Origin of the sequence: Gemmobacter caeni (assembly GCF_003054195.1) — a bacterium.
Taxonomy (GTDB): Bacteria; Pseudomonadota; Alphaproteobacteria; order Rhodobacterales; family Rhodobacteraceae; genus Gemmobacter; species Gemmobacter caeni.
On record NZ_QBKP01000001.1, the window covers coordinates 113785 to 170366 of the forward strand.

Below are 56582 nucleotides of genomic sequence, written 5' to 3' on the forward strand. Positions count from 1 at the left end.
AGCCCGCCCCAGTCCGCCGGGCGCGACACGCCCGGAAAGGCGGTGCTTTCTTCGGCCACCGTCACGATGCCGGGGCATTCGCCGTAAGCCACCGTGTTCATCCGGCGCAGCATGGCGATGGCCTCGTAATTCTCGCGCCCGCCATCCTTGTTGGGCACCCATTGCCCTTCACCCCGTGAATAATCGCGGTACAGCATGGAAGCCACGGCATCCACGCGCAGCCCGTCGATGTGGTATTCCTCCAGCCAATACAAGGCGTTGGACACGAGGAAGTTCTGCACCTCGGTCCGGCCGTAATTGTAGATCAGCGTGTTCCAGTCCTGATGGAAGCCCTCGCGCGGGTCGGCATGTTCGTAAAGTGGCGTGCCATCGAACCGGCCAAGCCCATGCGGATCGGTCGGGAAATGCCCCGGCACCCAGTCAAGGATAATGCCCAGCCCCTTGCGGTGCGCCGCATCTACCAGCGCGCGGAACTCGGCGGGCGTGCCGTGACGAATGGTCGGTGCAAACAGCCCGACCGGCTGATAGCCCCATGAGCCGTCGAAAGGATATTCCGACACCGGCAGAAGCTCCAGATGGGTGAACCCCATGTCGGCGGCATAATCGACCAGTTGTTCGGCAAGCTCGGTATAGCTGAGCATCCGGTTGCCCGGCGCGCGGCGCCAGCTTCCCAGATGCACCTCGTAGACCGAAATCGGCGCGTCAATGGAATGGCGGCCCTTGCGGTGGTTCATCCAGCCCGCATCGCCCCAGTCCGCCCCGTCAATCCGCCGCACGACCGAAGCATTCTGCGGCGCGTGTTCGCTGCCAAACCCCACCGGATCGGCTTTCAGCGGCAGAACCTGCCCGTCCGGACCGCGGATTTCATATTTGTAGACGGTGCCTTCGCCCAGACCGGGGATGAAAGTCTCCCACACGCCGGTCGCGCCGCGGCGGCGCATCGGGTGGCGGCGGCCATCCCAAAGGTTGAAGTTCCCCACCACCGAAACTCGCTCGGCATTGGGCGCCCAGACCGCGAAATTCGTACCCTCCGCGCCCTCATGGTGGATCACATGCGCGCCCAGCACCTGCCAGAGCCGCATGTGGGTGCCCTCGCCCAGCAGATATTCGTCCATCTCGCCCAGCACAGGGCCAAAGCGGAACGGGTCGTCCCAGTCCCAGCTCGCGCCGCCACCTTCCGCGCGCAGCCGGTAGTCGGCGGAAGGCACTTCCCCCGCGAACAGCCCCTGCCCCAGCGCCTGCAATTCCAGCGGATCAGGCGTCAGCGCCCAGACCCGCTCCGCCCCCGGCTGGAATACACGCAGCACAAGGCGCTTGCCTTCGTGGTGCGGGCCCAGCACGGCGAAGGGATCGCCATGCCGCCCCTCGACCAGTGCGGTCGCCTCGGTCGCCGCGATCCAGCCGTCTCCTCCCCGAGCCTTGGCCATCGCTTCCTCCCGTTTCCGCCCTCAAAGGGCCGGTTCGACGGACCAGACATCCGCCATATAGCCCCGGATCGTGCGGTCCGAGGAAAAGAACCCCGACCGCGCGGTGTTCAGCGCGGCCATGCGCAGCCAGCGCATCCGGTCGGCATAGGCGGCATCCACCTCGGCCTGCGCGGCGCGGTAGGCGTCGAAATCCGCCGCCACGAGGAAATAATCGTGGTGCCAGACCCGGTGCACCAGTTGATGATAACGCGAAGGATCGCCTTCCGAGAACCGCCCTTCCGCGATCATCTGCAACACATCCTGCAAGGACTGGCTGGCGAGGATGGCATCGCGGGCATGATCGGGGTTGGCGCGGCGTTTCACCACCTCCTCCGCCGTCAGGCCGAACAGGAAGAAATTATCGGCCCCCACCTCTTGAAGGATTTCCACATTGGCGCCGTCAAGCGTGCCGATGGTCGGCGCGCCATTCATCATGAACTTCATGTTGCCAGTGCCCGAAGCCTCTTTCCCGGCGGTCGAGATCTGTTCCGACAGATCGGCAGCGGGGATCAGGCGTTCGGCAAGGCTGACGTTGTAATTCGGCGGATAGACCACCTTCAGCCGGTCCCCGACCAGCGGATCGGCGTTCACCACCGCCGCCACATCATTGATCAGGTGGATGATTTCCTTCGCCACCACATAGCCCGGCGCGGCCTTGCCGCCGAAGATCTTGACGCGCGGCACCCAGTCCTTTTCCGGGTTCTGCCGGATGTCGTGCCAGCGCGCGATGGTTTCGAGGATGTTCAGAAGCTGGCGCTTGTATTCATGGATGCGCTTCACCTGCACGTCGAACAGCGCATCGGCCGAGACGCTGACGCCGCAATGCGCCTGCATCCAGCCCGCCAAAGCCTGCTTGTTCTGCCGCTTCGCCGCGCCGAAGGCCGTGAGGAACCCCGCATCGGCAACATGCGGCTCCAACTCCTTCAGCCGGTCCAGATCGGCCTCCCAGCCTGCGCCGATCGTGTCGGTGATCAGGCCCGCCAGCGGGCGGTTGCACATCTTCAGCCAGCGGCGCGGAGTTACGCCATTGGTTTCGTTGATTATACGCGGGTGCAGCTTTTCCAGTTCGGGGAACAGGTTCTGCTTCACAAGATCGGAATGCAGCGCGGAAACACCGTTCACCTTATGCGCCATGATGAAGGCCAGTTCGCCCATCCGCACCTCATGGTGCTTGACGATGCCCACATAATGCGGCGGGTGGAAGGTGCGGCGGTGCCAGCTGTCAATGCGCTCGACGATCTGCATATGGCGCGGCAGGACATTCCCGAAAGTATAGGTCGCCCAGCGTTCCAGCGCCTCGGGCAGCAGCGTGTGATTGGTATAGCCGAGACAGGCGCGCGCCACCTCCATCGCCGGGTCGAACTCCATCCCGTGCTCATCCATCAGGAGCCGCATAAGCTCCGGCCCCGCGATGGCAGGATGGGTGTCGTTCATCTGGATCGCCACATGGCGCGGCAGGTCAGCCACGGCATAGCCCCCTGCCAGATGCCGGCGCAGGATGTCTTGCAGCGCGGCGGAGGTCAGGAAGAACTCCTGCTTCAGCCGCAATTCCTTGCCCTGATAAGTGGTATCGTCAGGATAAAGCACCCGGCTCAGCGTGCGGGCCAGCGCCTCGGGTTCGGCGGCGGCGGCGTAATCGCCGCGGTTGAATCGCTCCAGATCGAACTGCGTCGTGGGCTTCGCCCCCCACAGCCGCAGCGTATTGGCCCATTTGCCTTCCCAGCCGATGACCGGCGTGTCATAGGCTTCGGCCAGTACGGTTTCGCCGGGCTGCCAGACCTCGCGGCCGTCGCGGGTGATGATCTCGCCCTTGAAACCGATGGTATAGGCGGATTCCGGGCGTTCGAATTCCCAGGGATGGCGTTGGCTCAGCCAGTCCTCGGGCGTTTCAACCTGACGCCCGCTTTCGAACCTTTGCCGGAACAGCCCGTGTTCATAGCGGATGCCATAGCCATAGGCCGGGCAGCCCACCGTCGCCATGCTTTCCATGAAACAGGCCGCCAGCCGCCCCAGACCGCCATTCCCCAGCGCGGCATCGGGTTCATCCTCGACAATCGCGCGGAAATCCTGCCCCAGTTCGGCCATGGCGCTTTCCGCAATGTCGCGCAGGCCGAGGTTGATCGTCGCATCCTCCAGCAGACGCCCGATCAGAAATTCCATCGACAGGTAATAGACACGCTTGTGCCCCGTCTCCCATGTCTTGCGGGTCGAGGCGAACCACGGCTCCACGATCCGGTCGCGAATGGCAAAGCTCAGCGCCATGCGCCAGTCGTAAAGGCTGGCATGATCCGCGTCCTTGCCCAGCGTGAAGGTCAGGTGGCGCAGGATGTCGGCCCTGAGATGCGTTGGCGTCAGCTCTGTCACGTCATGTTCCAATCTGTCGAATGCCCGCCCCATCAGAGCGGGAACCACCGGCGGCGGCAAGACGGCGGAGAATTGCCCGCCCGGTGGTTCCACACCGGAACGCTGCTCCGGCGCGGTCTGCTGAAATCCTGACCTCTGTTAGCGCAATCATTTTCAGAAATCACTCAAAATTTTGAGCGTTTTTCCAAACGGATAGAAGAATCAAACCGATTTGGAGCGATTGCAACGATTCGTGCGCGGTTTCGCGCCGGGGAATTGCGTTATCTGATCCAGATCATTTTCTGCCGCGCCGCGCCGGGCATAATGCGCCGGTCACCCAAGAAGCCGAAAGCGCCACATGAGACTCACCATCCGCACCAATCTGGCCATGCGCACCCTGATGTTCTGCGCGGTCAATCCGGGGCGCATCGTCCGCAAGGCCGAAATCGCCGCCGCCTGCAATGCATCCGAGAACCATCTGGCGCAGGTGATACACCTGATGGCCCAGAAGGGATTTCTGCGCACGGTCCGGGGCCGCTCCGGCGGGCTGACGCTGGCGCGGCCCCCTGAGCAGATCGGGCTGGGCGAGGTGTTCCGCGCCTTCGAGGGCGAATTGCCGCTGACCGAATGTTTCGCGCGTGGCAACAATACATGTCCGCTTGCCGGATGTTGCCGCCTGAAATGTGCGCTGGCCGAGGCAGCGGACGCCTTCTATGGCTCGCTGGACCGGCTGCGCCTGTCGGACATGACCGAAGGCAATGACGCGCTGGAACGGCTGCTGAAAGTGGCCTGACCCGCTCAGCCGCCCCAGGTTTCGCGCAGGACGCGCATCCAGTTGCCCCAGCGCAGCTTTTCGATCAGCGCGGCATCATAACCATGCGCCGCCATCGCCTCCAGGAGGCGCGGCAGGCCTGCGGCATCGCCAATCCCGTCGGGAACGGCGGCACCGTCGAAATCCGACCCGAAGCCCACGCAATCCTCGCCCAGCCTGTCGATCAGATGGTCGAGGTGCTGCATCACCGGCGCCCAGCCCATGTCGGTGCCGCGTTTGCCGTCTGGGCGCAGGAACACCGTGGCAAAGTTCAGCCCCACCATGCCCCGGCTTTCGCGGATCATCGCCAGTTGCCGGTCGGTCAGGTTCCGGGTCGAGGGGGTCACGGCATGGGCATTGGAATGGGTGGCGACCAGCGGCGCATCGGACAGCGCGGCCACATCATTGAACCCCGCCTCGTTCAGGTGGCTGAGGTCGATCAGGATGCGCAAGGCATTGCATTCGCTCACCAGCCGTTTGCCCGCAGCCGTCAGCCCCGGCCCGGTATCGGGGGAGCCGGGAAACCTGAATGGCACGCCATGGCCAAAGATGGTCGGCCGCGACCAGACCGGCCCGAGCGAGCGCAGCCCCATGGCGTGAAAGGCGTGCAGCGCGTCCAGCCGTTCGTCAATCGCCTCGGCCCCTTCCATATGCATGACACCCGCGATGGCGCCGTCGGCCCGCGCAGCCTCGATCTCAGCCACGCTGCGGCACAGACGAAACGCCCCGCCCGAAGACCGCGCCATCCACAAAAGATGGCCGGCCATCGACAGCGCGACCGGCTGCGCCACGCCCAGCGGGATCATCGCGGGCAACTCGATCTCATAGGGCGGGTTGTCCATCATCGCATCGTAATCCGGCGCGCCGGGAGCTGAGGGGCTGGGGATATAGATGGCGAACAGACCGCCCGCGAAGCCGCCCGCCTGCATGCGCGGCAGGTCCAGATGGCCCTGCCCCTCGCCCGTAAGCCAGATGGCCTCGCGTTTGCCCGGCGCCATTTGCAGGCGCAGCAGGATGTCGTTGTGGCCATCGAATACCGGCGCGGCGGTCATTGTGCCTCTCCCCTTCCCTTGTTTCGGGGGAGCCTGCCACGGGTGGCAGGGGAAGGCCAGAGCCTAACCGCCCGAGGGTGCGGCAAGCCCGCCGAGGATGGGGCAATCGGGCCGCTCGTCGCCCGCACAGGCGGCAACAAGATCGGAAAGCGTGCGCTGCATGGCCCGCAGTTCGGCAATTTTGGTGCCGATCTCCACCAGATGCGTGCGGGCAAGCCGTTTCACATCGGCGCTGGCGCGATCCTTGTCGTCGTAAAGCGCCAGCAGGCGGCGACAATCATCGATGGTGAAACCAAGGCTTCGGGCACGACCGATGAAAGCGAGCTTGTGCAGATCGGTTTCGGCAAAGACACGATAGCCGTTGGCCTGGCGGCGCGGCGCGATCAGGCCGATTTCCTCGTAATAGCGGATGGTCTTGACCGGCAATCCGGCGCGGGTGGCGACTTCCTTGATGTTCATGGCCTGACCTCCACCGCCTTCAGCCGCCGCAGGCGCAAAGCATTGGTCAGCACGAAGACGGATGACAGCGCCATCGCCCCGGCGGCGAGCATCGGCGAAAGCTGCGGCCCGCCAAAGGGCACCAGCGCCCCCGCCGCCACAGGGATCAGCGCGGCGTTGTACCCGAAGGCCCAGCCAAGGTTCTGGCGGATATTGCGCATGACGGCCCGGCTGACGGTGATCGCGGTCGCGACCCCGGCGGGCTGGCCCGAGATCAGCACCACCTCTGCCGCCTCGATGGCGACATCGGTGCCGGTGCCGATGGCGATGCCGACATCGGCCGCCGCCAGCGCGGGGGCATCATTGATGCCATCCCCCACGAAGGCCACGCCGGGGCGCATATCTTCCACCGCCGCGACCTTGCCACCCGGCAGAACCTCTGCCGCGATGCGGCTGATCCCCAGTTCGGAGCCGATGGCCGCCGCCACGCGCTGCGCATCGCCCGTCACCATGGCGCTGTCCACGCCCAGATCGGCCAGTGCCACGACGGCGCCCCTTGCGCCGGGTTTCACCTTGTCGGCCACTGCGAGCACACCCAGGACCTTGCCCTCGACCGCCAGATAGATCGGGGTCTTGCCCTGAACGGCAAAGCCCTCGCCCTCGACCCGCCAATGGTTCGGCAGATCGGGGAACATCCGCGCCGCGCCAAGCGCCACGCGCTGCCCTTCCACTGTCGCCTCGGCGCCATGGCCGGGGGTGGCGCTGAAATCGCGCGCAGCCGGAACCTCCAGCCCCTGCGCGGCAGCGGCCTGCACCACCGCAAGCGCCAGCGGATGTTCCGATTGCGCCTCGACCGCCGCCGCCAGACGCAGCAGATGCGGCGAGGCCGGTTTCAGATCGGTCAGCACCGGCTTGCCCTCGGTCAGCGTGCCGGTCTTGTCAAAAGCCACGGTCTGCACCCCGGCAAGCGTCTGCAACGCCTCGCCCCGCCGGAACAGCACGCCCAGTTCGGCGGCGCGGCCCGTGCCAACCATGATCGAGACCGGCGTAGCCAGACCCATGGCGCAGGGGCAAGCAATGATGAGCACAGAGACCCCCGCCACCAGCGCCTCAGCCAGACCGGGGCCGAAGATCAGCCACAGGATCACGGTCAGCACCGCCAGCCCCATCACCACCGGCACGAACCACAGCGTGATACGATCCACCACCGCCTGCACCGGCAGTTTCGCGCCCTGCGCCTGTTCCACCATGGCGATGATGCGCGCCAGCGCCGTATCGGCGCCGACATGGGTTGCCCGCATCACCAGCGTGCCGGTGCCGTTGACCGTACCGCCGGTCACCCGGTCGCCAGGGGCTTTTTCCACCGGCATCGCCTCGCCCGTCAGCATGGCCTCGTCCACCGCTGATCGACCCTCCTCGACCTCGCCGTCCAGCGGGATGCGTTCGCCGGGGCGGATCATCAGCCGGTCACCGGGCCGCACCTGCGCCACCGGCACATCGGCAAAACCCTGCGGCCCCTCGACCCGCGCATGGCTGGGCTGCAGGCCGATCAGCCCGGCAATCGCGGCCCCCGCCTGCCCGCGCGCCCGCGCCTCAAGGATACGACCGATCAGGATCAGCACGACGATCACCGCCGCCGCCTCGAAATAGACCGCCCGCGCCGCAGCGGGCAGCAGATGCGGCGCAAAGGTCGCCACAGTGGAATAGCCCCAGGCGGCGGCGGTGCCGACCGCGACGAGGCTGTTCATGTCCGGCCCGCCGCGCAGCAGCGCCGGAATGCCCTTGGCAAAGAAGCGCCGCCCCGGAAACACAAGAACCAGCGTCGCCAGCACGAATTGCGCGATCCACAGCATCTGTTGTGGCATCAGCCCCATCAGCCAGTGATGGAAGGCGGGCACGGCATGGCCCCCCATCTCGGTCAGGAAAACCGGCAGGGTCAGCAGCCCGGCGATCCAGCCATCGCGCTTCAGCGCGGCATATTCGCGGGCACGGGCATCGGGCGCGGCCTCCTCCGGCGGGGTGGCGGCAAAGCCTGCCCGGCTAACCACCTCGGCCAGCTTTTCGGCCGTCGTCGCGCCCTCCCATACGGTGATCTGCGCCCGACGGGCCGCCAGATTGGCAGTGGCGTCGATCACGCCGGGTTGCGCTTTCAGCACCCGTTCGACCCGCCCGGTGCAGGAGGCGCAGGTCATTCCCTCGACCGACAGGGTCAGTGTCGCCTGCCGCACGGGATAGCCCGCCTTGGCCAGCGCCCCGGCCAGCGCGGCCGGTTCTGCCGGTGCGGCAAAGCGGATGTCGGCACTTTCATCGGCAAGATTCACCCGCGCCGCACTGACGCCCGGCTGGGCTTTCAGCACCCGCTCGACACGGGCAACGCAGGAGGCGCAGGTCATCCCCTCGGGGCGCAGGCGCAGGGTGGATTCGGCTGGATCGGTCATGGCGGTTTCCTTTCGCCATCGGATATGGGGCCTCCAGTAACTGGAAGGTCAAGACCCCCGTTTCAACCGCCCCCGGAACGTGGCAATTCGCCGCCGTCCCCCCGCCGCCCCTTGACGCCGCCGCCCGCAGGCGATCCAGTTACGCCATTCCGCAACGCGTATCATGCCCGGCGGCATGGAGGAGCAGACGATGGCTGTCACCCTTTCGATTCCCGACATGAGCTGCGGTCACTGCCGCGCCTCCATCGAAGCCGCACTGAAGCCGCTGAACGGTGTGACCGGGCTGAGCTTCGACGCCGAGGCCCGCACGGCAACCATTGAAGGCGATGCGCCGGTAGCGGTTCTGGTGCAGGCGCTGGACGGAATCGGCTTTCCGGCCAGCCAGAAGGCCTGAAACCGACGGGAAATCGCGACTTCCCGCCGATGTGTGACAGTTTTGCATGGGATACAGGCTTTTCACAGGCTTGTGTCCCCGCCGCTTCGTGGCCTGCCTTGTTTGCCCGGCGTTTCGGACGTATTTCCGTCAAACAACGCCACTTCCCGGCCTCACGCGCGACAGAAAGCGCTGTCAGTCTCCGAGAACTGGTACAAGTATAGTCGTGCCAAGGATACGGAGCATCATCATGGCAAAGACCCCGTCGCAATCCCAGCCGCAGCAAGGCGGCGCGTCGGTTCCCGCGCAACAGCAGGGCCAGAGCAGCGGCTCCGCCCCGCAGCAGCAGGGCGGCACCCCGATTATCCGGGACTGGGCGTCGATCTGAACCCGCCGATCTTCGACATCCGCGTGTCGGTGAGAACGAGTTGAAACAGCCGGGGCCAGCCGTAAGGTTGGCCCCAACTTTTTCCTTGTGCGCGGTGCCGCAATGTCTGACCCCGTCTCCTCGATCCCCAACCTTGGCCCGGCCTCCGAGGCGGCCTTTGCCCGTGCGGGCATCCGCTCAGCCGGAGAGATCCGGGCCATGGGGGCGGACGCAGCCTATCTGGCGCTGATGCGGTCCGGCACGCCGCCACATTTCATCGGGTATTATGTGCTGGTCATGGGCTTGCAGGGCCGCCCGTGGAACGATTGCAAGGGCGAGGAAAAGAAGGCCCTGCGCAGCCGCTTCGACGCGCTGAAGGCCAAGGCGCTGGCCGCGCCCGCGCTGTCGGGCCTGCCCCGCGCGCTGGACGAGGCGCTGGATCTGATCGGTGTAAGACCCGCGCGCAAATGAAAAGGCCGCCCCGAAGGGCGGCCTTCATAGGCGAACCGGGCGGCAATCAGCCAACCAGTTCAAGACCCGAGAAGAAGAAGCCGACTTCGCGCTTGGCCGAGTCGGGGCTGTCCGAACCATGGACCGAGTTTTCACCGACCGACAGGGCGAATTCCTTGCGGATGGTGCCTTCTGCGGCATTGGCCGGGTTGGTCGCGCCCATCACTTCGCGGTTCTTCGCAATGGCGCCTTCGCCTTCCAGAACCTGCACGACGACCGGCTCGGACGACATGAATTCGCACAGTTCGCCGTAGAACGGACGCTCCGAATGCTCGGCGTAGAACTGGCCGGCTTGCGCGGCGGACAGGTGGATGCGCTTCTGCGCGACGATGCGCAGGCCCGCTTCCTCGAATTTCGCGTTGATCTTGCCGGTCAGGTTGCGCTTGGTGGCGTCGGGCTTGATGATCGACAGGGTGCGTTCGATGGCCATGAGGCTCTCCATGTGAATAGGCGCGGGATGTGGCCCCCCGCGCCGGTTTTGTGGGCGCCTCCTACCATGCGACGGCGATGTTGAAAAGCCCGTGACGCATGCGCGTCGCTTCCTGCCCGGTCTGCGGCGGAAGCTGCGACAAAGCGGTGCATTGCGATATCACACTCTTTTAGTAAGGATATCTGCAAGCAAACGGAGCTTCCGCCATGCGCTTCTGCGCCACCGCCCTTTTCGCCCTTCTGGCCACCCCGCTGGCCGCCGATCCCTTCGTGATGACCTATGAAGCCTTCGAGCAGGCGGTGCCGCATATCGACCTGCCCGCCTGCCCCGTGGATCTGGACGGGCCGGGCCGGTTCTGCCGCCTGACCACCCATAATGACGCGCTGAATGTCTTCGTCTTTTCCGAAGATGGCGACCAGCCGCTTGTCGCGCTGAAAAGCTGGCCTGCCGATCTGCTGGCCGGTTTGATGGATTAGCGGCGCATTGCCGTTCCCGGCCCAAGCTGTTAGGGGCTTGGCACCATGCTTCGGATATCAGACATCACCTATTCTGTCGAAGGCCGCCCTCTGTTCGAGGGCGCTTCGGCCACCATTCCGACCGGCCACAAGGTTGGCCTCGTAGGGCGGAACGGCGCGGGCAAGACCACGCTGTTCCGGCTGATCCGGGGCGAACTGGCGCAGGAAACCGGCGAAATTGCCCTGCCCGCCCGCGCCCGTATCGGGGGCGTCGCGCAAGAGGTGCCTTCGTCCTCCACCTCGCTGCTGGAGACGGTGCTTCAGGCCGATACCGAGCGCAGCGCCCTGCTGGCCGAGGCCGATACCGCCACCGACCCGCATCGCATCGCGGAAATCCAGACCCGTCTGGCCGATATTGATGCCTGGAGCGCGGAGGGCCGTGCCTCGGCCATCCTGCGCGGGCTTGGCTTTGACGCCGAGGCGCAATTGCGCCCCTGCTCCGATTTCTCGGGCGGCTGGCGAATGCGGGTGGCGCTGGCGGGCGTGCTGTTCGCGCAGCCTGATTACCTGCTGCTGGACGAACCGACCAACTATCTGGATCTGGAGGGCGCGCTGTGGCTGGAGAATTATCTTCAGAAATACCCCCACACCGTCATCATCATCAGCCACGACCGCGGGCTTCTGAACCGGGCGGTGCAGGGTATCCTGCATCTCGATAACCGGAAGCTCACCTATTGGCAGGGCGGCTATGACCAGTTCGCCCGTCAGGCCGCCGAACGCCGTGCGGTTCAGGCGGCCGAGGCCAAGAAGGTCGAGGCGCGGCGGGCACATCTGCAAAGCTTCGTGGATCGGTTCAAGGCCAAGGCCTCGAAAGCCGTGCAGGCGCAAAGCCGGGTGAAGATGCTGGAAAAGCTGACCCCCATCACGCCGCCGGAAGAGGCGCGCAAGATGGTCTTCACCTTCCCCGAGCCGGAAGAACTGTCGCCTCCCATCATCAATATGGAAGGCGCAAGCGTCGGCTACGGCGGCAAGGCCATCCTGCGCCACCTGTCGTTGCGCATCGACCAGGACGACCGCATCGCGCTTCTGGGCCGCAACGGCGAGGGTAAATCCACGCTGTCGAAACTGCTGGCGGGCAAGCTGCCGGTCATGGGCGGTGAACTGCACCGCCATGGCAAGCTGCGCATCGGCTTTTTCGCGCAGCATCAGGTGGAAGAGCTGCATATCGACGAAACGCCCCTGCAACATGTGCAGCGGCTGCGCCCCGAGGAACATCAGGCCCGGTTGCGCGCGCGTCTGGCGGGCTTCGGGCTGATGGCGGAACAGGCGGAAACTGTGGTCGGGCGGCTGTCCGGCGGGCAGAAGGCGCGGCTGTCTCTGTTGCTGGCCACCATTGACGCTCCGCATCTGCTGATCCTTGACGAACCGACCAACCACCTGGACATCGAAAGCCGCGAGGCACTGGTCGAGGCGCTGACCGAATATCGCGGCGCGGTGATCCTCGTCAGCCACGACATGCACCTTCTGAGCCTTGTCGCCGACCGGCTGTGGCTGGTGAAGGCGGGCGCGGTCACGCCCTACGACAAGGATCTGGAAAGCTACCGCGCCGAATTGCTGGCCGGGGACGAGCCCGCGAAACCGGCGGCGAAGCCTGCGGAAAAGCCGAAACGCGCCAGCCGTGATGAAATCCTGCTGCTGCGGGCCGAGGTCCGCAAATGCGAGGAACGTCTGGGCAAGCTGAACGACATGCGCGACAAGCTCGCCGCCAAGCTGGCCGACCCCGAATTGTACGAGGACAGCCGCAAGGGCGATCTGGCGGTCTGGAACAAGAAATACGCCGAGGTGATGGAGGCGCTGGACCGCGCCGAGGCGCTGTGGCTGGACGCGCAGGAGGCGCTGGAAACGACCGGGGCGGGCTGAAGCCCCGCCCCTCGGCGCATGGGTGAACGCGAGCCCTGCATGGGCGCACAGTTTGCCCGGTTGTGCCGCCAAGCCTTTGGGCACACATACTTGCTGCAACCGCATCATAGTTCGGAAGAGGCAAGACGATGACCAACGCAACCCTGCAAACCCTGAAAAAACGCCGCACGCAATATGCGCTGGGCAAGAAGCTGCCGCTCTCGAACGAGGCCGTCGAGGCGCTGATCAAGGAGGCCGTGCGGCTTTCGCCCTCGTCCTTCAACTCGCAAAGCTCGCGCGCCGTGATCCTGTTCGGCGAAGCCTCGGAACGGTTCTGGGAAATCACCACCGAAGCCCTGCGCGCCATCGTCCCGGCCGAGGCTTTCGGCCCGACGGAAGGCAAGATGAAAGCCTTCGCCGCCGGTGCGGGCACCGTGCTGTTCTATGAAGACCAGGCCACCGTGAAGGGCCTGCAAGAGCAGTTCCCGCTTTACGCCGATGCCTTCCCCGGCTTCTCGGAGCATTCGGCGGGCATGGCGCAACTGGCGGTCTGGAACGTTCTGGCAGATGCCGGTATCGGCGCGAGCCTTCAGCACTACAACCCGGTTGTCGATGCGGCCGTCGCGAAAGAGTTCGACATCCCGTCCAGCTGGAAGCTGCGCGCGCAGATGCCGTTCGGCTCGCACGAGGGCGGGTTCGGTGACAAGACCTTCATCGAGGATGACAACCGCTTCCGCACCTTCGACAGCCTGGCCGTCGCCGCCGAATGATCGCAGCGGGGCGCCCGCCACGGGCGCCCCATTGCCTTGCGCCCCGATCCGGTCCACCATGCGCCGCGCGCACAGGGCAGGACATGATCGACACCGCTTTTCTGATTACCGCTTTTGCCACCCTGTTCGTGGTGATCGACCCGCCGGGTCTGGTGCCGCTGTTCATTGCGCTGACCCGCGGCATGGATGTCGAACGCCGCCGGTCCATGGCGCTGCGGGCCTGCATCATCGCCACCATTCTGCTGACGGCCTTCGCGCTGATGGGCGAGGCGCTGCTGGGATTCATCGGCATTTCCATGCCCGCCTTTCGCATCGCGGGCGGTATCCTTCTGTTCCTGACCGCGCTGGACATGCTGTTCGAACGCCGCACCCAGCGACGCGAGGGGCAACAGGCGGACCCTGACCATGATCCTTCGGTCTTTCCGCTGGCCACGCCGCTGATCGCCGGGCCGGGCGCCATCGCCACGATGATTCTGCTGATGGGGCAATCGGGTGGTGGCTGGCTGGGGGCGGCGCAGGTGCTGGGTCTGCTTCTGGCGATGATGGTGGCCACCTTCCTGTTCCTGCTGGCCGCCCCGCCCATCGAACGCGCGCTGGGCCGCACCGGAACCGTGGTCATCACCCGGCTTCTGGGCATGTTGCTGGCGGCGCTGTCCGTCCAGTTCGTCATCGACGGGGTGCGCGGCACCGGGCTGATCTGACGCCGCGCCCTTGCACCCTGCCCGCCTACGCCCCAGATCGGGGGCAAAGGAGACCCCGATGGACGGCGACATGACCGCGCGCATTCTCTACCTCAGCCTGCTGGTGGCCGCTGTCGGCGGCTGGGCCATGGCGGAATATCGCGGCAAGCTGGGCGCTGGTCTGCGCACGCTGATGGCCTGGGGCATGATCATCGTCGGGCTGATGGCGGGATATGGTCTCTGGACCGACATGCGCAGCAACATCCTGCCCATGCAGCAGGTGGAGGGCCAGAGCATCCACATCCCCCGCGCCGCAGACGGGCATTTCTACCTGACGCTGGAGATAGAGGGCCGCAGCATTCCCTTCATGGTCGACACCGGCGCCACCAACATCGTGCTGTCGGCGCGCGATGCGGCACGGCTTGGCGTGACGACCGAGGGTCTTGTCTACATGGGTGAGGCCAATACCGCCAATGGCACCGTGCGCACTGCGCGGGTCTGGCTGAAGGATGTGCAGCTTGGCCCCTTCCATGACGACAGCGTCACCGCCTATGTGACCGATGGCGCAATGGATGGCTCGCTTCTGGGAATGGATTACCTGCGCCGCTACCGGATGGAGATTGACGGCGACCAGATGATCCTCAGCCGGTAGCTTCCGCCAGCCGTTCGGTCTGCATGGCCCAGCGGCCGGATTCCTCGGACCAGTATTGCAGATGTGCCCCCTCGCCCGCGAGCCGCTTCCAGAGGCCCCGCGCCGCATTCACTGCGCCCTGATCCTGCCCGTCGAACAGAACCCAGACCCTTTCGAGCCCGGCCGCCTCGCCCGGTTGCGGCTCGGCCCCGTCAACCAGCATCAGCGCCCTTGCGTCATTGGCGACCGGGCCAAGGCCCAGCAGCAGCGGCTGCGCCGCCTCGCGCCCTGCGCCTTCAAGACCATGCGGCAGGAACCCGTCTTCCGGTTCCAGCCACAGCTTTTCGTCCAGCCATTCCAGCCGTCCACGATCGGTGCCGCGCAGCATCACCCGCCAGCCCTGACCCAGCGCCCGCCCCGCAAGCTGCGTCACCGTTTCCGGCACGCCGCTGCGGGTCAGGTGGTAGAACAGCACACGCGACATGCGCTTACTTCTCGAACCTGTCGCGGATCATCCGGTTCAGTGCCGCCACGCCCCAGCCGGTCGCCCCCTTGGGCGCCAGTGCCGTATCGGCCTGCAACAGCGCCGTCCCGGCGATGTCGAGGTGAATCCACGGCGTTTCCGCCTTCACGAAGCGTTGCAGGAACTGCGCCGCGGTGATCGAGCCGCCATCGCGCCCGCCGATATTCTTCATATCCGCGATGCGCGATTTCAGCTTGGCGTCATAAGCGTCACCCATCGGCATGCGCCACGCGCCCTCGCCCTCGGCTTTTGCCGCCTTCAGGAACTGTTCGCAGAAGGCATCGTTGTTCGAGAATACGCCGGTGTTTTCATGCCCCAGCGCCACGATGATCGCCCCGGTCAGCGTGGCGAGGTCGATCACGCCGCAGGGGTTGAAACGTTCCTGCGCATACCACAGCACATCGGCCAGAACGAGCCGCCCCTCGGCATCGGTGTTGATGACCTCGATGGTGTCGCCCTTCATCGAGCGCACCACATCGCCCGGACGCTGCGCGCGCCCGTCGGGCATGTTTTCCACCAGCCCGACCAGACCCACGACATTGGCCTTGGCCTTGCGCAGTGCCAGCGTCCGCATCACGCCCGCCACCACACCGGCGCCGCCCATGTCCATCGTCATTTCTTCCATACCGCCCGCGGGCTTGATGGAAATGCCGCCGGTATCGAACACCACCCCCTTGCCGACCAGCGCCAGCGGGGCCTCGTCCTTCGCGCCGCCGCGCCAGTGCATGACGACGACCTTGGACGGGCTTTCCGAGCCCTGCCCCACGCCCAGAAGCGCGCGCATGCCCAGTTTTGACAGATCCTCTTCCTCCAGGATCTCGACATCCAGACCCAGTTCCTGCATCGCGGCCAGACGGGCGGCGAAATCATAGGTGGTCAGCACATTGGCCGGTTCGTTCACCAGATCGCGGGTGAAGAACACGCCTTCCGCCAGCGCGGCCAGCGGTGCCGCCTCGGCTGCCGCCGCCTCGGGGTTCGGCACCATCAGCGTCACCGGGCCAGGCGCTTTCGCCGTGCCGGTCTTGTGCGCGGTGAAGTCATAGGCCCGCAGCGCCAGCCCGAACGAGAGTTCCGCCAGATGGCGCCCGCCTTCGGCCAGAACCAGCGTCCCTGCCTCGGACAGCGCGCGGCCGATGGCGCCGCCCGCCTTGCGCGCCTGTGCCACATCGGCCTTGCGGTCCAGCTTCACCACCTGCACCGCCTCGGCCACCAGACCCGCGGGCCAGGCCAGAACCGTGCCCTCGCCCGCTTTCTGATCCACAAAGGCCGGCGCCGCCAGATAACGCGCCAGCGCGCCCTTCATCAGCCGGTCAAGCCGCCGCCCGGCTGCGCCCAGCTTGCCGCCCTCCTCCACCACCACGACAATAAGGCCCGTGGCCTTGGCCAGCGCTTCGGCATCGACGGGCTGGAACTGGATCGGAACGGGATGCGACATATTCATTCTCCGGCTGTCGGTCTTGCCCGCCACCCTGAAACCGGGCAGGCTTTCGCCGCGAGGCTAGCCGCCCGCGCCGTCCTTGACCAGATAGCAGTTTTCCCCGCCGGGGATTTCGGCTAGCGTCGCGCCCGTTCCGGGGTTGAAGCGAGGGTCCGCGTGTCGAGATTCGACAGATATCTGCTGTCGCATTTGCTGGCGTTGTTCGGGTTCTTCTCGCTGGTGCTGGTTGCGATCTACTGGGTCAACCGGGCGGTGGGGCTGTTCGACGAGCTGATCGGCGACGGCCAGTCGGCGCTGGTCTTCCTTGAGTTTTCTCTGCTGACCCTGCCCAATGTCATCCGTCTGGTACTGCCGATTTCCGCATTTGCGGCAACTGTTTACGGCGTGAATCGCCTGATGGCCGACAGTGAGCTGATCGTGATGCAGGCCACCGGATTTTCCTCGTTCCGGCTTGCCCGGCCCGTTCTTTGGTTCGGGCTGATCGTCGCACTGATGATGCTGGTTCTGATGCACGTTCTGGTGCCCGCCAGCCGCACCATGCTGGCCAGCCGGTCGGCGGAGATCGCGGAAAACGTGACCTCGCGCTATCTGTCAGATGGCGAGTTCATGCATCCGTCAAAGAATGTGACGCTGTTCATCCGCGAGATCACCGAGACCGGCGAATTGCGTGACCTGTTCATCGCCGATGATCGTGACCCGGCGGCGCGTGCCGTCTATACCGCCAGCCGCGCCCTGCTGGCGCGCAGCGATACCGGCCCCAAGCTGATCATGTTCGACGGTATGGTGCAGAACCTGTCCGGCACCGAGCGTCTGTCAGTGACCCGGTTTCAGGATTTCACCTATGACCTTGGCCGGCTGATCGAAACCGGCGCCCTGCCGCATCGCGATGTCGAGGATCTCTCGACGCTTGACCTGCTGCGCGCCGATCCCGCGCTGCTGGCCGAAACCGGCGAAAGCCGCGCGGCTTTCCTCAGCGAGGCGCATGCGCGGTTTGCCATGCCCTTCCTGGGCACGGCGGCGGCCCTGCTGGGCTTTTCGGCGCTGCTTCTGGGGGGATTTTCACGCTTTGGCCTGTGGCGGCAGATCGGCATCGCCGTGGGGCTTCTGATCTTCGTGCAGCTGATCCACACCACCGCCATGTCGCAAAGCCTGCGCGACCCGATGGCTTGGCCGCTGGTCTATGCCGCGCCGCTGACCGGGCTTGCGATCTCGCTTTTCCTTCTGTGGTGGTCGCAACGCCCGCGCAGGCGGCCCAAACCGGCGGAGGCCACTACATGACGCTGAGCCTTTATGTCGCGCGGCGCTTCCTGTGGATGTTCGTCCGGGTATTCCTGATCTTCTTCGGCATCCTCATGCTGATCGACATGCTGGAGCAGCTGCGCCGGTTTTCCGACAAGGGCGCCGGTCTGGCGCAGGCGGCGCAACTGGCGCTGATGAATGTGCCGGACAGCCTTTACCGCATCCTGCCGCTCATCATGATCCTGTCCGCCATCGCGCTGTTTCTGGGCCTTTCGCGGTCGTCGGAACTGGTGGTGGTGCGCGCGGCGGGCCGGTCGGGCTTGCGGTTCCTGATGGCGCCGGTCATCGTATCCCTGCTGATCGGTGCCTTTGCGGTTGCGGTGCTCAATCCGCTGGTGGCGGCGACGACCAAGGAATATGACGTGCTTTACGCACGCTATGCACGGGGAGCGGAACGGGTGCTGTCGGTATCGGACGAAGGGCTCTGGCTGCGTCAGGGCGGCGGCGGGTCGCAGACTGTGATCCATGCCGCCCGTGCCAGCGCCGATGGAACCCGGCTGTTCGACGCGACCTTCCTGTCTTTCGACGCGACCGGCGTCCCGCGTGAGCGGGTCGAGGCCGCAGAGGCCCGGCTGGAACCCGGTGCCTGGGCGCTGACCGAGGCCCGGCGCTGGTCGCTGGATGCGGCCAACCCCCAGTCGGCGGTTGAAACCATGGCCAGTGGCACGTTCGCCTCGGATCTGACGGCGGCGGCCATCCGCGACAGTTTCGGCAGCCCCTCGGCCATTCCGGTCTGGGAACTGCCTTCCTATATCCGCGGGCTGGAACGCGCGGGCTTCACAGCGCGCAACCATCAGGTCTGGTTCCAGATGCAACTGGCGCTGCCGCTCCTGATGACCGCCATGGTGCTGATCGCGGCGGGCTTCACCATGCGCCACGCGCGCTTCGGGCGCACCGGCATGCTGGTGATGTTCGCCATTCTTGGCGGTTTCGCCATTTTCTTCCTGCGCAACTTCGCGCAGGTGCTGGGTGAGAACGGCCAGATCCCCGTGGCCATGGCCGCCTGGACGCCGCCGGTGACCGCGACGCTTTGCGCCATCGGGCTTTTGCTGCATCTGGAGGACGGCTGATGGGCTGGCGCGCTTCCCTTTTCGCGCTGGCTCTGGCGCTGCTGCCCCTCGGCGGCAATGGCCAGACGGTCGACCGTGCGACCCTGACCGCCAATCAGGTGTCGGTCAGCGGCGACAGCCTCCTGGTGGCGCAAGGCGATGTCGAGGTGCGGTATCGCGGCCAGCGGCTCCGGGCGCAGCGCATCACCTATGATCGCGCCGCCGACCGGCTGCGGTTCGAGGGACCGATCTACCTGACCGATGACAACGGCAATTTCGTCCGGGCCGAAACCGCGGATCTGAGCGCCGATCTGACCGAAGGGGTGATGAATTCCGCCCGTATGGTGCTGAACCGGCAGATGCAGATTGCCGCACGGCAGATGTTCCGCGCGGGCGGGCGATATACACAGCTCACGGACACCGTCGCCTCCTCCTGTCAGGTCTGCACCATTGACCCGGTCCCGCTGTGGGAGATCCGGGCGAGGCGCGTGGTCCACGACCAGCTGGAGCAGCAGCTTTACTTCGACCGGGCGCAACTGCGCTTTGCCGGGGTGCCGGTGTTCTATCTGCCGCGCCTGCGCATGCCCGATCCGACGCTGGACCGGGCGACCGGGGTGATGATGCCCGACATCCGCACCACCTCGGGTCTCGGCACCGGGATCAAGCTGCCGTATTTCATCACGCTCGGGTCGTCACGCGACCTGACAGTGACCCCCTATCTGAGCACGAAGAACGGGCGCACACTGGAATTGCGCTATCGCGAGGCCTTCCGCACCGGCCAGATCGAGGTCACCGGCGCCACCTCGCGCGATGACATCCTGCCGGGCGAGGCGCGCGGCTATCTGCATGCCAGCGGCGATTTCGCGCTCCCCCGTGACTTTCGCCTCACCTTCCAGGCCGAAGCGGTCAGCGACCCGGCCTATCTGCTGGATTACGGCATTTCCGACAAGGACCGGCTGGACAGCCGGATCGAGGTCAGCCGCACCCGGCGCAACGAATATATCTCGGGCCGGTTCATCAACTTCCGGTCGATCCGTGACATCGACGGCGTGCCGGAAAGCAATGCGACGCTGCCGACGCTGATCGGGGATTTCACCCTGCACCGCCGCTTTTCCGGCGGGCCGCTGGGCGGCGAGGCGGGGCTGATGTTCCAGACCCATTCGCATTACCGCACCTCCACGCTGGATTATGACACCGACGTGGATTCCGATGACATCGCCGATGGCCGTGACATGTCGCGCGCCTCGTTGCGGCTGGACTGGCGCCGCAACTGGGTGACCGGGCCGGGAATTGTCGTCTCGACCATGGCGGAGGTTTCTGCCGATCTTTACAACATCCGGCAGGATGCCACCTATGGCGGCACGCACAGCCGTCTGCATGGGGCAACCGGGCTTGAACTGCGCTGGCCCTGGGTGGGCGGCACCGCGGACGGCGCCACGCATGTGATCGAGCCGGTGATGCAGCTGGTTCTGGCCAGCCGTGATGGCAGCGATATCCCCAACGAGGACAGCGCGCTGGTCGAGTTTGACGAGGGCAATCTGTTCGCGCTGGACCGTTTCGCAGGGTCAGACGCCCATGAAGACGGCGCGCGGCTGAATGTGGGTCTCAGCTGGACCCGCTATGCCCCTTCGGGCTGGAGCCTCGCGCTCGCCGGGGGCCGGGTGTTCCGGCGCGAGGATTTCGGCCAGTTCAGCACCGCCTCGGGCCTTGATGGCGTCACCTCGGACTGGCTCGCCACCGCGCAGGTCACCGTGCCGGGCGGGCTGTCGCTGACCAACCGCGCGCTGTTCGACGGTGCGTTCGGCATTACCAAGGCCGAATTCCGGCTGGACCTCGACCGCGAGAAATACGCGCTCAGCACCTCCTACATCTGGTTGCAGGCTGATGCCGCGGAAAACCGCATCGCCGACACGCAGGAGCTTTATCTGAACGGCCGATATGCGCTGACCGATACATGGACCGGCAAGCTGAGCGGCCGTTACGATTTCGAGGCCGACCGTGCCACCCGCGCAGGCCTCGGGCTCGAGTTCCGCAACGAATGCCTTCTTGTCGATCTTTCCCTCTCGCGCCGCTTCACCTCCTCGACTAGTGTGAAGCCAACTACGGATTTCGGCCTTTCGGTCGATCTGCTCGGTTTCGGCGGCAGCGCCAAGCCCGGTCCGGCCCGCAAGTGCCGGGGCTGAACTGCCATGAACCGCCAGATCGCCGCGAAGGCCATAGCCAAGAGACTGCCCGAATGACCCGAGTTCTGCCCCTCCTGACCGCAAGCTTCCTCGCGCTGGCCGCTGTTTCCGGCCCCGGAGCCGCCCAACAGAACCTGTTCGCACCGCGGATCATCATCAATGACCGGGCGGTCACCGAATACGAATACCAGCAGCGCCTGCTGTTCATGCAGATCCTGCGCGCGCCGGGCGATCTGGAAAAAGAGGCGATGAAGGGGCTGATCGAAGACCGGCTGCGCCTTCAGGAGGCCAAGCGGATCGGCGTCAAGCCGACCGAGGCCGAGGTGCGCAAGGGCATGGAAGAATTTGCCAGCCGCGCTAACCTTTCCGCCGATGAATTTCTGAAGGTCATCGGTCAGGCCGGAATCGCGCCCGAGACCTTCCGCGATTTCGTAACCGCCGGGATGGTATGGCGCGAGGTGGTGCGGGCGAAATACGGCGCCACCACCAAAGTGACTGAGGCCGAGATCGACCGCGCGCTGGAAGCCGAAACCCGCAAGACCGCGCTGACCGTTGCGCTGTCGGAACTGATCATCCCCGCCCCTCCGGGTCAGGAGGATGCGGCGATGGCGCAGGCGCGCAGCATTCAGGGGCAGATCAATACCGAAGGTGGCTTTACCTCGGCCGTGGCGCGCTATTCCGCCGCAGCCTCGCGGGATCGGGGGGGGCGACTGGCGCCGATGCCGCTGAGCAACCTGCCGCCGCAGATCGCCAGCGTCATCCTCGCGCTTGGTCCCGGTCAGGTTTCAGCTCCGATCACCATTCCGGGTGGGGTTGCCCTGTTCCAGCTGCGCGACGTGACCGCCTCGAAAGAGGCGAGCCCGGCGATGGTGCAGGTGGAATATGCCCGGCTGCGCCTGCCGAAGGCCGAGACCACCGCCACCGATTTCGCGCGGATCCGGGCCAATGCCGATACCTGCAAAGATCTCTATACCCCGGCGCGCGGCCTGCCGGAAAACCAGCTTCAGATCGAGACCAAGCCGATGTCGGCGGTTCCCGCCGATCTGGGGCTGGAACTGGCGCGGCTGGACCCGGGCGAAAGCGTGCTGCGTGATCTGGGGGGGGCCACCGAAATGCTGATGCTGTGTTCGCGCCAGCCGGTCAGCGAAACGCCGGTCGACCGCAGCGCGATCCGCAACCAGATCCTCAACCGCAAGGTCGAGGCGCAGAGCGACCTTTATCTGGCTGAACTGCGCGCCAATGCCCTGATCCGCGAGCCCTGAGCCATGGCCGATCTGGCGCCGGTGGCGCTGAGCTGTGGCGAGCCTGCGGGCATCGGCCCGGAAATCGCAGTGAAGGCGCGTGCCGTTCTGGGGCGCGCCTTGCCTTTCTTCTGGATCGGCGATCCCCGGCATCTGCCTCAGGGCACCGATTTTACGGAAATCGCCCGCCCGGCAGAGGCGGTCGCTGTGCCGCCCGACCGGCTTCCGGTTCTGCCACTGCCCTTCGCCGCCCCTGCCACCCCCGGCGTGCTGGAACCTGCCAATGCGGCGGGCGTCATCGCCGCGATACGGCGGGGGGTAGAACTGGTGCAGACGGGCGAGGCTTCCGCGATCTGCACCGCCCCCCTGCACAAGAAGGCGCTGAAGGACGGCGCGGGATTTGCCTTTCCGGGTCATACCGAATTTCTGGCTGATCTCGCAGGCGGCGCCGATGTGGTGATGATGCTGGCTGCGCCGGAATTGCGTGTGGTGCCGGTCACCATCCACATCCCGCTGGCCGAGGTTCCTGCTACGCTGACCGCTAATCTGCTGGAGCGGGCCATTCGCATCACCCATGCCGGGCTGGTCCGCGATTTCGGAATTTCCGCACCGCGTCTTGCGGTGGCCGGGCTGAACCCCCATGCGGGTGAAGGCGGGGCCATGGGGCATGAGGATGCCACCGTGATCGCGCCGGTGGTCGCCCGGCTGGCGGCCGAAGGCATGGCGATCTTTGGCCCGCTGCCCGCCGATACGATGTTCCATCCACGCGCCCGCGCCGCCTATGACGTGGCGATCTGCATGTATCACGATCAGGCGTTGATCCCGATCAAGACGGTGAATTTCGACGGCGGCGTGAATGTGACGCTGGGCCTGCCCTTCGTGCGCACCTCGCCCGACCATGGCACGGCGCTCGACATTGCCGGGCGGGGCATTGCCGAGCCGTCAAGCCTTGTGGCGGCGCTGCGCATGGCGCATGACATGGCGGCGGCGCGGGGCCGGTAAGCCCCGGGGGGTTGCCCCGGACCCGGGATATTTGGACCAGAATAAAAGCAGGAGCCGGTTTCATGGCGACGATCGACGGTTTGCCGCCGCTGCGCGAGGTTATCCGGGCGCATGACCTGGTGGCGAAGAAGCAGCTTGGGCAGAACTTTCTGCTGGATCTGAACCTGACCGCCAAGATCGCGCGACAGGCGGGCGACCTTTCGGGCTGCGATGTACTGGAGGTCGGGCCCGGCCCCGGCGGCTTGACGCGCGGGCTGTTGGCGGAAGGTGCGCGGCGGGTGCTGGCGGTGGAGAAAGACGCTCGCTGTCTGCCCGCGCTGGCCGAGGTTCAGGCGGCGTATCCGGGCAAGCTGGATGTCATCAACGGCGATGCGCTGGAGGTCGATGTGCTGGCGCATCTGACACCGCCGATCCGCGTGGTGGCGAACCTGCCCTATAATGTGGGGACCGAACTGCTGATCCGCTGGCTGACGCCCGCGAACTGGCCACCGTTCTGGGAAAGCCTGACGCTGATGTTCCAGAAGGAAGTGGCCGAGCGGATCGTGGCGAAGCCGAGGGGCGACCACTACGGGCGGCTCGCGCTTCTGGCGCAATGGCGCTGCGAGGCGAAGATCGTCCTGCATCTGCCGCCCGAGGCATTCACCCCTGCGCCCAAGGTGCATTCGGCGGTGGTGCATCTGACCCGGCTGCCGGGGCCGCGCTTTCCGGCGGATGAGAAGATCCTGAGCCGGATCACCGCCATGGCCTTCAACCAGCGACGCAAGATGCTGCGGTCCTCACTGAAGGGGCTGGGGCCGGACATCGAAGCGCGGCTGGAGGCGGCGGGGATTGCACCGACGGCGCGGGCGGAGGAAATCCCGCTGGAAGGGTTCTGCGCCCTGGCGCGCGAGATGGCAAAATGAAAACGGGGCCGCGTGGCCCCGTTTCTTATTCTGCGGCTTCCGGCTTTTCCGCCTCGGTCTTGGGTTTCGGCGTGCGCGGCTTGCGCGGGGCAGCCGGCTTGCGCGGCTTCGGCGCCTCGGCAGCGGGGGCCTCGGTGGCCGGGGCTTCCGGGGCGGCCGTCACCGGCGCCGAAGGTTCGGCAGGTGCTTCGGGCGTGGCCGCGGGTTCGGCGGCGCCTTCAGTGCCTTCGCCACGCGGGGCACGACGGTCGTATTGCGGACGCGGGCCACGGAAATCGCGGCGGCTACGGTCGCCCTCGCGGCGCTGGTTCTGCCCTGCCTGCGGCTGCCCCTCGCGCTTCATTTCCGGCGTTTCGACCAGCGTGCTTTCCTCGTCAGCGGTCAGCGTCATGGCCTCTGCCGGAACCTCGGGCTGGTCGCCTGCCCCCGGGTCGCGGGCATCGTTCCGGTCGCTGCGGTCCTGATGGCGGGGATTGCCGCCGGACTGGCCGTTGTTCTGGCCGCCGCCCTGCTGGTTGTTGTGGTTCTGATATTGCTGCTGACGCGCCTCTTGCTCGGCCGCCAGTTCGCGTTGCGCCTCGCTGAGCATACGGGTGTAATGCTCGGCGTGCTGAAGAAAATTCTCGGCGGCGACGCGGTCATTCGAGAGCTGCGCGTCACGCGCGAGAATGAGGTACTTCTCGATGATCTGCTGCGGCGTGCCGCGCACCTTGCCTTCGGGGCCGGAGCTGTCGAAGACACGGTTGATGATGTTGCCCATCGTGCGCGGGCGGTTCGACTTCGAACGCGAGCGGGATTTAGAGGATCTCATCTTGTCCTATGATCCGGTAGTCCGGGGTGACTGGCCGACCTGCATCGTCTGCCGCGCGAGGGAAATTCCCTCCGGAGGTATGCTGTCATGCTTTCAGCTTGAAAACGGGGAGCGAGCCAATCGCCCCGCCGCTGAAACCGGAGTAACCATGCGACGTGCTGCGTGACAAGCAGATTCTGCGCAGAAAATTGGGGAAAACCTCGATTTTGTGCCAAAATGGCCGGAAGTCGCCGGTCATTGCGGTGCAATGGCGGAAACGACGCGGTGGCGATTGTCCAGATCGGCGAGGATTCGTGCCTGTGCCAGACCGGCGGCGGTGAACAGCGCGGCAACGGCGGCCCCCTGTGTCGGGCCGATTTCCACCAGAAGCCTGCCCTGCGGCAGCAGATGGTCGCGCGCACCGGCTGCGATGGCGCGGTAGGCATCCAGCCCGTCGCCACCGGGGGTCAGGGCCAGATGCGGCTCCCATTCGCGGACCTCGGGGGAAAGCCCGGCCATTTCATCGGCGGCGATATAGGGCGGGTTGGAGACGATCAGATCGAAGCGACCGCTGATCGGGGCGAACCAGTCGCCTTGCAGGAAGGACGCGCGGTCCGTGAGGCCGAGGGCCACAGCATTGCCGCGCGCCACCTCCAGCGCGGCGTCCGACAGGTCGGTCGCAATTCCCGTCGCCCCGGACCGTTCTGCGAGCAGCGTCAGCAGGATCGCGCCCGAGCCGGTACCAAGGTCCAGAACACGGGAGAACGGCGCGGCCAGGGCTTCGGCGACCAGCGTTTCGGTTTCGGGGCGCGGGTCCAGCACATCACGGGTGACGCGGAAACTGCGCCCCCAGAACTGTCGCTGCCCGGTGATCTGACTGACCGGCTGACGCGCCAGACGCGCGGTCACGGCCTCTTCCAGCCGCATCGCCGCCGCCTCGGGCAGCGGATCATGCAGCGCCAGCATCACCCGGTCGGCTGAGATCTCAAGCGCATGCGCCATGAGAAGCCGGGCATCCCGTGCGGCATCGGGCAGACCGGCGGCCGTCAGGCGGGCGACAGCCTCGCGATAGGCCAGGGCAGCGGTCACGCCTCCATCTCCGCCAGTTTGGCGGCCTGATCATGCGAAACCAGCGCCTCGATCACCTCGCCCAGATCGCCCTGCATGATCTGCGGCAGGGCGTAGAGCGTCAGGTTGATGCGATGGTCGGTCATCCGCCCCTGGGGGAAGTTGTAGGTACGGATGCGCTCGGAACGGTCGCCGGACCCCACCTGCGCCTTGCGGTCGGCGGCGCGGGCCGAAGCGGCCTTGTCACGCTCCATCTCGAACAGACGGGCACGCAGCACCTGCATCGCGATGGCGCGGTTCTGGTGCTGCGACTTCTCCGACGAGGTGACGACGATGCCACTGGGGATATGGGTGATGCGCACAGCCGAGTCGGTGGTGTTGACGTGCTGGCCACCTGCCCCGCTGGCGCGCATCGTGTCGATGCGGATGTCGGTGGCGGGGATGTCGATGTCGACCTCCTCGGCCTCGGGCAACACGGCGACGGTAGCGGCAGAGGTATGGATGCGGCCCCCCGCCTCGGTTTCCGGCACGCGCTGCACGCGATGGGTGCCCGCCTCATATTTCAGCCGGGCAAAGACGCCCTCGCCCTGCACATGCGCGGTGAATTCCTTCAGCCCGCCAAGATCGGAAAGCTGCTGTTCCAGCACCTCGAAGCGCCAGCCCATGCGTTCGGCATAGCGTTGGTACATCCGGGCCAGATCACCGGCGAAAAGGCTCGCCTCCTCGCCGCCGGTGCCGGGACGGATCTCAAGGATCGCCGGGCGCGCATCGGCGGCATCTTTCGGCAGAAGCGCCAGACGCAGGGCCTGCTCCATCTCGGGGATGCGGTCTTTCAGGCGGGGAAGCTCTTCCTCGGCCAAGGCGCGCATTTCGGGATCGGTCAGCATGGCCTCGGCCTCGGCCAGATCGGCCAGGGCACTGCGATAGGCCACGATTTCCGCCACCACGGGTTTCAGATCGGCATATTCGCGGCTGAGCGCGGCAATCTCGGCCGGGGCGGCGCCCTGTCCGAGCTTCGCTTCCAGATATTCGAAGCGGCGGGTGATCTGGTCGAGTTTTTCGAAGGGAACCATGCGACCGATGTGGCGCGAAGGCCGCGCGCGGTCAAGAGGCGGATGGGGACAGCGCGGCCAGCCAGCGTTCGGCGCGCGCCCGGTTCACCCCCATATCGGAATAGCCAAACCGCGCGCGGGACCAGAGCCTGAGGCTGGCGCCTTGCGGTGTGGCGAAGGTTTCGACCGTGATGACATCGGGAAAACCCCAAAGGGCAGACCGCTGCACAAAGGTCATGCGCCCTTCCGCCGGGCTGCCCGCGATCAGGGTCGTGCGCGGCTCGGCCAGCGCCACGGCTTGCAGACGTTCGGCCAGTTCCCAGTCTGTCAGGCCAGGGAACACCGGGGCGGCAATCTCGCCGCCCTCGGGTCGCACCCGCACGTCATTCGGCTTGCCGGTGCGCAAAGGCTCGGCAAGGCTGACATGCCAGTCCGCCGGATCAAGCGGCGCGAACCGCACCGCCAGCGCGAGGCACAACACAGCCAGCAGCGGCAGACCAAAAGTGACGGCGAGGATCAGTTTCATCGCCGGGTCTTGGCCCAATGGTGCAGGCAGAGGATTTCGTAGGCGACATGGGCGCCTGCAATGGCCGTGGCCCCGGTGGTGTCATAGGGCGGCGAAACCTCGACCACATCGCCCCCGACGAGGTTCACCCCCGCCAGATCGCGCAGAATCGCGGCGGCCTGCCAGCTTGCCAGCCCACCCCAGACCGGCGTGCCGGTGCCGGGCGCGAAGGCCGGGTCCAGCGCGTCGATGTCGAAGGTCAGATAGACCGGATGGTCGCCGACGATGGCTTTCACCTTCTCGACGATCCGCGCCACACCGATTTCATGGCATTCGCGGGCGTCGATGACATTCATCCCCAGATAATCGTCGCAGAAGGTGCGAATGCCGATCTGGACGGATCGTTTCGGGTCCACAAGTCCGGTCCTGACCGCCTTGTACATCATGGTGCCGTGGTCGATGCGGGTCAGGTCGTCATCGGCCCAGAGGTCGGAATGGGCGTCGAAATGGATCACACTCATCGGGCCAAATTTCTCGGCATAGGCCTTGAGGATCGGCCAGGTGATGAAGTGATCGCCGCCCAGCGTGATGCTGGCGGCGCCTGCGTCGAGGATCGTGCGGATGTGATCGGTCAGCCGGTCGGGGAAATCCGCGACCTTGGCGTAGTCAAAGGCGAGATCGCCGTAGTCGATCACCGCCAGATCCTCCAGCGGATCGGTGCCCCAGCCCTGCGGCGGATCATAAGGTTGCAGGCTCGATGCCTCGCGGATGGCGCGCGGGCCAAAGCGGGTCCCGGTGCGATGCGTCACCGCCTGATCGAAGGGCACGCCGGTCACGGCGACATCCACCCCCGTCAGATCCTTGGTATAGGTCCGGCGCAGAAAGCTGGTGGCGCCGGCAAAGGCGTTTTCAAAGGCATAGCCGCGCGGGCTTTTACGGGTAAAGGCGGTATCGACTTCGTTCTTGGCATCTTCAAGGGCCATGGAACGCTCCTCGGGTCTGAAGGTCGTCATTCTGGTCATCGGAGACGCGCCGGATCCGGGTGCGGCGAGATTGCCGCCCCGGTCGCCAAAGTCAAGCCTTGCGGCGGAATTTGATCATTTTGCAGTAGCGCGCAGCATCCAGGCTGCCTTTTCATGCGCAGCACAACGCCCGGTCAGCAGATCGGCTGTGACCGGGTCATTGCCCTTTTCAGCCGCCGCGATCACTTTGCGCATCCGCTTGGCCACCGCCTCGTGATCCGAGGCCAGATCCTCGATCATCTCATGTGCCGAGGGCAGCTTGGCCGGGTCGCTGATGATCGAGCCTTTGGCCATGGCATCCAGCTGGAACGGCGCCAGACGACCCAGCGCGCGCATCCGTTCGGCCAGATCATCGGCGGCCTGGAACAGGTCGTTATACTGTTCCTCGGTCAGCAGATGGATCGGATGGAACAGCGGCCCTTCCACATTCCAGTGATAGGCATGGGATTTGAACAACAGCCGGTAAGTATCGGCCACGGCCTGCGACAGGCCCTCGGAAATGGCCAGCACATTCACAACCCCGGTGTCGATCCGGTCGGCCTGCGGGACGGTGTCCAGAACATCGGTCATGGCAGTCTCCTTTCCTGATGGCCGGGGCGGGATGCCCCGGCGGTCAGTCAGGCAACGTGCATTGCCGCCTGCGGGTTCCGCTCAACCCAGTTTAACGCCTTCGCGCACCAGATCGTCGGCCACCTGCCGGATGGCACGCTCCAGCGTATCGCCCACCATCCCGACATCCTCGGCCGTCAGGGTCAGCGGCGGCGACATCACGTTCAGATGGCCCAGCGGGCGCACCATCAGGCCCATCGCCTCGCAGGTGTCGGCAATCCGGGTGCCCACGTCCAGATCCTCGGGCAGAAGCGCCCTGGTGGCCTTGTCGGCAACATTCTCGACGCAGATCATCAGCTTGCGGCCGCGCACCTGCCCGACCATGGGCAGCGCCTCCAGCGCCTTCATCCGCGCTTCGAACAGCGCACCCACGCGGGTGGCATTGCCCAGCAGGTCTTCCCGCTCGATGATCTCGATGTTCTTCAGCGCGGCGGCGCAGGCGACGGGATGGCCGGAATAGGTGCAGCCGCTGGTGAACCAGCGCGCGCCATCCGCCGCCATGGCCTGCCAGATCCGGTCGGAAAAGATCAGCGCGCCCAGCGGCAGATAACCCGAGGTCAGCCCCTTGGCGCAGGTGATCATGTCAGGCTGGATGCCGAATTCTGCCTCGCTGGCGAACCAGTGGCCCAGACGTCCGAAAGCGGTGACCACCTCATCGGCCACGAACAGGATGTCATGTTGGCGACAGATCGCGGCCATGCGTTGCAGATAGCCTTCGGGTGGCACGATCACCCCGCCCGAGGCCTGAATCGGCTCGGCGAAGAATCCGCCGACCTTCTCGGGGCCGATCTGGGCCAGTTTCGCCTCGAACTCCGCCACCAGCCAGTCGCAGAAGGCGGCCTCGTCCATGCCTTCCGGCGCGCGATAGGGGTTCGGCGCGGTCAGGTGATGGATGCCGGTTTCCTGATAGCGGAAGAATGGCACGCGGTCGCCGGGGCGCTTGCCCACCGATTGCGAGATATAGGTGGAGCCGTGATAGCTGTAATCCCGCGCGATCATCTGCGTCTTTTCGGGTCTCCCCATCGCGGTCTGATAGTAATGCACCATGCGATAGGCCGTATCGACAGCAGTGGAACCCGAGGTGGTGAAATGCACCCGGTTCAGATCGCCCGGCGCAAGGCTGGCAAGCTTCGCCGCCAGCAGCGCCGCCGGTTCGTTGGTCGTGTCAACGAAGGTGTTGGAAAAGGCGAGCCGCGTCACCTGATCGGCTATCGCCTCGGCCATCTCGCGTCGGCCAAGGCCGATATTGGTGCACCACATGCCGCCGATCGCGTCGAAATAGCGCCGCCCCCCGGCATCCCACAGCCAACAGCCCTCGCCCCGCGACATCACCAGCGCCCCCTTCTCCTCGAAGGGGCCAAAGTTGGTCCAGGGGTGCAGGTGATGGGCCTTGTCCATCGCCTGCACATCCTGTGGGCTGGGGCTATTGCGGGGAAAATCGGCGGTCATCACTCGCTCCGTTGCGGTTGGCGTCAGGAGCGACTGTAGCATTTTGATCAAAATTCGGCCAGCCGGAGCCACCTACCAAAGGCTGCGGTTGCATAGATATGGTGGCCTAAAGGTTGATCCACCACGACATGCCGAAGCCGCCCGCTTTAAAGCGATTCGGCTAGGCCAGCCGATCCGACAGGCGGCGATCCGACATCAGCGCCGAAACCTCCGCATCCGGCATCGCGGCAGCAGCATAGTCAAAGCAGCCCTCGCTCAGGATCTGTCTGGCAGCAGCCTGCACCGCGCCAAAGCCCGTGCGGAACAGTGACCCGCCCAGGCTGATGCGCTTCACCCCGGCCCCGGCCAGTTCCGCCACGGTAAAACGTGCCCCGGTCAAGCCCATCACCACATTGACCGGACGGTCGACCGACGCACAGACACTGCGGATTGCTGCCAGGTCACGCAGGCCCGGCGCGAACAGCACATCGGCGCCCGCCTCGGCAAAGGCTTGCAGCCGCGCGATGGTGTCATCCAGATCAGGGCGCCCCCACAGAAAGTTCTCGGCCCGCGCGGTCAGCAGAAAAGGCTGCCCCTGCACCGCCTCGGCAGCGGCGCGCACCCGTTCCACCGCATGTTCAAAGCGAAAGATCGGGTCGGTGGCGTCACCGGTCGCATCTTCGATGGAACCGCCCGCCAGACCCACAGCAAGCGCCAGACGCAGGGTTTCGGCGCAATCCTCCGGCGCCGGACCAAAGCCATCCTCCAGATCGGCGCTGACCGGCAGGTCGGTCGCCGCCACGATTTCGGCCGCATTCTGCAAAACGCCCCGGCGGCCAAGCGCCCCGGCGGAATCGCGCAGGCCTTGGGCATAGGCATGGCCCGCGCTGGTGGTCGCAAGGGCCGCAAACCCCGCAGTTGTCAGCAGACGGGCCGAGCCTGCATCCCAGGCATTTGCCACCACAAAAGCGCCGGGCGCCTGATGCAGCGCCCGGAACCGTTCAAACTTTGCCGGTTGGTCCATGTGAAATCTCCCTTTTCAGGAAGTCTGGGCCAACCGGAACAAAATGGAAACACCTATTTCGCAGGCAGCGCGGTTTCCACCAGCCGGGCGAAGAAGCTGGCCCCGACCGGCGCCGCCTCGTCGTTGAAATCAAAGGCCGGGTGATGCAGCCCCGCGCCCGGTCCGGTTCCGAGGAACAGATAGGCGCCTGGCCGCGCCTCCAGCATATAGCTGAAATCCTCGGACCCCATCTCGCGCCCGGCCTCGGCATTCACCAAAGCAGGGCCGACGACCTCGCGCGCGACCGAGGCCGCGAAATCGGCCTGATCGGCATGGTTGATCGTGGGCGGATAGCCCCAGTCATAATCAATCCGCGCGGCGACATTGAATGCAGCGGCATGCCCTTCGATGATCTCGTAGATCCGTTTTTTCAGCAGCGCCCGCACCTCGGGTTTGAAGCAGCGGATGGTGGCGGCAAACATCGCCTCTTCCGGCACGATATTGCTCGCCGTCCCGGCATGGATCATGGTGACGGACAGCACCGCCTCATCCATCGCAAAGATATTGCGCGACAGGATGGTCTGCAACCCCTGTACCATGGAAACCACGGCCGGAATCGGGTCGATGCATTCATGCGGGGTAGCCGCATGGCCGCCGCGCCCGGTGACATGGACGACGGCAGTATCGACCGAGGCCATCAGCGCCCCGCGTGTGGTCTGGAACTGGCCGAAGGGCAGACCCGGCGCATTGTGGATGCCATAGACCTCGGCGATGTCGAAAGTGTCCATCACCCCTTCCTGCACCATGACATTGCCGCCGCCGCCATCCTCCTCGGCCGGCTGGAACAACAACGCCACCCGCCCCGAAAACCGCCGCGTCTCGCACAGGTATTTTGCCGCGCCCAGCAGCATGGTCACATGGCCATCATGGCCGCAGGCATGCATCTTGCCCGGCACTTTCGAGGCATATTCCGCCCCGGTCGCCTCGTCGATGGGCAGCGCATCCATATCGGCGCGCAGCCCGATGGTCCGACCGGCCCCCTGCCCGTTGATGATGGCCACGACACCGGAGGTCGCGATCCCTTCGTGGATTTCATCCACCCCCATCTCGCGCAGGCGCTCCACGATGAAGGCCGCCGTCTGGTAGCACTGGAATTCCAGTTCGGGATACTGGTGCAGATGCCTCCGCCATCCCTTCATCTCTTCGGCGAAATCGGCGATGCGGTTCAGGACTGGCATGAGGTGGACTCCCGGCACGTTTCAGGTCTAAGCCCGGAGGGAAGCCGAAAACCGGAGCCTCCGCAATGCCCAAGCGTCCCCTGCCCCGATCCGAAAGCGACGCCCTCGTGCATGACGCCACGGCAGGCATGCCCCGCCTGCTGGAGATCATGGCCCGCTTGCGTGCACCTGACGGCTGCCCATGGGACCGCGAACAAGACTTTACCACCATCGCCCCCTATACGCTGGAAGAGGCGCATGAGGTCGCCGATGCCATCGCGCGCGAGGCATGGGACGAGCTGCGTCTTGAACTGGGAGATCTGCTGTTCCAGTCGGTCTATCACGCGCAACTGGCGGAAGACGCGGGGCTTTTCGCCTTCGAGGATGTGGTTTCGGCGATTTCCGACAAGATGGTTGCCCGGCATCCCCATGTCTTTGGCGACGAAAGCAACGCGAAAAGCGCCGAACAGCAGACGGCGGATTGGGAACGGGTCAAGGCCGCCGAACGCGGCCCGGCCCGCACACTGGACGGTGTGGCCATGGCACTTCCGGCGCTGACGCGGGCGGTGAAGCTGCAAAAGCGCGCGGCGCGGGTAGGGTTTGACTGGCCCTCGACCGCCGAGGTCGTCGACAAGATCGTCGAGGAGGCGCAGGAGCTGACCGAGGCCCGCGACCGGCTGACCGAGGCCGAGGTCTTCGAGGAATTCGGCGATCTGATGTTCGTCGTCGCCAATCTGGCGCGGCACCTGAAGATCGACCCTGAGGCCGCGCTGCGCGCCGCCAATGCCAAATTCACCCGCCGCTTTGGCCGGATCGAGAATTGGCTGGCCGAGTCAGGCCGCAGCCCCGCCGACAGCGACCTCGCGGAAATGGACGCGCTGTGGAACCGGGCCAAGGCGGAGGAAAAGGCAAGAGGCGAGAGGCAGACGCCAAATTCGGCGTGAACGAATATGCAAATTTCTTCCCGAAGAAATTTGCCCGCTCAATTCCGACTCGTTCAGTCAGGCATTGACCCAAGTGAAAGACTCGGGTTATCACGGCGCCAGAATTTTTGACAAAAGAGGTCAACAATGAAGCGCGCCCTGCTGGCACTCGCCCTCTGCTCGACGGCCCTTCCCGTCTTCGCGGACGAAGTGAACATCTATTCGCACCGTCAGCCCGAACTGATCCAGCCGCTGCTGGACGCCTTCACCGCCGAGACCGGCATCGAAACCAACGTGGCCTTCGTGGACAAGGGCATGGTGGAACGTCTGGTGGCCGAGGGCGACCGCTCGCCCGCCGATCTGGTGCTGACCGTTGACATCGCCCGGCTGAGCCAGGTGGTCGAGGCCGGTGTGACCCAGGCCGTCCAGTCCGACGTTCTGAATGCCAATATCCCGGCCGAGTTCCGCGACAAGGATAATCACTGGTTCGGCCTGACCAGCCGCGCCCGCATCGTATATGCCTCGAAAGAGCGCGTGAAGGACGGCGAGGTCACCACTTACGAGGATCTGGCCGATCCGAAGTGGAAGGGCCGCATCTGCTCGCGCTCGGGGACGAATGATTACAACATTGCGCTGCTGTCGGCCTATATCGCCCACCACGGCAGCGAAGCCGCGACGCAATGGGCCGAAGGTCTGAAGGCCAATCTGGCGCGCAAGCCCACGGGCAATGACCGCGATCAGGTCAAGGGCATCTGGGCCGGCGAATGCGACATCTCGATCGGCAATACCTATTACATGGGACAGATGCTGGCCGACCCGGAGCAGCAGGAATGGGCCAATTCCGTTCGCATCGTCTTCCCGGTGTTTGAAGGCGGCGCCACGCATATGAACATCTCGGGCGTTGCCATGACCAAGGCCGCCCCGAACCATGATGCGGCTCTGAAGCTGATGGAATGGCTGTCGTCGGACGAGGCGCAGCGCATCTATGCAGAAACCAACAACGAATTCCCGGTGAAGCCGGGTGTGCCTGCGTCGGAACTGGTGGCAAGCTGGGGCACCTTCACCCCCGATGGCCTGTCGCTGGCCGATATCGCCGGGCACCGCGCCGAGGCGCTGAAGATCATGGAACAGGTCGATTTCGACGGCTGATCCCGGATCCTGCTCCGGCACGGCAGACGGGCGCCTCTGGCGCCCGTTTTTACTATATGGTCAAATGTCCGCTGCCGGAATAAACCTTGCAGACCACTGACATGCCAGGCAGGATCGCCGATAAACTCCGGGTTGAACGTGCAACTCCGGCCCTGCTATGCCAGCGTGTCCGACAGAGTCGCACAGGAGAGACCGATGCCTCAAGGCCCGCGCAAGATCATCATCGACACCGATCCGGGGCAGGACGATGCCGTGGCGATCCTGCTGGCGCTTGCCAGCCCCGAAGAGGTGGAGGTTCTGGGCATCTGCGCCGTGGCGGGCAATGTGCCGCTGGCGCTGACCGCCCGCAATGCGCGCATCGTCTGTGAACTTGCGGGCCAGCCCGGCGTGAAGGTCTTTGCGGGTTGCGACCGGCCGCTCAGCCGCAAACTGGTGACGGCGGAATATGTGCATGGGGCGACCGGGCTGGACGGGCCGCAACTGCCCGATCCCGTGATGAAATTGCAAGACCGGCATGCCGTCGATTTCATCATCGAGACGCTGCGGGCCGAACCCGCGGGAACCGTCACGCTTTGCCCGCTGGGGCCGCTGACCAATATCGCCACCGCCCTGCAACGCGCGCCCGACATCGCCTCGCGCATTCAGGAAATCGTGCTGATGGGCGGCGCCTATTTCGAGGTGGGCAATGTTACCCCGGCGGCGGAGTTCAACATCTATGTCGACCCGCAGGCGGCGGATATCGTGTTCCGCTCCGGCGTGCCGCTGGTGGTGATGCCGCTCGATGTGACCCATAAGGCGCTGACCACCCGCCCCCGGATCGAGGCCTTCCGCGCCATGGGCACCAAACCGGGCCGCATGGTGGCGGAATGGACCGACTTTTTCGAACGTTTCGACGTGCAGAAGTATGGCAGCGAAGGCGCCCCGCTGCATGACCCCTGCGTCATCGCCTGGCTGATGCGGCCCGAGTTGTTCACCGGGCGGCACATCAATGTCGAGATCGAAACGCAGTCCGAACTGACACTGGGCATGACCGTCGCCGACTGGTGGGGCGTGACCGACCGCAAGCCCAATGCACTGTTCATCGGGGATCTGGATGCCGACGGTTTCTATGCGCTGCTGACCGAGCGCATCGCCCGGCTTTAACCCAGCGGCAGAACCACGGTGAAGGTGCTGCCCTGCCCTTTTTCACTTTCGATGCGCAGCCGTCCGCGATGACGGTTGACGATATGCTTGACGATGGCCAGCCCCAGCCCGGTGCCCCCTTTCTCGCGCGAGCGGTGGGTATCGACCCGGTAGAACCGTTCGGTCAGGCGCGGCAGATGCTGCGCCTCGATCCCTTCGCCCCTGTCGCGCACCGCCACCGAGACCGCACCGCCCGGCGATCCGGGCAAAGCCGCCTCGCGGCCGATGCTGACGGTGACCAGCTTGCCGGGCGTGCCGTATTTCACCGCATTCTCGACGAGATTGTGAAACACCTGGGTCAACTGGTCCGCATCGGCCCTCAGCTTCACCGGCGCCGCGCCGCCGGTCAGTTCCAGCGTCACCCCCGCCTGTTCGGCCATCGGGCGCAGCGTCGTCAGCACGCTGGCCAAAAGACCCGACAGATCGACCACGCCCTCGGGCCGCATACGCTCCTGCGATTCCACCCGGCTGAGCGACAGAAGATCGCGCACCAGCCGGGTCATCCGTTCGGCCTCGCGCGACATGATGCCCAGAAACCGCTCGCGGGCATTGGCGTCGTTCTTCGCCGGACCTTGAAGGGTTTCGATGAACCCCAGCAGCGCGGTCAGCGGCGTGCGCAGCTCGTGGCTGACATTGGCCACGAAATCCCGCCGCAACTGGCCGATCAGCTCCTGTTCCGTCACGTCGAAGAAACTGCACAGCGCCCCGCCTCCCGGCGTCGGGCCGACGGTGATGTCATAGACCACCTCATGCGCGCTGGGGCTGAGATTGCAGCGCAGATGCTGTTTCTCGCCGCCGTGCATGACTTCTTCGATCGCGGCCACCAGCGCCGGCTGGCGCAGGCTCAGCCCGAAATGCCGCCCGACGGCCTGTGGCCCCAGAAGGACCACCGCCCGCGCATTGGCCACACCGATCCGCATGTCGGGGCCGACATGCAGCATCGGCAGGGGCACCGCCTGCATGAAAGCCTCGCGTTCCGCCACGATCCGCGCCGTTTCACCATCCATGTCCTGCATCCGCTCGGGCCTCCCGGGTTGAGGCAGGCTTACCGCCCTCCTGCCCTTGCCGCAACAGGAAGCCCTGCCCGATGACCGAACACCCGCCCGATCCCCCGCAGAATGTGCTGGTCATCGACTGCCCCGAGGCCATGCGGATCGCCGAAAACCTGGAGCCGCCGCCGATGGTCATTTCCATCGCCTTCCGCCAGCTCAGCCGCACGCTGCTGGAGGTTGTTGCCCCGGATTGCGTCGCCCTGCCGCTGCTGGGCAGCGGTTTTGACGCGGTGCAGGTGATCGAGCGCCTGCGGACCTTCGGCTACACCGGCCGGATCTGCGCCATCGCGCCGGACCTGCCCGATGCTGCCCTTGTCGCGGCAGAACTGACCGCGCTGGCCGACGGCCTTCCGGTTCATGTGATCACGCCGGGGCAATACCCCGGTTACAGGTCGCGCTGATAGATCCAGTCATGATCCGGGTCGTTCCGGAACCGCCATTTGCGCAGCGGCCCGGCCATGACGTTGAGGTAATACATCTCATAGCCATAGGGCACGCCGCAGGGATGATGCCCCTTCGGGACCAGCGTGACATCATGGTTCCGCACCGCCATGGTCTCGTCCAGGCTGCCATCCTCGGTATAGACCCGCTGCACGCCGAAGCCCTGCGCCGGGTTCAGCCGCATGTAATAGGTCTCCTCCAGATAGGTCATTCGGGGGAAATCATCCTCGTCATGGCGATGACTGGGATAGCTTGACCAGTTACCGGCGGGGGTGAAAACCTCGGTCACCAGCAGGCTGTCAGCGACCTCCTGCATCTCCATCGCGATGTTGTTGACGAAACGCGTGTTGGCACCCTTGCCGCGCGGGGTCAGCGTGATGCCGTCAGGCCCCAGCCGCCGCACCGGATGACCACCCTTGCCCGGCGCGGAACAGACTGCCAGCGTGCAGGAGGTGGTGGCCTCCGCCGACCAGTTGCTGCCGTTCGGCACATAAAGGCAATGCGGCGGCGTCTTCTCGAAAACATCCATCCTCTCGCCCATTTCACCGAAGGCAATACCGGCGGCCGTCAGCCGGGCCCTGCCCTCGACCAGCACAAGGATGACTTCACGCGTGCCCGTCGTCTCGGCCACGCGGTCCCCCGGCTCAAGGCGATAGAGACCGAAGCCCACATAGCCCCAGCCCGCGCTGTCGGGGGTCACGTCATGCACCTTGCCGCGTGTACCCTGCGGCCGCACCAGAAGATCGCCCATCCTTCGCCCCTTCATCTGTTCCAAAATATCCTCGGGGGTACGGGGGGGCAGACAGCCCCCCGTCTTCGTCCCCCTCACATCAGCCCGCTGGCCCGCGCCAGCCGTTTCAGCGTCGCGAGGCCCAGCGTCTGATACATCAGCGGATTGCAGCGCCTCGGGTCCTGCTCCGCCTCGATCACGATCCAGCCGTCATATCCGGCGGCCTTGAGTATCCGCATCAGAGGCGCGAAATCCACCCCGCCTTCCTGATCCCCCGGCACCGTGAAGGCGCCCGCCCGCACCGCCTGCAGAAAGCTCATCTCCTCCGTCCGGGCCCGGTGCACCACATCGGGACGGATGTTCTTGGCATGGAAATGCCGGACCCGGCCGATATGGCGGCGCAACACCGCCTCTGGGTCGCCACCGCCAAAAGCGCAATGCCCGGCATCGAACAAAAGCTGCACATGCGGCCCCGTCGCCGTCATAAGCGCGTCGATGTCTTCCGGCGTTTCAATGATCGTGCCCATGTGGTGATGATAGACCAGCGTTACCCCTTCGCCCGCCAGATAAGCCGCGAAAGCCTCCAGCCGCGCCCCGAAGGCGCGCATCCCGGCCGCGGACAGCATGGGCCTCTCGCGCATTGGCCGGTCCGCCTCGCAATGGATCGCGTTCGAGGTTTCGCAGACGATGCAGACCTTGCAGCCATTGTGCTTGAGCTTTGCCAGATGGCCCTGCACCGCCGCGATTTCCTCGGCCACCGTGCGGGTCAGCAGTTCCGAGGAATACCAGCCCGAGACGAAGCGCAGCCCGTATCCGGCAAGCAACGCGCGCAGGGCCTCGGGGTCATCGGGCCAGCGATGTCCGTTCTCGATCCCGTCAAAGCCGATCTGGCGTCCGGCCTCGTCAAGGATCAGGGCGGTTGGAATATGCGCGCCGATGCTGGGATCGTAGTCATTGGCCCAGGCGATCGGATTGGTGCCAAAGCGGATCATGGCTGCGCCCTCAGTTCGTCAGCCGCGCGCGGGCGGTGTTGGCGATGTAGCGCTCATAGGCCTCCCGCATCGTGTCACGGTCGCCCACTGCGGGAACCGCCACTTCCCAGAAATGACCGTGCGGGCCCGCGGCTGTCTCGATGCCGGTGCCCGGAAAATCACGGGCGGTGGTCTCGATCACGATGACGGTGGGTTTCTGCCGGCCCCGTGCCTCGCGGATGGCGCGCTGCAAGCCTGCCAGACCCGCCACCTTCACCGCATGTGCCCCCATCGAGGCCGCATGGGCCGCATAGTCGATCCGGGGCTGATCCTCGATCAGGCAGTCCTCGTAAAGATTGTTAAAGGCCGCCCCGCCACAGCCCAGAGTTTGCAGCCGGTTGATACAGCCATATCCCCGGTTGTCGGTCAGGACCACGGTAAAGGGGATGCGCCGCATCACCGCCGTGGCCAGTTCGGCATTGGCCATCATGTAACTGCCATCGCCCACGAAACAGATCACCTCGCGCGCAGGCTGCGCCAGTTTGAGCCCCATGGCCCCGGCCAGTTCATACCCCATGCAGGAATATCCGTATTCCATGTGATAGCCGCCCGGCGCCGCCTGCCACAGCAGCTTCAGCGCGCCCGGCATGGTTCCGGCGGCGCAAAGGGCGATGGTCGCCTCCGTACTGACCGCCTGCACGGCACCGATCACCTGGGCGTCACTGGGCAGCGCATCCTCCGCCACCGGGGCGCTGCAATGGGCATCGACCGCCCGCAGCCAATCGGCCCGCGCCGCGGCGTCGACCCCGGCGCAATAGCCGTCCAGCAACGGCGACAGCGCCTCCAGTGCGATCCTGGCATCGGCCACAAGGCTCAGGGCGCCATGCTTGGCCGCGTCATAGCCATGGACGTTGATCGAAACCAGCCGCGCATCCGGCGCGAACAGCGTGCGTGAGCCGGTGGTGAAATCCTGCAAGCGCGTGCCAATGCCAATCACCAGATCCGCCGCGCGCAACGCCGCGTTGGCGGCGGCAGAGCCATCGACGCCCGCTGCACCAAAGTTCATCGGATGGGCCTGCGCCAGCGCCGACTTGCCCGCCTGCGTCTCGGTCACCGCAATCCCATGGCGGCTGGCGAAAGCCGCCAGCACGGCCTCGGCGCCGGAATAGATCACCCCGCCCCCGCAAAGGATTAACGGACGCTCTGCCGCCCGGATCTGCGCCGAAACCTCTGCAAGCTCTCGGGCATCCGGGGCCGGACGCCGGATGTGCCAGACCTTCGGCGCAAAGAAGGCCTCCGGCCAGTCAAAGGCCTCGGCCTGCACATCCTGGCAGAACGCCAGGCAAACCGGGCCGCAATCCGCCGGATCGGTCATCACCCGCAAGGCACGGGGCAAGGCGGTCAACAGGTGTTCGGGCCGCTGGATGCGGTCGAAATAGCGCACCACCGGGCGAAAACAGTCATTCGCGCTGACCGTGCCGTCGTCGAAATCCTCGACCTGCTGCAAGACCGGATCGGGGCGGCGACTGGCAAAGACATCCCCCGCGATGAACAGGACCGGCAGGCGGTTCACATGCGCCATGGCCGCCGCCGTGACCATGTTGGTCGCCCCCGGCCCGATGGACGAGGTAACGGCATGGGCCTGACGCCGTGCCCGTCCCTTGGCGAAGGCGATGGCGGCATGGGCCATGGTCTGTTCGTTCTGTCCCCGCCAGGTCGGAAACGGCGTATTGCCGCAAAGCTGCCCGTGCAGGCCCTGGTGCAATGCCTCGCCCAGCCCAGCCACATTGCCATGGCCGAAGATCGCCCAGCAGCCTTCGATGAAACGTTCGCCCTCGGCGGTCATCTGGACCGACAGCCATTTCACCATGGCCTGCGCGGCGGTCAGCCGGATGGTCTGTGTCATGCTCCCGCTCCGTTCTGCGCACGCGCGCTGTCCCAGACCTGACAAAGACCCTGATACCGGGCCACCATCGCCGCAATCGCTTCGGCATCGCCGATCTCGCCCCGGAGCCAGCGCCGGGCGGCATCGGCAAAAATGGTGCGACCCACGGCGAAACCGCGCACCAGATCGTGCCGCGCCGCAAGGGCAAAGCTCTCGGCAAGCTGGTCTGCCGGGGCATCCAGACCCAGGACGACAATGCCGCGCACATGCGGGTCATTTTCCGTGATCGCTGCGCAGGCCTTTTCCCAGGCGACGGCAGAGGTGAAGGGTTCCAGCTTCCACCAGTCAGGATAGATCCCGATCTCGTAAAACCGCCGGATCAGCCGGGCCGAGGTGTCATCTTCCACCGGCCCCACCTTGGAGGGAATGATTTCCAGCAACATTTCCAGACGGTTGCGGCGGCAGGCGTGGAACAGACGCGTCACCGTCGCCTCCTGTTCCGCGCGCGTCTCGGGCGGATCATCAGGGTGGCAGAAGCACAGAACCTTCACCACCTGCTCCAGCGGCCATTCCGAAAGCCCGCCGTAATCCGGTCCGATCTCGGGCTCCAGTTCCAGCGGCCGCGAGCCCGGCCATTCCACCGGACGCCCGATCCACAGCCCCGAACCGGCAGCCGCGTAAAGCGCCTGTCGCCCCAGACGGCCATCGCAGAGGATGCCATAGCCGGGCCTACCGGCCTGAACGCCTTTCGCCGCTTCCAGACACAAGAGCTTGAACGCGCCTATCTTTTCGGGCGTCGCGCCATCCATCGCCTCCATCTGCATCCGGTGGTCGAAGGCGAAGACCCGCATGGTGGACCAGTCGCCATGGCGATTGGTCGCCCAGTGCACCTGCTCCAGCGCCGCATCCTTGCGCAGCGCCTTTTCCCGCACCCCGCGGCTGAGGAAGTAATTCATCTCCTCAAGGCTTGGGTAGGCCGGGGTGCAGCCATGGCGGCTGACGGCAAAGGCCCCGCAGGCATTGGCGTACTTCAGCGCGACCGGCCAGCTTTCGCCATCCAGCCAACCCTTCAGCAGACCCGACATGAAGCCGTCGCCCGCCCCGAGCACATTGAATACCTCGATGGGGAATCCGGGGCCGGTTTCGCCGTCCTCCAGTTTATCAGGAATGGCGCCGGTGAAGGCCACCGCCCCAGCCGCCCCGCGCTTGCAGACCAGAACTGCGCCCGAAACCGCCCGCACGGCCCGGAGCGCTGCCACCGTGTCGGTACTGCCACCCGCGATGTGAAACTCCTCTTCCGTTCCGACGATCAGGTCGAACAGATGCAGCGTGGATTGCAGCTTCGCCGTCACCGCCGCACTGGCGATGAAGCGGTTCTCGCCATCGCCATGCCCGGACAGACCCCAGAGATTCGGGCGATAGTCGATATCCAGCGCGGTCTGCGCGCCGCTTTCGCGCGCCAGATGCAGCGCCTTCAGGACCGCTGCCTCGGTCCGGGAATGGCTCAGATGCGTGCCGGTCGCCACAACGGCGCGCGCCTCAGCGATGAAGGACGGGTCAATATCATCTTCGCACAGCGCCATATCGGCACAGTTCTCGCGGTAGAAGATCAGGGGGAACTGGCAGTCATCGCGGATGCCCAGCAGAACGAGCGCGGTCAGCCGCTGGGGATCTGTCTTCACCCCGCGCACATCGACACCCTCGCGCGCCAGTTCCTCGCGGATGAAGCGCCCCATGTGTTCGTCGCCGACACGCGTGATCAATGCCGATTTCAGCCCCAGACGCGCGGTGCCTGCCGCCATATTGCAGGGGCTGCCACCGATGTATTTCTGGAACGATCCCATGTCCTCCAGCCGGCCACCCACCTGCGCGCCGTAAAGGTCGACCGACGACCGGCCAATGGTGATCACATCCAGCGTCTTCATCCGCCCCTCCCTGCCTGCCGCCCCAAAAGGCGCGACTCCCTTAATGGAATATTTATTCCATTTTAATCTGCAAGGAAAGCAGTTTCACGCGCTGTCCCGCGCACTCCCCACGGAAACGGCCAGGGCCAGAGCGAGCGCAATGGTTGCCGAAAGCGAACGGAACGCCCCGAAATCCACCTCGGGCACGGTCAGGATGGCATCCGAAAGCGGCACCAGCGGGCTTGAGGCATGATCGGTGATTGCCACCACTGCAACGCCCCGCTCCCGCGCCTCGGTCGCCAAAGCCAGCGTTTCCTCGGAATAGGGCGCGAAGGTGATGGCGATCAGCGCATCGCCCGCGCGCAACGCAAACCTGTGATCCAGCTTGCCCGCCCCATCGTGCAACATCGCCGGAACGGACATTTTCTCAAAGACATACGCAAGATAGCTCGACACCGGATAGGCCCGGCGGAATCCGGCGACATGCAGCATCCCGGCCCCGGCCAACAAAGCGACCGCCCGCGCGAGCGCAGCTTCGTCTGTCGCTTTCGCCAGGGCCTCAAGGCTCTGCCGCCCTGCCTCGACAAATTCCGCCAGAAGCGCTGCCGGGCTGCCCGCCCCGTTCTGCTTCAGGTTTTTCAGCCGCGTTGCATAATCCGGCCGCCCCGGCGCATAGGCCTCGCGAAACAGCTTCTGCATTTCGGAAAAGCCTGAAAACCCGAGGATCTGGCAGAAGCGCATCAGGGCCGAGGGCGGCACATCCGCCCCCGCCGCCAGTTCCGCCACCGTCGACACGGCGATCCGGTCCACATTCGCGGCGATGTGATCGGCGCATTGGCGCAAACGCTTGGGCAAATCGCCCCCAATCTGCGCCAGACGGTCGTGAAACTCCTCGACACTGGCAGGCGCCGCTACCGACGCGTCAACATTCGACATGGATCACTCCCCGACAGATTGACTGCAGGCTAGCAGAATTGGAAAATTTATTCCACACCGAAGCACTGCCGACCCCGATCATGCCCGCATCAAAGCAAACGGCGCGAGGGTTGGCCCCGCGCCGTCCGTTTCATCCGATCCAGGCTGATCCGGATTACATCGCCACGCGGCGCTGGTCGTCGCGGCGCGCAGTCAGCTCCTCGGAGACGAGGAAGGCCAGTTCCAGCGATTGCGAGGCGTTCAGACGCGGATCGCAGGCGGTGTGGTAGCGGTCGCTCAGGTTCTCGTCCGTTACAGCCCGCAGGCCGCCGGTGCATTCGGTCACGTCCTGGCCGGTCATCTCGAAATGCACGCCACCCGGAATGGTGCCCTCAGCCTTGTGGATCGCGAAGAACTCGCGCACCTCGCGCAGCACCGAATCGAAGGGCCGGGTCTTGTAGCCCGAGGCCGCCTTGATGGTGTTGCCGTGCATCGGGTCGCAGGACCAGACGACATTGGCACCTTCTTCCTGAACGGCCTTGATCAGGCGCGGCAGATGCTCGCCCACCTTGCCGGCACCGAAGCGCGCGATCAGGGTCAGCCGGCCAGCCTCGTTGGCCGGGTTCAGCTTGGCCATCAGCACCTTCAGATCCTCGGCCGTGGTCGAAGGGCCGCATTTCAGGCCGATCGGGTTCAGCACGCCACGGCAGAACTCGACATGGGCGCCGTCGGGCTGACGGGTGCGGTCGCCGATCCAGATCATATGGCCGGAGCCCGCCACATTCTGCCCGGTGATGGAATCGATGCGGCAAAGCGCCTCTTCATATTCCAGCAGCAGCGCCTCGTGGCTGGTGTAGAAGTCCACCCGGCTCAGTTCATGCGCGGTGTCGGAATTCACCCCGGCTGCATTCATGAAGTCGAGCGCGTCCGAGATGCGGTTCGACAGTTCGCGGTAACGCTCGGCTTTGTCATGTTCGGCAAAGCCAAGAGTCCAGCTGTGAACTCGGTGGATGTCGGCAAAGCCGCCGGTCGAGAAGGCGCGCAGCAGATTCAGACTGGCCGCCGCCTGGGTATATGCCTGCAGCATCCGTGCCGGATCGGGCACGCGGGCATCGGCAGTGAAGTCGAAGCCGTTGATGATATCGCCACGGTAGCTCGGCAGCTCTACGCCGCCCGCCACTTCGGTCGGCGCCGAACGCGGCTTGGCGAACTGGCCCGCCATGCGGCCGACCTTGATGACCGGCACCTTGGCGCCATAGGTCAGCACGACCGCCATTTGCAGCATGACGCGGAACGTGTCGCGGATATTGTCGGCGCTGAATTCGGCGAAGCTTTCGGCACAGTCGCCGCCTTGCAGCAGGAAGGCCTTGCCCTCGGCAGCCAGTGCAAGCTCTTTCTTCAGACGGCGCGCCTCGCCCGCAAAAACGAGGGGCGGATATTTCGCAAGCTGTGCCTCAACGGCAGTGAGTGCGGCCTGATCCGGATAGTCCGGCATCTGGACCCGCGGCTTTGCGCGCCAATCCGATTTTTGCCAGCCCTTCGTCATGGGGTGTCTCCGTGCGTTAGCGGTAATCCGACTGCCTATAAGGAGTCGTGTCGGAAATGCAAAGAGCCAAGCAAGGATCGCCCCTTGAAGGGGGGGCTGTTTCCTGCCTAGATGTGCCGAAATCGACGCAAACGGGTCGCATGATGTCCAGCCTGCCGCGCAAAGCCACGTCTATCGCCAAGGATGCAGCGCCGCGCCGCTTCATTTTCCTGTTGCTGGACCGTTTTACCATGCTGTCTTTTGCCGGTGCGATCGAACCCCTGCGCATCGCCAACCGCGTTGCGGGGCGTCAGATTTATACCTGGAAACTGGCGGGCGAAGGCGGGATAGAGGCGACCTGTTCCAACGGCGCATCCTTCAAGCTCGACATGGGGCTGGATGAGATCGACCGCGAGGATACCCTGCTGGTCTGCGGTGGCATCGACATTGGCCGCGCCACCACGCGCGGCGTCACCGGCTGGCTGCGGCGCGAGGCGCGGCGCGGCGTGGTGATGGGGGGGCTGTGCACCGGCGCCTATTCGCTGGCCAAGGCCGGGCTGCTGGAGGGGCGCAAGGCCACGATCCACTGGGAAAACCAGGACGGATTTCTGGAAGAGTTCGAAGAGGTCAAGCTGACCAAATCGGTCTTCGTGATCGACGGCAACCGGCTGTCCACCGCCGGGGGGACCGCCTCCATCGACCTCATGCTGAAGCTGATCGCCGCCGACCATGGCGAGGATCTGGCGAATACCGTGGCTGATCAGCTGATCTACAGCTCGATCCGCACCGATCAGGATACGCAGCGTCTGTCGATCCCGACCCGGATCGGCGTGCGGCATCCCAAGCTCAGCCAGGTCATCCAGAAGATGGAAAACAACATCGAAGACCCGATGAGCCCGGCCGATCTGGCCGAGGAAGTGGGCATGTCCACCCGGCAGCTGGAGCGGCTGTTCCGCCGCTACCTGAACCGCAGTCCGAAGCGGTATTATATGGAATTGCGGCTGCAAAAGGCGCGCAATCTGCTGATGCAGACGGATATGAGCGTGATCAACGTGGCCCTGGCCTGCGGCTTTGCCAGCCCGTCGCATTTTTCGAAATGCTACCGGAGCCACTATAATACCACGCCCTACCGCGAGCGCGGAACCCAGAGCGGGATGCCCGGAATCGGGACGCGGCTGTCGATCTGAGGTCGCGTCAGACGGCCAGCGGGTCCGGCCCATAGGCATTCGGACCCGCCGTGCCGCGCAGGCTGGCCCAGGCAAGCAGGAACAGCACCCCGATCATAGGGATCAGCCCCAGCAGCAGCCACCAGCCTGATTTGCCAAGATCATGCAGCCGCCGCGCCCCGAGCGCCAGAATCGGCAAAAGATTCACCAGATGCCAGATCGCCCCCAAAAGGCCCGGCGAATAGGTATAACGCATCATGCCAGGCCCCGTTATCATCTGGCTGGTACCGTCGATCTGCGAGATCAGTGCCGCGACAACGATCTGAAACAGCACGAACCACCAGAAGTCCGACCGCGCCGCGCGGCCCTCAAAACTGGCATAATTGCGATAGGCCGATTTCACGGCATCGACAGCGGTCATGCGGGCCTCCGGGCAATACGGTCCAAATCTGGCGCAGGCAGCGCCCGCCGTCCAGCACCTTTGCCTCAGGGCGCCATGCGATAAAGCGCGCCATTTTCCACTGACAGGAACCAGATCGCACCATCCGGCCCTTCGGCCACATCGCGCAGACGGCCGGTTTCCTCCGCGGCGATACGCTCTTCGGCAAAGCCGGTCCCGGCAGGCCTGTCGGGGTCCAGTCGGCTGAGGAAACCGCTGTTCAGGCTGCCGGTGAACAGATCGCCCGTCCAGTCAGGCACCAGCGCGCCGGAATAGACCATCAGGCCAGAGGGCGCGATGGAAGGGTCCCAGTAATGCAGGGGCTGCTCCATCCCCTCTTTCCGGGTGCCCTCGCCAATGGGGCTGTCATCATAGTTCACGCCGTAGCTGATGACGGGCCAGCCATAGTTGCGCCCCGGCTGCACTGCGTTCACCTCATCCCCGCCGCGTGCGCCATGTTCGACGGTCAGCAAGCGCCCGTCCGGCGCCAGCTCGGCGCCCTGAACATTGCGGTGCCCCAGCGAATAGACGCCGGGTTGCCAGCCCGGCAAGGACGTCGCCGGGCTGCCGTCGCGGTTCAGGTGGATGATCTTGCCAGCCGCCTTCGTCGCCTGCTGCGCCGCCATGCCCGCAGGGCCGGTCCCCCGGTCGCCGGTGGTCAGGAACAGCGTGCCATCCGGCGCCTCCACCAGCCGGGCGCCGAAATGCCGCCCGCCGCGATAGCCCTCGGCGGTAAACATCAGCCGGAAATCCTCCAGCCGCGTCTCATCCTGCGAGAGGTGGCCGCGCCCCACGGCGGTCGCCGCACCGCCCTTCACGGGCGCGGCGAGGCTGAGCCAGATTTCACGGCTTTGCGCGAAATCGCGCGGCACCAGAACATCCAGCAATCCCCCCTGCCCACGGGCGAAAACCTCAGGCAGCCCCGCGATGACCTGCCGCGTCTCGCCCCGCAGCAAGGTCAGTTGGCCTGCCCGCTCGGTCACCAGCACCGCGCCATCCGGCAGGAAGGCCAAAGCCCAGGGCTCCTCGAATCCGGTGGCAACCGGGGAAATCTGCATCACGCCGGCCGAAGTCTGCACTTCGCCCGCGATCACACCACCCGCGAGCATGACGCCCAGACCTACAACCGCCGCATAGCGAAAATGACGCATCGTCAACTCCTTGCCCTGTCGGTCAGAGTTAGGCCGGAGCCGCCGCATGTCCAGCAAATCGCCGGATCATACGGGCGAAATGACGAAACCCGGCCTTTTCTCTTGCGGGAACCAAACCGCACGGCAATCTGGCGTCAGTCTGCGCGGAGGATCGGCAGAAGCCTGTCAATTGGGCACTTTCCTTTTATCCTCCTGCATTCTAGCCTTGGACACAGACACGTCCGACATGGGAGTCAAAAATGAAAAAACTGCTGCTTGCCACCGCGGCGACCGCTCTTGTTGCGGGGGCCGCATCGGCCGAAGAAGTGAAGATCGGTGTTCTGCTGGGCTTCACCGGCCCGCTGGAATCCACCGTGCCGAACATGGCCAACGGTGCGGAACTTGCGATGAAGGAAGTCAGCGAATCCGGCAAGCTGCTGGATGGCGCGACCGTCACCCCGGTGCGCGGCGACACCACCTGCGTCGACGCCGCTGCGGCACAATCGGCAGCCGAGCGTCTGGTGACCTCTGACAAGGTTTCCGGCATCGTCGGTGGCGACTGCTCGGGCGTGACCGGCGCAGTCCTGCAAAACGTTGCCCGCCCGAACGGCATTGGCATGATCTCGCCCTCGGCGACCTCGCCCGCGCTGTCGGCGGCCGAAGATGACGGCCTGTTCTTCCGCACCGCCCCGTCCGACGCCCGTCAGGGCGAGGTGATGGCCGACATCATCTCGGACCGTGGCGTGAAGGAAGCTGCTGTCACCTACACCAACAACGACTACGGCAAGGGCGTTGCCGAAAGCTTCCAGAAGGCTTTCGAGGCCAAGGGTGGCAAGGTCACGCTGGCCGCGCCGCATGAAGACGGCAAGGCCGACTATTCGGCTGAAATCGCGGCGCTGTCCTCGGCTGGCGGCGAGGTTCTGGTGGTTGCGGGCTATGTCGACCAGGGCGGCAAGGGCATGATCCAGGCTGCGGTCGACTCCGGCGCCTTCTCGACCTTCTTCCTGCCCGACGGCATGTATGGTCAGAGCCTGATCGACGCCATCGGCGCGCCGCTGAACGGCTCCTACGGCGACGTGCCCGGCACCGACAGCCCCGGCGCGGCGAAATATGTCGAGATCTCGAATGCTTCGGGCTTCGACGGTGCCACCGCCTATTCCGGCGAAAGCTATGATGCGGCGGCGCTGATGATGCTGGCCATGCAGGCGGCTGGTTCGACCGACTCGAAGGAATGGTCGAAGAAAGTGTTCGACGTGGCCAACGGTCCGGGCGAGCAGATCCTGCCGGGCGAGCTGGGCAAGGCGCTTGACCTGATCAAGGAAGGCAAGGACATCGACTACGTTGGTGCCACTGCCGTGGAACTGATCGGGCCCGGTGAATCCGCTGGCAACTTCCGCGAATATTCCGTCACCGACGGCGCTTTCGTGACCGACAAGTTCCGCTGATCGCGGTCGATACGACCATAAGGTGCGGCCCGGGTGCTCCCCGGGCCGTTGCCGTAACGCATGTGCCGCAGGGCTATCGGGGACCAACTCCGAAGCACGAACCCGGCACCTTGGGGGAAGATAACGGATGATCGTTGTCGAAAATCTGCACAAGCATTTCGGGGGCTTCCATGCCGTCGACGGTGCCTCGCTCGAAATCCGGAAAGGCTCGATCACCGGGCTGATCGGTCCGAACGGCGCGGGCAAGACCACACTTTTCAATGTCATCGCCGGAAGATACCAGCCGACCTCGGGCCGCGTCCTGATGGCGGGCGAGGATATCACCGGCCTGCCGCCGCACGAACTGTTCGGCAAGGGCCTGTTGCGCACCTTCCAGATCGCGCATGAGTTCGGCTCGATGACGGTGCGCGAGAACCTGATGATGGTGCCCGCGCTGCAATCGGGCGAACGGCTGTGGAACGCCTGGTTCCGCCGCGGCGCGGTCGCCGCCGAAGAGGCGCGCATCCGCGACAAGGCCGATGAGGTGCTGGAGTTCCTGACCATCAGCCATCTGGCCGACCAGAAGGCCAGCCAGATCTCCGGCGGGCAGAAGAAGCTGCTGGAACTGGGTCGCACCATGATGGTGGATGCGAAGATCGTGTTCCTTGACGAGGTGGGCGCAGGCGTGAACCGCACGCTGCTGAACACCATCGGCGACGCCATCGTGCGGCTGAACCAGGAACGCGGCTACACATTCTGCGTCATCGAACATGACATGGATTTCATCGCCCGCCTCTGCGACCCGGTCATCGTGATGGCCGAGGGCAAGGTGCTGGCGCAAGGCACGGTAGACGAAGTGAAGAACGACGAACGGGTGATCGAGGCCTATCTGGGCACCGGCCTGAAGAACAAGGTAAAGGAGGAAGCCGCCCATGGCTGAGCCCTTCCTGATCGGCGACGGTATGACCGGCGGCTATGGCGCGGCCGACATCCTGCACAACTGCACCATTGCGGTGGAAAAGGGCCAGATCGCGGTGATCGTGGGCCCGAACGGCGCGGGCAAATCCACCGCCATGAAGGCGGTCTTCGGCATGCTGAAGCTGCGCGGTGGCCGTGTGGTGCTGGATGGCGAGGATATCACCACGCTCACCCCGCAGGCGCGGGTCCACAAGGGCATGGGCTTCGTGCCGCAGACGCACAACATCTTCACCTCGATGACGGTGGAGGAAAATCTGGAAATGGGCGCTTTCATCCGCGAGGACGGCTTCGCCGATACCATGGCGCAGGTCTATGATCTGTTCCCCATCCTCAAGGAAAAGCGCCATCAGGCGGCGGGTGAGCTTTCGGGCGGCCAGCGGCAGCAGGTGGCGGTCGGACGCGCGCTGATGACGCGACCCAAGGTGCTGATGCTGGATGAACCCACGGCAGGCGTGTCGCCCATCGTGATGGACGAGTTGTTCGACCGGATCATCGAGATCGCGCGCACCGGCATTTCCATCCTCATGGTGGAACAGAATGCCCGGCAGGCGCTGGAGATTGCGGACAAGGGCTATGTCCTTGTGCAGGGCGCCAACCGCTTCACCGACACCGGCAAGGCCCTGATGGCCGACCCGGAGGTCCGCCGTTCCTTCCTCGGGGGCTGAGCCATGGATATTCTCAACGCCCTCGTGGCTTTCCTCAACTTCGTGTTCATTCCGGGCCTCGCTTATGGCAGCCAGCTTGCGCTGGGTGCTCTGGGTGTGACGCTGATCTACGGCATCCTGCGGTTTTCCAACTTCGCCCATGGCGACACTATGGCCTTTGGCACCATGGTCACCATCCTCGTGACCTGGTGGTTTCAATCCATGGGCATCGGATTTGGTCCGCTGCCGACCGCCCTGCTGGCCCTGCCCTTCGGCATTGCCGCCACAGCGGCGCTGCTGCTGCTGACAGATCGTGCGGTCTATCGCTTCTATCGCAAGCAGAAGGCCGCGCCGACCATTCTGGTGATCGTCTCGCTGGGGGTGATGTTCGTGATGAACGGCATCGTCCGACTGATCATCGGGGTCGAGGATCAGAACTTTGCCGATGGCGCACGCTTCCTGATCACCGCAGGCGATTTCAAGACCATGACCGGCCTGACTGAAGGTCTGGCCATCAAGACGACGCAGGCCGTGACCGTGGTGACCGCCGGGCTGACCGTGGCCTTCCTGTTCTGGTTCCTGCAAAAGACCCGCACCGGCAAATCCATGCGCGCCTTCTCGGACAACGAGGATCTGGCGCTGCTGTCGGGCATCAACCCCGATCGCGTGGTGCAGGTGACCTGGATTCTGGCCGCCGCCATGGCGACCATCGCGGGCGTGCTCTATGGCCTCGACAAGAGCTTCAAGCCCTTCACCTATTTCCAGCTTCTGCTGCCGATCTTTGCCGCGGCCATCGTCGGCGGTCTGGGCAGCCCGCTGGGGGCGATTGCCGGGGGCTTCGTGATCGCCTTTTCCGAAGTGATGGTGACCTATGCCTGGAAAAAGGTGGCGACCTATCTGCTGCCTGACAGCATGGCGCCGGATGGTCTGCTGCAACTGATGTCGACCGATTACAAATTCGCGGTCAGCTTCTCGATCCTCATTCTGGTGCTGATCTTCATGCCTACGGGCCTGTTCAAGGGGAAATCGGTCTGATGTCGAAGAACCTTTATCTCTTCGCGGGCGTTGTCGCGCTGTTTCTGTTTACCGGGCTGGTGCTGACCAGCTGGAACCAGACGCTGCTGATCCTGAACTTCGCACTGGTCTCTTCCATCATGGCGCTGGGGGTGAATATCCAGTGGGGCTATGCGGGCCTGTTCAACACCGGCGTCATGGGCTTTGCCGCGCTGGGCGGTCTGGCCGTGGTTCTGGTGAACTCCCGCCCTGTGCCCGAGGCATGGTCCGCCGGCGGCTTCGGCATTCTTGCCGGTCTCGCCCTGGGCGCCCTGACGATCGCCGCCACGATCTTCCTGCGCCGCCGCATGGTGAAGGGCCGCGCCCGCAGCCTTGCAACGGTCGCGCTGCTGGTCGGGGGCTTCTTCCTCTTCCGTGCGGTCTTTGACCCGGCTGTCGATGCGGTGGAGGCGATCAACCCGACGATCCAGGGCAACCTTGGCGGCCTTGGCCTGCCGGTCCTGCTGGCCTGGCCTGCGGGTGGCCTGCTGGCCGCACTGGCCGCCTGGGGCATCGGCAAGACGGCGCTTGGGCTGCGGTCCGACTATCTGGCCATCGCCACGCTGGGCATCGCCGAAATCATCGTTGCGGTGATGAAGAACGAGGACTGGCTGGCGCGCGGCGTCAAGATGATGGACCTGAAGGAACGGCCCTGGCCGGTGCCTTACGAGGTCAGCCTGCAACAGAATCCACGCTTCCTTGAACTGGCGGCGAACTGGGGCTTTGATCCGGTTTCGGCCTCGTCTGTGGTGGTGAAGCTCTGCTACATGGTGATGATCCTCATCGTTCTGGGCCTCTTGATCTGGCTGTCGGAACGCGCGCTCAACAGCCCCTGGGGCCGCATGATGCGCGCCATCCGCGACAACGAAGACGCCGCCCGTGCGATGGGCAAGGATGTGACGAAGAAACACCTGCACATCTTCATTCTCGGCAGCGCGGTCATCGGCATCGCGGGCGCCATGCTGACCTCGATGGACGGCATCCTGAACCCCGGCACCTACCAGCCGCTGCGATTCACCTTCCTGATCTGGGTCATGGTGATCGTGGGCGGCTCGGGCAACAACTGGGGCGCACTGCTGGGCGGCCTGCTGGTCGGCTGGCTCTGGCTGATCGTGGAAACGCTCGGGCCGATGGTCATGGGCGGCATCACCGCCGGAATGGCCCCCGGCCCGCTGAAATCGCATCTGGTAGACAGCGCGCAACATATGCGCCTGCTGACCATGGGCATCATCCTGCTGCTGGTGCTGCGCTTCAGCCCGCGCGGCCTGATCCCCGAGAAGTGAGCGAAAGCGATACGATCCGGCAAGGGGCGCCTGCGGGCGCCCCTTCGCATTTCCGGGAGCGCCAGATATTTGCGACACATTCGCGTCGCAAAACCGCATGACCCTTTGCCCTGCCCCGGCCATTCTGGCGCAAACCCGCAGGGAGTCCCTCCATGAAAACCCATACCCGCGTTCTGGTCATCGGCGGCGGAGTCGTCGGCTGTTCGGTCCTTTACCACCTGACAAAGCTCGGCTGGTCCGATGTCATGCTGGTGGAACGGTCGGAGCTGACCTCGGGCTCAACCTGGCATGCGGCGGGCGGCTTTCACACGCTGAACGGCGACACCAATATGGCGGCGCTGCAGGGCTATACGATCCGCCTGTATAAAGAACTGGAAGAGATCACCGGCATGTCCTGCGGTCTGCACCATGTCGGCGGCATCACGCTGGCCGACAATGCGGCGCGGTTTGAACAGCTAAAGGCCGAACGCGCCAAGCACCGCTACATGGGGCTGGATACCGAAATCCTTGGCCCGGCCGAGATCCAGAAATTCACCGACGGGATGGTGAACCTCGAAGGCATCATCGGCGCGCTCTACGATCCTCTGGATGGCCATCTGGACCCGTCGGGCACCACCCATGCCTATGCCAAGGCCGCACGGATGGGCGGGGCCGAGATCGTTCTGCACAACCGCGTGCTGGAAACCAACCCGCGCCCCGACGGCTCGTGGGAGGTCGTCACCGAAAAGGGCACGATCATCGCGGAACATGTGGTGAATGCCGGCGGCCTCTGGGCGCGCGAGATCGGCGCGATGGCGGGCGTCTACCTGCCGCTCTTGCCGATGGCGCACCAATACCTCGTCACCGACGACATTCCCGAAATCATGGACATCCTGAAATCGGGCCGCGAATTCCCGCATGTGATGGACCCCGGCGGCGAAAGCTATCTGCGGCAGGAAGGGCGCGGTCTGTGCATCGGCTTCTATGAAAAGCCGTGTGAGCCGTGGAGCGTTGACGGCACACCGTGGAATTTCGGCCATGAACTCCTGAACGAGCAATGGGACAAGATCGAGGACAGCGTCGCCTTCGCCTATCGCCGCTTCCCGGTGCTGGAACGCTCGGGCGTGAAGCGGGTCATCCATGGCCCCTTCACCTTCGCCCCCGATGGCAACCCGCTGATCGGGCCGGTGCCGGGGTTGCGTAACTACTGGTCCGCCTGCGCGGTGATGGCAGGCTTCAGCCAGGGCGGCGGCATGGGCCTCGCACTGGCGCAATGGATGATCGAGGGCGAGGTCGAGCGCGACCCGCGTGGCTTCGACGTGGCACGCTTCGGCAACTGGACTTCGCCGGGCTATACCGTGCCGAAGGTCATCGAAAACTATCAGATGCGCTTCAACGTGTCCTATCCGAACGAGGAACGCCCCGCTGCCCGGCCCTTCCGCACCACGCCGATGTATGACATCTTCGACGGTATGAATGCCGTCTGGGGCCAGCAATACGGGCTGGAAGTGGTGAACTATCACGCGCTGCCCGGCGAGCCGCGGCTGGAAACGCCGACCTTCAAACGCTCCAACGCCTGGGAGGCGACGCGTCAGGAGGTGCTGGCGGTGCGCGAGGGCGTCGGCATCAACGAGGTGCAGAATTTCGGCAAATATCTGGTGAAGGGGCCGAAGGCGCGTGCCTGGCTCGACCGGATCATGGCGGGCGCGATCCCGAAACCGGGGCGGCTGTCGCTGACGCCGATGCTGGCGGAAAGCGGCAAGATCATCGGCGATTTCACCGTCTCCTGCCTGTCAGAAACCGAATTCCAACTGACCGCCAGCTATGGCGCGCAGGGCTGGCACGGCCGCTGGTTCGAACAACATCTGGAAGAGGGCGTGACGGTCGAGAATATCTCGGACGCGCGCTCGGGCTTCCAGATCGCCGGGCCGAAGGCGCGCGAGTTGCTGGCCCGTGTCACCCGAGCCGATGTCAGTGCCGAAGCCTTCCGCTTCATGGATGTGAAGCGCATGACCATCGGGATGGCCAATTGCATCGTGCAGCGCGTCAGCTACACCGCTGATCTGGGGTTCGAAATCTACACCGACCATATGTCGGTGCGGCACCTCTGGCATACGCTCTGGTCCGCCGGGCAGGATCTGGGGCTGCGGCCTTTTGGTATGCGGGCAATGATGTCGCTGCGGCTCGACAAATGGTTCGGCAGCTGGGGCCGCGAGTTCAGCCCCGATTATACGCCGGCCGAAACCGGGCTTGACCGTTTCATGCGCTGGAACAAGGAGTTCATCGGCAAAGCCGCCGCGATGGCGGAAAAGGAGGCCGGGCCGAAGCGGCGTCTGGTCAGCTTCATCGTCGATGCAGCGGATGCCGATGTGGTGGCATGGGAGCCGATCTGGCTGGACGGCGCGGTGGTGGGTTTCTGCACTTCGGGCGGGTTCAGCCACTGGACCGGGAAATCGGTCGCCATGGGCTTCCTCCCCGCCGACAAGGTGCAGGACGGGCTCGTCTGCGAGATCGAAATTCTGGGCGAACGCCGCACCGCAACAGTACATCTGGCACCGCTGTGGGATGGGGATGGCGCACGGATGCGCGGCTGACACACCACGCGCAGCTTGACAGGCGGGCGCAAAATCCGTCGAAAGCTTCTGCAAATTTCTTCAGCAGGAAATCTGCCCCCGGTCCCGGCCGGGGGTTTCTGTCAGGGAGGGCGGAGTGTTGCTGACGACCGTGATCCTTGCCGCTGGCGCGTCCAGCCGGATGCGTGGCGGCGACAAGCTGCTGGAAGTGGTGGAGGGGCAGCCCCTGCTGCGCCGCCTCG

Annotated in this window: 53 protein-coding genes (2 of these 53 only partly in view); 27 read left to right on the top strand and 26 right to left on the bottom strand. The window is 65.2% G+C overall.

Annotated elements, in window-relative coordinates; all coding sequences use genetic code 11:
• Both glgB and C8N34_RS00530 read right to left on the bottom strand, forming a co-directional pair.
• Positions 1-1427, bottom strand: partial view of a 1,4-alpha-glucan branching protein GlgB gene (gene glgB, locus C8N34_RS00525; protein WP_108126838.1) — the 5' portion only. The gene continues 769 nt to the left of window position 1, outside the view; the window shows 1427 of its 2196 coding nt (coding positions 1-1427); its start codon is at positions 1425-1427; its stop codon lies off the left edge, out of view.
• Positions 1428-1448: 21 nt separating this feature from the next.
• On the bottom strand, positions 1449-3863 hold the full coding sequence (locus C8N34_RS00530; protein WP_108127395.1) for a glycogen/starch/alpha-glucan phosphorylase: 2415 nt from the start codon (positions 3861-3863) through the stop codon (positions 1449-1451).
• A gap of 304 nt (positions 3864-4167) precedes the next feature.
• Between C8N34_RS00530 and C8N34_RS00535 the strand changes: the two genes are divergently transcribed.
• On the top strand, positions 4168-4602 hold the full coding sequence (locus C8N34_RS00535; protein ID WP_054303508.1) for an RrF2 family transcriptional regulator: 435 nt from the start codon (positions 4168-4170) through the stop codon (positions 4600-4602).
• Between the two features lie 5 nt (positions 4603-4607).
• On the opposite strand, the gene C8N34_RS00540 is transcribed toward C8N34_RS00535, so the two are convergent.
• From C8N34_RS00540 to C8N34_RS00550, 3 genes are all read right to left on the bottom strand, one after another.
• Positions 4608-5672 (bottom strand): dipeptidase, encoded by a 1065-nt coding sequence (locus tag C8N34_RS00540; RefSeq protein WP_108126840.1) that lies wholly within the window; start codon positions 5670-5672, stop codon positions 4608-4610.
• Between the two features lie 63 nt (positions 5673-5735).
• Complete coding sequence (locus C8N34_RS00545; protein ID WP_054303506.1) at positions 5736-6131, bottom strand: Cu(I)-responsive transcriptional regulator; 396 nt, start codon at positions 6129-6131, stop codon at positions 5736-5738.
• Positions 6128-8548 (bottom strand): heavy metal translocating P-type ATPase, encoded by a 2421-nt coding sequence (locus C8N34_RS00550; RefSeq protein ID WP_108126842.1) that lies wholly within the window; start codon positions 8546-8548, stop codon positions 6128-6130. The genes C8N34_RS00545 and C8N34_RS00550 overlap by 4 nt, the downstream gene beginning before the upstream one ends.
• A 190-nt stretch (positions 8549-8738) precedes the next feature.
• Between C8N34_RS00550 and C8N34_RS00555 the strand changes: the two genes are divergently transcribed.
• The 3 genes from C8N34_RS00555 to C8N34_RS00560 all read left to right on the top strand — a co-directional run bounded on the left by C8N34_RS00555 (position 8739) and on the right by C8N34_RS00560 (position 9759).
• A complete protein-coding gene (locus C8N34_RS00555) occupies positions 8739-8942 on the top strand; it encodes a heavy-metal-associated domain-containing protein (RefSeq protein WP_054303504.1) in 204 nt (67 codons plus the stop codon).
• 229 nt (positions 8943-9171) lie between these two features.
• Positions 9172-9309 carry a hypothetical protein gene (locus tag C8N34_RS26120; RefSeq protein WP_158640436.1) on the top strand — a complete coding sequence of 46 codons (138 nt, stop codon included), beginning with the start codon at positions 9172-9174 and terminating at the stop codon, positions 9307-9309.
• 102 nt (positions 9310-9411) lie between these two features.
• Positions 9412-9759 (top strand): TfoX/Sxy family protein, encoded by a 348-nt coding sequence (locus C8N34_RS00560; protein ID WP_108126844.1) that lies wholly within the window; start codon positions 9412-9414, stop codon positions 9757-9759.
• 46 nt (positions 9760-9805) lie between these two features.
• On the opposite strand, the gene ndk is transcribed toward C8N34_RS00560, so the two are convergent.
• On the bottom strand, positions 9806-10228 hold the full coding sequence (gene ndk, locus C8N34_RS00565; RefSeq protein WP_054303502.1) for a nucleoside-diphosphate kinase: 423 nt from the start codon (positions 10226-10228) through the stop codon (positions 9806-9808).
• Positions 10229-10434: 206 nt separating this feature from the next.
• Between ndk and C8N34_RS00570 the strand changes: the two genes are divergently transcribed.
• From C8N34_RS00570 to C8N34_RS00590, 5 genes are all read left to right on the top strand, one after another.
• Complete coding sequence (locus C8N34_RS00570; protein WP_108126846.1) at positions 10435-10704, top strand: hypothetical protein; 270 nt, start codon at positions 10435-10437, stop codon at positions 10702-10704.
• Positions 10705-10749: 45 nt separating this feature from the next.
• Complete coding sequence (locus C8N34_RS00575; protein ID WP_108126848.1) at positions 10750-12603, top strand: ABC-F family ATP-binding cassette domain-containing protein; 1854 nt, start codon at positions 10750-10752, stop codon at positions 12601-12603.
• Positions 12604-12731: 128 nt separating this feature from the next.
• A complete protein-coding gene (locus C8N34_RS00580; protein ID WP_054303499.1) occupies positions 12732-13352 on the top strand; it encodes a nitroreductase family protein in 621 nt (206 codons plus the stop codon).
• Positions 13353-13435: 83 nt separating this feature from the next.
• The gene (locus C8N34_RS00585; RefSeq protein WP_108126850.1) at positions 13436-14053 is read left to right on the top strand and encodes a MarC family protein; all 618 of its coding nucleotides are present in this window, start codon (positions 13436-13438) and stop codon (positions 14051-14053) included.
• 58 nt (positions 14054-14111) lie between these two features.
• The gene (locus C8N34_RS00590) at positions 14112-14684 is read left to right on the top strand and encodes a retropepsin-like aspartic protease family protein (RefSeq protein WP_108126852.1); all 573 of its coding nucleotides are present in this window, start codon (positions 14112-14114) and stop codon (positions 14682-14684) included.
• Here C8N34_RS00590 and C8N34_RS00595 read toward each other — a convergent pair.
• Positions 14674-15147, bottom strand: coding sequence for a DNA polymerase III subunit chi (locus C8N34_RS00595; protein ID WP_108126854.1), 474 nt, complete (start codon positions 15145-15147; stop codon positions 14674-14676). The two genes, C8N34_RS00590 and C8N34_RS00595, sit on opposite strands and share 11 nt — an antisense overlap.
• Positions 15148-15151: 4 nt before the next feature.
• Positions 15152-16621: a leucyl aminopeptidase gene (locus C8N34_RS00600; RefSeq protein WP_108127397.1), complete on the bottom strand. Its 1470-nt coding sequence runs from the start codon at positions 16619-16621 to the stop codon at positions 15152-15154.
• Positions 16622-16780: 159 nt separating this feature from the next.
• Here C8N34_RS00600 and lptF point away from each other — a divergent pair, with 159 nt between their 5' ends.
• The 6 genes from lptF (at position 16781) to rsmA (ending at position 24300) form a co-directional block, all read left to right on the top strand.
• Positions 16781-17902, top strand: a complete 1122-nt coding sequence (gene lptF, locus C8N34_RS00605) for an LPS export ABC transporter permease LptF (RefSeq protein ID WP_054303495.1) — start codon at positions 16781-16783, stop codon at positions 17900-17902.
• The gene (gene lptG / locus C8N34_RS00610; RefSeq protein WP_108126856.1) at positions 17899-18993 is read left to right on the top strand and encodes an LPS export ABC transporter permease LptG; all 1095 of its coding nucleotides are present in this window, start codon (positions 17899-17901) and stop codon (positions 18991-18993) included. Before lptF ends, lptG begins: the two co-directional genes overlap by 4 nt.
• Positions 18993-21155, top strand: coding sequence for an LPS-assembly protein LptD (locus C8N34_RS00615; protein WP_108126858.1), 2163 nt, complete (start codon positions 18993-18995; stop codon positions 21153-21155). Before lptG ends, C8N34_RS00615 begins: the two co-directional genes overlap by 1 nt.
• A gap of 53 nt (positions 21156-21208) precedes the next feature.
• On the top strand, positions 21209-22417 hold the full coding sequence (locus C8N34_RS00620; protein WP_108126860.1) for a peptidylprolyl isomerase: 1209 nt from the start codon (positions 21209-21211) through the stop codon (positions 22415-22417).
• A gap of 3 nt (positions 22418-22420) precedes the next feature.
• A complete protein-coding gene (gene pdxA, locus C8N34_RS00625) occupies positions 22421-23398 on the top strand; it encodes a 4-hydroxythreonine-4-phosphate dehydrogenase PdxA (protein ID WP_054303490.1) in 978 nt (325 codons plus the stop codon).
• A gap of 62 nt (positions 23399-23460) precedes the next feature.
• Complete coding sequence (gene rsmA / locus C8N34_RS00630; RefSeq protein ID WP_108126862.1) at positions 23461-24300, top strand: 16S rRNA (adenine(1518)-N(6)/adenine(1519)-N(6))-dimethyltransferase RsmA; 840 nt, start codon at positions 23461-23463, stop codon at positions 24298-24300.
• A 25-nt stretch (positions 24301-24325) separates the two neighbouring features.
• On the opposite strand, the gene C8N34_RS00635 is transcribed toward rsmA, so the two are convergent.
• The 9 genes from C8N34_RS00635 to C8N34_RS00675 form a co-directional block, all read right to left on the bottom strand.
• Positions 24326-25111 (bottom strand): DUF4167 domain-containing protein, encoded by a 786-nt coding sequence (locus C8N34_RS00635; RefSeq protein ID WP_108126864.1) that lies wholly within the window; start codon positions 25109-25111, stop codon positions 24326-24328.
• Positions 25112-25345: 234 nt separating this feature from the next.
• On the bottom strand, positions 25346-26179 hold the full coding sequence (prmC, locus tag C8N34_RS00640; RefSeq protein WP_108126866.1) for a peptide chain release factor N(5)-glutamine methyltransferase: 834 nt from the start codon (positions 26177-26179) through the stop codon (positions 25346-25348).
• Complete coding sequence (gene prfA, locus C8N34_RS00645; RefSeq protein WP_108126868.1) at positions 26176-27231, bottom strand: peptide chain release factor 1; 1056 nt, start codon at positions 27229-27231, stop codon at positions 26176-26178. The genes prmC and prfA overlap by 4 nt, the downstream gene beginning before the upstream one ends.
• 31 nt (positions 27232-27262) lie before the next feature.
• Entirely contained in the window at positions 27263-27736 is a 474-nt protein-coding gene (locus C8N34_RS00650; protein WP_229825292.1) for a DUF1499 domain-containing protein, read from the bottom strand.
• Positions 27733-28698 carry an agmatinase gene (gene speB / locus C8N34_RS00655; RefSeq protein ID WP_108126872.1) on the bottom strand — a complete coding sequence of 322 codons (966 nt, stop codon included), beginning with the start codon at positions 28696-28698 and terminating at the stop codon, positions 27733-27735. Before speB ends, C8N34_RS00650 begins: the two co-directional genes overlap by 4 nt.
• 114 nt (positions 28699-28812) lie before the next feature.
• Positions 28813-29307: a Dps family protein gene (locus tag C8N34_RS00660; protein WP_108126874.1), complete on the bottom strand. Its 495-nt coding sequence runs from the start codon at positions 29305-29307 to the stop codon at positions 28813-28815.
• An 81-nt stretch (positions 29308-29388) separates the two neighbouring features.
• A complete protein-coding gene (locus tag C8N34_RS00665) occupies positions 29389-30795 on the bottom strand; it encodes an aminotransferase (protein ID WP_108126876.1) in 1407 nt (468 codons plus the stop codon).
• 160 nt (positions 30796-30955) lie between these two features.
• The gene (locus C8N34_RS00670; RefSeq protein ID WP_108126878.1) at positions 30956-31798 is read right to left on the bottom strand and encodes an isocitrate lyase/PEP mutase family protein; all 843 of its coding nucleotides are present in this window, start codon (positions 31796-31798) and stop codon (positions 30956-30958) included.
• 53 nt (positions 31799-31851) lie between these two features.
• On the bottom strand, positions 31852-33015 hold the full coding sequence (locus tag C8N34_RS00675) for a M20 aminoacylase family protein (protein WP_108126880.1): 1164 nt from the start codon (positions 33013-33015) through the stop codon (positions 31852-31854).
• A 128-nt stretch (positions 33016-33143) separates the two neighbouring features.
• Here C8N34_RS00675 and mazG point away from each other — a divergent pair, with 128 nt between their 5' ends.
• The 3 genes from mazG to C8N34_RS00690 all read left to right on the top strand — a co-directional run bounded on the left by mazG (position 33144) and on the right by C8N34_RS00690 (position 36209).
• Complete coding sequence (gene mazG / locus C8N34_RS00680; RefSeq protein ID WP_170120525.1) at positions 33144-33938, top strand: nucleoside triphosphate pyrophosphohydrolase; 795 nt, start codon at positions 33144-33146, stop codon at positions 33936-33938.
• Between the two features lie 126 nt (positions 33939-34064).
• The gene (locus C8N34_RS00685) at positions 34065-35066 is read left to right on the top strand and encodes a Fe(3+) ABC transporter substrate-binding protein (RefSeq protein WP_108126884.1); all 1002 of its coding nucleotides are present in this window, start codon (positions 34065-34067) and stop codon (positions 35064-35066) included.
• Between the two features lie 195 nt (positions 35067-35261).
• Positions 35262-36209 (top strand): nucleoside hydrolase, encoded by a 948-nt coding sequence (locus C8N34_RS00690; protein WP_108126886.1) that lies wholly within the window; start codon positions 35262-35264, stop codon positions 36207-36209.
• On the opposite strand, the gene C8N34_RS00695 is transcribed toward C8N34_RS00690, so the two are convergent.
• Entirely contained in the window at positions 36206-37255 is a 1050-nt protein-coding gene (locus tag C8N34_RS00695) for a sensor histidine kinase (protein WP_108127401.1), read from the bottom strand. The two genes, C8N34_RS00690 and C8N34_RS00695, sit on opposite strands and share 4 nt — an antisense overlap.
• A gap of 80 nt (positions 37256-37335) precedes the next feature.
• On the opposite strand from C8N34_RS00695, the gene C8N34_RS00700 reads away from it, so the two are divergent.
• The gene (locus C8N34_RS00700; protein ID WP_054303475.1) at positions 37336-37701 is read left to right on the top strand and encodes a hypothetical protein; all 366 of its coding nucleotides are present in this window, start codon (positions 37336-37338) and stop codon (positions 37699-37701) included.
• Here the strand turns inward: C8N34_RS00700 and iolB are convergent.
• From iolB to C8N34_RS00730, 6 genes are all read right to left on the bottom strand, one after another.
• On the bottom strand, positions 37686-38492 hold the full coding sequence (gene iolB, locus C8N34_RS00705; RefSeq protein ID WP_108126888.1) for a 5-deoxy-glucuronate isomerase: 807 nt from the start codon (positions 38490-38492) through the stop codon (positions 37686-37688). The two genes, C8N34_RS00700 and iolB, sit on opposite strands and share 16 nt — an antisense overlap.
• Before the next feature lie 74 nt (positions 38493-38566).
• Positions 38567-39463 carry a myo-inosose-2 dehydratase gene (gene iolE / locus C8N34_RS00710; protein ID WP_108126890.1) on the bottom strand — a complete coding sequence of 299 codons (897 nt, stop codon included), beginning with the start codon at positions 39461-39463 and terminating at the stop codon, positions 38567-38569.
• Positions 39464-39473: 10 nt separating this feature from the next.
• Entirely contained in the window at positions 39474-41348 is a 1875-nt protein-coding gene (gene iolD / locus C8N34_RS00715) for a 3D-(3,5/4)-trihydroxycyclohexane-1,2-dione acylhydrolase (decyclizing) (RefSeq protein ID WP_108126892.1), read from the bottom strand.
• Positions 41345-43252 (bottom strand): bifunctional 5-dehydro-2-deoxygluconokinase/5-dehydro-2-deoxyphosphogluconate aldolase, encoded by a 1908-nt coding sequence (locus C8N34_RS00720; protein WP_108126894.1) that lies wholly within the window; start codon positions 43250-43252, stop codon positions 41345-41347. The genes iolD and C8N34_RS00720 overlap by 4 nt, the downstream gene beginning before the upstream one ends.
• 84 nt (positions 43253-43336) lie before the next feature.
• A complete protein-coding gene (locus C8N34_RS00725) occupies positions 43337-44167 on the bottom strand; it encodes a MurR/RpiR family transcriptional regulator (RefSeq protein WP_108126896.1) in 831 nt (276 codons plus the stop codon).
• 154 nt (positions 44168-44321) lie between these two features.
• On the bottom strand, positions 44322-45692 hold the full coding sequence (locus C8N34_RS00730) for a class II 3-deoxy-7-phosphoheptulonate synthase (RefSeq protein ID WP_108126898.1): 1371 nt from the start codon (positions 45690-45692) through the stop codon (positions 44322-44324).
• Positions 45693-45835: 143 nt separating this feature from the next.
• Here C8N34_RS00730 and C8N34_RS00735 point away from each other — a divergent pair, with 143 nt between their 5' ends.
• A complete protein-coding gene (locus tag C8N34_RS00735) occupies positions 45836-46858 on the top strand; it encodes a GlxA family transcriptional regulator (protein ID WP_108127403.1) in 1023 nt (340 codons plus the stop codon).
• A 7-nt stretch (positions 46859-46865) separates the two neighbouring features.
• Here C8N34_RS00735 and C8N34_RS00740 read toward each other — a convergent pair whose 3' ends face one another.
• Together C8N34_RS00740 and C8N34_RS00745 are read right to left on the bottom strand one after the other, a co-directional pair.
• A complete protein-coding gene (locus tag C8N34_RS00740) occupies positions 46866-47258 on the bottom strand; it encodes a DUF805 domain-containing protein (RefSeq protein WP_054303467.1) in 393 nt (130 codons plus the stop codon).
• Positions 47259-47323: 65 nt separating this feature from the next.
• A complete protein-coding gene (locus tag C8N34_RS00745; protein WP_108126900.1) occupies positions 47324-48427 on the bottom strand; it encodes a PQQ-dependent sugar dehydrogenase in 1104 nt (367 codons plus the stop codon).
• A 239-nt stretch (positions 48428-48666) separates the two neighbouring features.
• On the opposite strand from C8N34_RS00745, the gene C8N34_RS00750 reads away from it, so the two are divergent.
• The 7 genes from C8N34_RS00750 to C8N34_RS00780 form a co-directional block, all read left to right on the top strand.
• Entirely contained in the window at positions 48667-49851 is a 1185-nt protein-coding gene (locus C8N34_RS00750) for an ABC transporter substrate-binding protein (protein ID WP_054303466.1), read from the top strand.
• A gap of 127 nt (positions 49852-49978) precedes the next feature.
• Entirely contained in the window at positions 49979-50770 is a 792-nt protein-coding gene (locus C8N34_RS00755) for an ABC transporter ATP-binding protein (RefSeq protein ID WP_054303465.1), read from the top strand.
• Positions 50763-51473, top strand: coding sequence for an ABC transporter ATP-binding protein (locus tag C8N34_RS00760; RefSeq protein ID WP_054303464.1), 711 nt, complete (start codon positions 50763-50765; stop codon positions 51471-51473). The genes C8N34_RS00755 and C8N34_RS00760 overlap by 8 nt, the downstream gene beginning before the upstream one ends.
• A gap of 3 nt (positions 51474-51476) precedes the next feature.
• Positions 51477-52487 carry a branched-chain amino acid ABC transporter permease gene (locus C8N34_RS00765; RefSeq protein WP_054303463.1) on the top strand — a complete coding sequence of 337 codons (1011 nt, stop codon included), beginning with the start codon at positions 51477-51479 and terminating at the stop codon, positions 52485-52487.
• Positions 52487-53788: a branched-chain amino acid ABC transporter permease gene (locus C8N34_RS00770; RefSeq protein WP_108126902.1), complete on the top strand. Its 1302-nt coding sequence runs from the start codon at positions 52487-52489 to the stop codon at positions 53786-53788. The genes C8N34_RS00765 and C8N34_RS00770 overlap by 1 nt, the downstream gene beginning before the upstream one ends.
• A gap of 152 nt (positions 53789-53940) precedes the next feature.
• Entirely contained in the window at positions 53941-56361 is a 2421-nt protein-coding gene (locus C8N34_RS00775; protein WP_108126904.1) for a GcvT family protein, read from the top strand.
• A gap of 160 nt (positions 56362-56521) precedes the next feature.
• Positions 56522-56582, top strand: partial view of a nucleotidyltransferase family protein gene (locus C8N34_RS00780; protein WP_170120526.1) — the 5' end (the start) only. 473 nt of this gene lie beyond the right edge of the window; 61 of the gene's 534 nt are visible here — the first part of the coding sequence; its start codon is at positions 56522-56524; its stop codon lies beyond the right edge, outside the window.

Coding starts and splice junctions, on each gene's coding strand:
- C8N34_RS00635 (WP_108126864.1), bottom strand. CDS start 25,111: ATGAGATCCTCTAAATCCCGCTCGCGTTCGAAGTCGAACCGCCCGCGC.
- pdxA (WP_054303490.1), top strand. CDS start 22,421: ATGGCCGATCTGGCGCCGGTGGCGCTGAGCTGTGGCGAGCCTGCGGGC.
- C8N34_RS00725 (WP_108126896.1), bottom strand. CDS start 44,167: ATGTCGAATGTTGACGCGTCGGTAGCGGCGCCTGCCAGTGTCGAGGAG.
- C8N34_RS00600 (WP_108127397.1), bottom strand. CDS start 16,621: ATGTCGCATCCCGTTCCGATCCAGTTCCAGCCCGTCGATGCCGAAGCG.
- C8N34_RS00675 (WP_108126880.1), bottom strand. CDS start 33,015: ATGCCAGTCCTGAACCGCATCGCCGATTTCGCCGAAGAGATGAAGGGA.
- C8N34_RS00765 (WP_054303463.1), top strand. CDS start 51,477: ATGGATATTCTCAACGCCCTCGTGGCTTTCCTCAACTTCGTGTTCATT.
- C8N34_RS00735 (WP_108127403.1), top strand. CDS start 45,836: ATGTCCAGCCTGCCGCGCAAAGCCACGTCTATCGCCAAGGATGCAGCG.
- C8N34_RS00740 (WP_054303467.1), bottom strand. CDS start 47,258: ATGACCGCTGTCGATGCCGTGAAATCGGCCTATCGCAATTATGCCAGT.
- C8N34_RS00650 (WP_229825292.1), bottom strand. CDS start 27,736: ATGAAACTGATCCTCGCCGTCACTTTTGGTCTGCCGCTGCTGGCTGTG.
- C8N34_RS00695 (WP_108127401.1), bottom strand. CDS start 37,255: ATGGATGGTGAAACGGCGCGGATCGTGGCGGAACGCGAGGCTTTCATG.
- C8N34_RS00580 (WP_054303499.1), top strand. CDS start 12,732: ATGACCAACGCAACCCTGCAAACCCTGAAAAAACGCCGCACGCAATAT.
- C8N34_RS26120 (WP_158640436.1), top strand. CDS start 9,172: ATGGCAAAGACCCCGTCGCAATCCCAGCCGCAGCAAGGCGGCGCGTCG.
- C8N34_RS00700 (WP_054303475.1), top strand. CDS start 37,336: ATGACCGAACACCCGCCCGATCCCCCGCAGAATGTGCTGGTCATCGAC.
- C8N34_RS00750 (WP_054303466.1), top strand. CDS start 48,667: ATGAAAAAACTGCTGCTTGCCACCGCGGCGACCGCTCTTGTTGCGGGG.
- C8N34_RS00575 (WP_108126848.1), top strand. CDS start 10,750: ATGCTTCGGATATCAGACATCACCTATTCTGTCGAAGGCCGCCCTCTG.
- C8N34_RS00535 (WP_054303508.1), top strand. CDS start 4,168: ATGAGACTCACCATCCGCACCAATCTGGCCATGCGCACCCTGATGTTC.
- prfA (WP_108126868.1), bottom strand. CDS start 27,231: ATGGTTCCCTTCGAAAAACTCGACCAGATCACCCGCCGCTTCGAATAT.
- rsmA (WP_108126862.1), top strand. CDS start 23,461: ATGGCGACGATCGACGGTTTGCCGCCGCTGCGCGAGGTTATCCGGGCG.
- C8N34_RS00745 (WP_108126900.1), bottom strand. CDS start 48,427: ATGCGTCATTTTCGCTATGCGGCGGTTGTAGGTCTGGGCGTCATGCTC.
- C8N34_RS00730 (WP_108126898.1), bottom strand. CDS start 45,692: ATGACGAAGGGCTGGCAAAAATCGGATTGGCGCGCAAAGCCGCGGGTC.
- speB (WP_108126872.1), bottom strand. CDS start 28,698: ATGGCCCTTGAAGATGCCAAGAACGAAGTCGATACCGCCTTTACCCGT.
- mazG (WP_170120525.1), top strand. CDS start 33,144: ATGCCCCGCCTGCTGGAGATCATGGCCCGCTTGCGTGCACCTGACGGC.
- C8N34_RS00615 (WP_108126858.1), top strand. CDS start 18,993: ATGGGCTGGCGCGCTTCCCTTTTCGCGCTGGCTCTGGCGCTGCTGCCC.
- C8N34_RS00555 (WP_054303504.1), top strand. CDS start 8,739: ATGGCTGTCACCCTTTCGATTCCCGACATGAGCTGCGGTCACTGCCGC.
- C8N34_RS00660 (WP_108126874.1), bottom strand. CDS start 29,307: ATGACCGATGTTCTGGACACCGTCCCGCAGGCCGACCGGATCGACACC.
- C8N34_RS00545 (WP_054303506.1), bottom strand. CDS start 6,131: ATGAACATCAAGGAAGTCGCCACCCGCGCCGGATTGCCGGTCAAGACC.
- C8N34_RS00665 (WP_108126876.1), bottom strand. CDS start 30,795: ATGACCGCCGATTTTCCCCGCAATAGCCCCAGCCCACAGGATGTGCAG.
- C8N34_RS00595 (WP_108126854.1), bottom strand. CDS start 15,147: ATGTCGCGTGTGCTGTTCTACCACCTGACCCGCAGCGGCGTGCCGGAA.
- C8N34_RS00685 (WP_108126884.1), top strand. CDS start 34,065: ATGAAGCGCGCCCTGCTGGCACTCGCCCTCTGCTCGACGGCCCTTCCC.
- ndk (WP_054303502.1), bottom strand. CDS start 10,228: ATGGCCATCGAACGCACCCTGTCGATCATCAAGCCCGACGCCACCAAG.
- iolD (WP_108126892.1), bottom strand. CDS start 41,348: ATGACACAGACCATCCGGCTGACCGCCGCGCAGGCCATGGTGAAATGG.
- iolB (WP_108126888.1), bottom strand. CDS start 38,492: ATGGGCGATCTTCTGGTGCGGCCGCAGGGTACACGCGGCAAGGTGCAT.
- C8N34_RS00620 (WP_108126860.1), top strand. CDS start 21,209: ATGACCCGAGTTCTGCCCCTCCTGACCGCAAGCTTCCTCGCGCTGGCC.
- C8N34_RS00570 (WP_108126846.1), top strand. CDS start 10,435: ATGCGCTTCTGCGCCACCGCCCTTTTCGCCCTTCTGGCCACCCCGCTG.
- C8N34_RS00755 (WP_054303465.1), top strand. CDS start 49,979: ATGATCGTTGTCGAAAATCTGCACAAGCATTTCGGGGGCTTCCATGCC.
- iolE (WP_108126890.1), bottom strand. CDS start 39,463: ATGATCCGCTTTGGCACCAATCCGATCGCCTGGGCCAATGACTACGAT.
- C8N34_RS00540 (WP_108126840.1), bottom strand. CDS start 5,672: ATGACCGCCGCGCCGGTATTCGATGGCCACAACGACATCCTGCTGCGC.
- C8N34_RS00770 (WP_108126902.1), top strand. CDS start 52,487: ATGTCGAAGAACCTTTATCTCTTCGCGGGCGTTGTCGCGCTGTTTCTG.
- C8N34_RS00690 (WP_108126886.1), top strand. CDS start 35,262: ATGCCTCAAGGCCCGCGCAAGATCATCATCGACACCGATCCGGGGCAG.
- C8N34_RS00530 (WP_108127395.1), bottom strand. CDS start 3,863: ATGGGGCGGGCATTCGACAGATTGGAACATGACGTGACAGAGCTGACG.
- C8N34_RS00560 (WP_108126844.1), top strand. CDS start 9,412: ATGTCTGACCCCGTCTCCTCGATCCCCAACCTTGGCCCGGCCTCCGAG.
- C8N34_RS00590 (WP_108126852.1), top strand. CDS start 14,112: ATGGACGGCGACATGACCGCGCGCATTCTCTACCTCAGCCTGCTGGTG.
- C8N34_RS00760 (WP_054303464.1), top strand. CDS start 50,763: ATGGCTGAGCCCTTCCTGATCGGCGACGGTATGACCGGCGGCTATGGC.
- lptG (WP_108126856.1), top strand. CDS start 17,899: ATGACGCTGAGCCTTTATGTCGCGCGGCGCTTCCTGTGGATGTTCGTC.
- C8N34_RS00585 (WP_108126850.1), top strand. CDS start 13,436: ATGATCGACACCGCTTTTCTGATTACCGCTTTTGCCACCCTGTTCGTG.
- C8N34_RS00550 (WP_108126842.1), bottom strand. CDS start 8,548: ATGACCGATCCAGCCGAATCCACCCTGCGCCTGCGCCCCGAGGGGATG.
- C8N34_RS00775 (WP_108126904.1), top strand. CDS start 53,941: ATGAAAACCCATACCCGCGTTCTGGTCATCGGCGGCGGAGTCGTCGGC.
- C8N34_RS00670 (WP_108126878.1), bottom strand. CDS start 31,798: ATGGACCAACCGGCAAAGTTTGAACGGTTCCGGGCGCTGCATCAGGCG.
- C8N34_RS00720 (WP_108126894.1), bottom strand. CDS start 43,252: ATGAAGACGCTGGATGTGATCACCATTGGCCGGTCGTCGGTCGACCTT.